Origin of the sequence: Methanosarcina acetivorans C2A, from assembly GCF_000007345.1 — an archaeon.
Taxonomy (GTDB): domain Archaea; phylum Halobacteriota; class Methanosarcinia; order Methanosarcinales; family Methanosarcinaceae; genus Methanosarcina; species Methanosarcina acetivorans.
The window spans coordinates 2,710,562-2,768,232 of sequence record NC_003552.1 but is presented as its reverse complement, the minus strand read 5'-3'; the positions used below and the strand labels follow the sequence as shown (position 1 = coordinate 2,768,232).

General features: G+C 39.7%; 53 protein-coding genes (1 of these 53 cut by a window edge). 28 read left to right on the top strand and 25 right to left on the bottom strand.

The window, feature by feature from the left end; genetic code table 11:
* Positions 1 to 139 precede the first annotated feature (139 nt).
* The gene (locus tag MA_RS11670; protein ID WP_011022231.1) at positions 140 to 1,207 is read left to right on the top strand and encodes a lysylphosphatidylglycerol synthase transmembrane domain-containing protein; all 1,068 of its coding nucleotides are present in this window, start codon (positions 140 to 142) and stop codon (positions 1,205 to 1,207) included.
* 78 nt (positions 1,208 to 1,285) lie between these two features.
* Here the strand turns inward: MA_RS11670 and MA_RS11665 are convergent, their stop codons facing one another.
* The 3 genes from MA_RS11665 to MA_RS25495 form a co-directional block, all read right to left on the bottom strand.
* On the bottom strand, positions 1,286 to 1,768 hold the full coding sequence (locus MA_RS11665) for a hypothetical protein (protein ID WP_011022230.1): 483 nt from the start codon (positions 1,766 to 1,768) through the stop codon (positions 1,286 to 1,288).
* A gap of 108 nt (positions 1,769 to 1,876) precedes the next feature.
* Positions 1,877 to 2,506, bottom strand: coding sequence for a methyltransferase family protein (locus MA_RS11660; RefSeq protein WP_011022229.1), 630 nt, complete (start codon positions 2,504 to 2,506; stop codon positions 1,877 to 1,879).
* A 297-nt stretch (positions 2,507 to 2,803) separates the two neighbouring features.
* A complete protein-coding gene (locus MA_RS25495) occupies positions 2,804 to 3,208 on the bottom strand; it encodes a DUF3795 domain-containing protein (protein WP_011022228.1) in 405 nt (134 codons plus the stop codon).
* Positions 3,209 to 3,476: 268 nt separating this feature from the next.
* On the opposite strand from MA_RS25495, the gene MA_RS11655 reads away from it, so the two are divergent.
* Positions 3,477 to 3,938 carry a hypothetical protein gene (locus MA_RS11655; protein ID WP_052279157.1) on the top strand — a complete coding sequence of 154 codons (462 nt, stop codon included), beginning with the start codon at positions 3,477 to 3,479 and terminating at the stop codon, positions 3,936 to 3,938.
* 208 nt (positions 3,939 to 4,146) lie between these two features.
* Here the strand turns inward: MA_RS11655 and MA_RS11650 are convergent, their stop codons facing one another.
* Together MA_RS11650 and MA_RS11645 are read right to left on the bottom strand one after the other, a co-directional pair.
* Complete coding sequence (locus MA_RS11650) at positions 4,147 to 5,427, bottom strand: serpin family protein (RefSeq protein WP_011022227.1); 1,281 nt, start codon at positions 5,425 to 5,427, stop codon at positions 4,147 to 4,149.
* A gap of 549 nt (positions 5,428 to 5,976) precedes the next feature.
* Positions 5,977 to 6,174 (bottom strand): 4Fe-4S binding protein, encoded by a 198-nt coding sequence (locus MA_RS11645; RefSeq protein ID WP_011022226.1) that lies wholly within the window; start codon positions 6,172 to 6,174, stop codon positions 5,977 to 5,979.
* 883 nt (positions 6,175 to 7,057) lie between these two features.
* Between MA_RS11645 and MA_RS11640 the strand changes: the two genes are divergently transcribed.
* The 3 genes from MA_RS11640 (at position 7,058) to MA_RS11630 (ending at position 11,304) form a co-directional block, all read left to right on the top strand.
* Positions 7,058 to 8,359 (top strand): phenylacetate--CoA ligase family protein, encoded by a 1,302-nt coding sequence (locus MA_RS11640; protein ID WP_011022225.1) that lies wholly within the window; start codon positions 7,058 to 7,060, stop codon positions 8,357 to 8,359.
* A 441-nt stretch (positions 8,360 to 8,800) separates the two neighbouring features.
* Positions 8,801 to 9,742 (top strand): tetratricopeptide repeat protein, encoded by a 942-nt coding sequence (locus MA_RS11635; RefSeq protein WP_011022224.1) that lies wholly within the window; start codon positions 8,801 to 8,803, stop codon positions 9,740 to 9,742.
* A 275-nt stretch (positions 9,743 to 10,017) separates the two neighbouring features.
* Positions 10,018 to 11,304, top strand: a complete 1,287-nt coding sequence (locus MA_RS11630; protein ID WP_011022223.1) for a transposase — start codon at positions 10,018 to 10,020, stop codon at positions 11,302 to 11,304.
* Positions 11,305 to 11,605: 301 nt separating this feature from the next.
* On the opposite strand, the gene MA_RS11625 is transcribed toward MA_RS11630, so the two are convergent.
* The gene (locus MA_RS11625) at positions 11,606 to 13,099 is read right to left on the bottom strand and encodes a hypothetical protein (protein WP_011022222.1); all 1,494 of its coding nucleotides are present in this window, start codon (positions 13,097 to 13,099) and stop codon (positions 11,606 to 11,608) included.
* A gap of 449 nt (positions 13,100 to 13,548) precedes the next feature.
* Here MA_RS11625 and MA_RS11615 point away from each other — a divergent pair, with 449 nt between their 5' ends.
* The 10 genes from MA_RS11615 to MA_RS26920 all read left to right on the top strand — a co-directional run bounded on the left by MA_RS11615 (position 13,549) and on the right by MA_RS26920 (position 21,837).
* Positions 13,549 to 14,010 (top strand): hypothetical protein, encoded by a 462-nt coding sequence (locus MA_RS11615; RefSeq protein ID WP_011022221.1) that lies wholly within the window; start codon positions 13,549 to 13,551, stop codon positions 14,008 to 14,010.
* Positions 14,011 to 14,339: 329 nt separating this feature from the next.
* Positions 14,340 to 16,367, top strand: coding sequence for a tetratricopeptide repeat protein (locus MA_RS11610; RefSeq protein WP_011022220.1), 2,028 nt, complete (start codon positions 14,340 to 14,342; stop codon positions 16,365 to 16,367).
* A 260-nt stretch (positions 16,368 to 16,627) separates the two neighbouring features.
* Entirely contained in the window at positions 16,628 to 17,476 is an 849-nt protein-coding gene (locus tag MA_RS11605) for a methanogenesis marker 8 protein (RefSeq protein WP_011022219.1), read from the top strand.
* Positions 17,477 to 17,741: 265 nt separating this feature from the next.
* Positions 17,742 to 18,041 (top strand): hypothetical protein, encoded by a 300-nt coding sequence (locus MA_RS11600; protein ID WP_048065343.1) that lies wholly within the window; start codon positions 17,742 to 17,744, stop codon positions 18,039 to 18,041.
* A 347-nt stretch (positions 18,042 to 18,388) separates the two neighbouring features.
* Positions 18,389 to 18,529, top strand: a complete 141-nt coding sequence (locus tag MA_RS26935; protein WP_157860193.1) for a hypothetical protein — start codon at positions 18,389 to 18,391, stop codon at positions 18,527 to 18,529.
* 53 nt (positions 18,530 to 18,582) lie between these two features.
* Positions 18,583 to 18,993 (top strand): hypothetical protein, encoded by a 411-nt coding sequence (locus MA_RS26930; RefSeq protein ID WP_011022217.1) that lies wholly within the window; start codon positions 18,583 to 18,585, stop codon positions 18,991 to 18,993.
* Entirely contained in the window at positions 18,993 to 19,154 is a 162-nt protein-coding gene (locus MA_RS26925; protein WP_157860192.1) for a hypothetical protein, read from the top strand. The genes MA_RS26930 and MA_RS26925 overlap by 1 nt, the downstream gene beginning before the upstream one ends.
* Positions 19,151 to 19,330, top strand: a complete 180-nt coding sequence (locus tag MA_RS11590; protein ID WP_048065341.1) for a hypothetical protein — start codon at positions 19,151 to 19,153, stop codon at positions 19,328 to 19,330. Before MA_RS26925 ends, MA_RS11590 begins: the two co-directional genes overlap by 4 nt.
* A 3-nt stretch (positions 19,331 to 19,333) precedes the next feature.
* Complete coding sequence (locus MA_RS11585) at positions 19,334 to 21,574, top strand: DUF927 domain-containing protein (protein WP_011022216.1); 2,241 nt, start codon at positions 19,334 to 19,336, stop codon at positions 21,572 to 21,574.
* A 104-nt stretch (positions 21,575 to 21,678) separates the two neighbouring features.
* Positions 21,679 to 21,837 carry a hypothetical protein gene (locus tag MA_RS26920; RefSeq protein ID WP_157860191.1) on the top strand — a complete coding sequence of 53 codons (159 nt, stop codon included), beginning with the start codon at positions 21,679 to 21,681 and terminating at the stop codon, positions 21,835 to 21,837.
* Positions 21,838 to 22,556: 719 nt separating this feature from the next.
* On the opposite strand, the gene MA_RS11580 is transcribed toward MA_RS26920, so the two are convergent.
* Positions 22,557 to 22,868: a hypothetical protein gene (locus MA_RS11580; RefSeq protein WP_157860190.1), complete on the bottom strand. Its 312-nt coding sequence runs from the start codon at positions 22,866 to 22,868 to the stop codon at positions 22,557 to 22,559.
* 1,012 nt (positions 22,869 to 23,880) lie between these two features.
* On the bottom strand, positions 23,881 to 24,744 hold the full coding sequence (locus MA_RS11575) for a hypothetical protein (RefSeq protein ID WP_011022214.1): 864 nt from the start codon (positions 24,742 to 24,744) through the stop codon (positions 23,881 to 23,883).
* 700 nt (positions 24,745 to 25,444) lie between these two features.
* Here MA_RS11575 and MA_RS11570 point away from each other — a divergent pair.
* The 4 genes from MA_RS11570 to MA_RS11550 all read left to right on the top strand — a co-directional run bounded on the left by MA_RS11570 (position 25,445) and on the right by MA_RS11550 (position 30,360).
* The gene (locus MA_RS11570) at positions 25,445 to 26,908 is read left to right on the top strand and encodes an ATP-dependent nuclease (RefSeq protein ID WP_011022213.1); all 1,464 of its coding nucleotides are present in this window, start codon (positions 25,445 to 25,447) and stop codon (positions 26,906 to 26,908) included.
* Between the two features lie 697 nt (positions 26,909 to 27,605).
* Positions 27,606 to 28,550 carry a tyrosine-type recombinase/integrase gene (locus tag MA_RS11565; RefSeq protein ID WP_011022212.1) on the top strand — a complete coding sequence of 315 codons (945 nt, stop codon included), beginning with the start codon at positions 27,606 to 27,608 and terminating at the stop codon, positions 28,548 to 28,550.
* Positions 28,551 to 28,626: 76 nt separating this feature from the next.
* Positions 28,627 to 28,812 carry a hypothetical protein gene (locus MA_RS26915; RefSeq protein ID WP_157860189.1) on the top strand — a complete coding sequence of 62 codons (186 nt, stop codon included), beginning with the start codon at positions 28,627 to 28,629 and terminating at the stop codon, positions 28,810 to 28,812.
* 519 nt (positions 28,813 to 29,331) lie between these two features.
* Positions 29,332 to 30,360, top strand: a complete 1,029-nt coding sequence (locus MA_RS11550; RefSeq protein WP_011022209.1) for a hypothetical protein — start codon at positions 29,332 to 29,334, stop codon at positions 30,358 to 30,360.
* A 578-nt stretch (positions 30,361 to 30,938) separates the two neighbouring features.
* On the opposite strand, the gene MA_RS26910 is transcribed toward MA_RS11550, so the two are convergent.
* The 3 genes from MA_RS26910 to MA_RS11535 all read right to left on the bottom strand — a co-directional run bounded on the left by MA_RS26910 (position 30,939) and on the right by MA_RS11535 (position 33,367).
* The gene (locus MA_RS26910; protein ID WP_157860188.1) at positions 30,939 to 31,373 is read right to left on the bottom strand and encodes a hypothetical protein; all 435 of its coding nucleotides are present in this window, start codon (positions 31,371 to 31,373) and stop codon (positions 30,939 to 30,941) included.
* A gap of 33 nt (positions 31,374 to 31,406) precedes the next feature.
* Positions 31,407 to 31,721, bottom strand: coding sequence for a hypothetical protein (locus MA_RS11540; protein WP_048065338.1), 315 nt, complete (start codon positions 31,719 to 31,721; stop codon positions 31,407 to 31,409).
* 482 nt (positions 31,722 to 32,203) lie between these two features.
* Positions 32,204 to 33,367, bottom strand: a complete 1,164-nt coding sequence (locus MA_RS11535; protein ID WP_011022205.1) for a tyrosine-type recombinase/integrase — start codon at positions 33,365 to 33,367, stop codon at positions 32,204 to 32,206.
* A gap of 72 nt (positions 33,368 to 33,439) precedes the next feature.
* Between MA_RS11535 and MA_RS11530 the strand changes: the two genes are divergently transcribed.
* From MA_RS11530 to MA_RS11520, 4 genes are all read left to right on the top strand, one after another.
* On the top strand, positions 33,440 to 34,330 hold the full coding sequence (locus tag MA_RS11530; RefSeq protein ID WP_011022204.1) for a hypothetical protein: 891 nt from the start codon (positions 33,440 to 33,442) through the stop codon (positions 34,328 to 34,330).
* A 1,221-nt stretch (positions 34,331 to 35,551) separates the two neighbouring features.
* Complete coding sequence (locus MA_RS26905; RefSeq protein WP_011022203.1) at positions 35,552 to 35,779, top strand: hypothetical protein; 228 nt, start codon at positions 35,552 to 35,554, stop codon at positions 35,777 to 35,779.
* 11 nt (positions 35,780 to 35,790) lie between these two features.
* Positions 35,791 to 36,030 (top strand): MTH865 family protein, encoded by a 240-nt coding sequence (locus MA_RS11525; RefSeq protein ID WP_011022202.1) that lies wholly within the window; start codon positions 35,791 to 35,793, stop codon positions 36,028 to 36,030.
* A gap of 277 nt (positions 36,031 to 36,307) precedes the next feature.
* Complete coding sequence (locus MA_RS11520; RefSeq protein WP_011022201.1) at positions 36,308 to 37,159, top strand: methanogenesis marker 8 protein; 852 nt, start codon at positions 36,308 to 36,310, stop codon at positions 37,157 to 37,159.
* Between the two features lie 460 nt (positions 37,160 to 37,619).
* On the opposite strand, the gene MA_RS11515 is transcribed toward MA_RS11520, so the two are convergent.
* The 5 genes from MA_RS11515 to MA_RS11490 form a co-directional block, all read right to left on the bottom strand.
* Positions 37,620 to 38,465, bottom strand: coding sequence for a hypothetical protein (locus tag MA_RS11515; RefSeq protein WP_157860187.1), 846 nt, complete (start codon positions 38,463 to 38,465; stop codon positions 37,620 to 37,622).
* Between the two features lie 197 nt (positions 38,466 to 38,662).
* Positions 38,663 to 39,025, bottom strand: coding sequence for a potassium channel family protein (locus tag MA_RS11510; protein WP_226990834.1), 363 nt, complete (start codon positions 39,023 to 39,025; stop codon positions 38,663 to 38,665).
* 355 nt (positions 39,026 to 39,380) lie between these two features.
* Complete coding sequence (locus tag MA_RS11505; RefSeq protein ID WP_226990833.1) at positions 39,381 to 40,826, bottom strand: hypothetical protein; 1,446 nt, start codon at positions 40,824 to 40,826, stop codon at positions 39,381 to 39,383.
* Positions 40,827 to 40,934: 108 nt separating this feature from the next.
* On the bottom strand, positions 40,935 to 41,699 hold the full coding sequence (locus MA_RS11500) for an ABC transporter ATP-binding protein (protein ID WP_011022197.1): 765 nt from the start codon (positions 41,697 to 41,699) through the stop codon (positions 40,935 to 40,937).
* 273 nt (positions 41,700 to 41,972) lie between these two features.
* Positions 41,973 to 43,034: an AI-2E family transporter gene (locus tag MA_RS11490; RefSeq protein ID WP_226990832.1), complete on the bottom strand. Its 1,062-nt coding sequence runs from the start codon at positions 43,032 to 43,034 to the stop codon at positions 41,973 to 41,975.
* A gap of 403 nt (positions 43,035 to 43,437) precedes the next feature.
* Here MA_RS11490 and MA_RS28595 point away from each other — a divergent pair, with 403 nt between their 5' ends.
* Complete coding sequence (locus MA_RS28595; RefSeq protein WP_226990831.1) at positions 43,438 to 43,581, top strand: hypothetical protein; 144 nt, start codon at positions 43,438 to 43,440, stop codon at positions 43,579 to 43,581.
* Positions 43,582 to 43,655: 74 nt separating this feature from the next.
* Here MA_RS28595 and MA_RS11480 read toward each other — a convergent pair whose 3' ends face one another.
* From MA_RS11480 to MA_RS11435, 9 genes are all read right to left on the bottom strand, one after another.
* Positions 43,656 to 43,883 carry a hypothetical protein gene (locus MA_RS11480; protein WP_011022195.1) on the bottom strand — a complete coding sequence of 76 codons (228 nt, stop codon included), beginning with the start codon at positions 43,881 to 43,883 and terminating at the stop codon, positions 43,656 to 43,658.
* On the bottom strand, positions 43,883 to 44,068 hold the full coding sequence (locus tag MA_RS11475) for a hypothetical protein (protein WP_048065334.1): 186 nt from the start codon (positions 44,066 to 44,068) through the stop codon (positions 43,883 to 43,885). Before MA_RS11475 ends, MA_RS11480 begins: the two co-directional genes overlap by 1 nt.
* A 1,426-nt stretch (positions 44,069 to 45,494) precedes the next feature.
* A complete protein-coding gene (locus MA_RS11465) occupies positions 45,495 to 45,854 on the bottom strand; it encodes a TrmB family transcriptional regulator (RefSeq protein ID WP_048066321.1) in 360 nt (119 codons plus the stop codon).
* Between the two features lie 135 nt (positions 45,855 to 45,989).
* On the bottom strand, positions 45,990 to 46,478 hold the full coding sequence (locus MA_RS11460) for a MarR family winged helix-turn-helix transcriptional regulator (protein WP_011022193.1): 489 nt from the start codon (positions 46,476 to 46,478) through the stop codon (positions 45,990 to 45,992).
* A gap of 683 nt (positions 46,479 to 47,161) precedes the next feature.
* Positions 47,162 to 47,812, bottom strand: a complete 651-nt coding sequence (locus MA_RS11455; protein ID WP_011022192.1) for a potassium channel family protein — start codon at positions 47,810 to 47,812, stop codon at positions 47,162 to 47,164.
* Positions 47,813 to 47,962: 150 nt separating this feature from the next.
* Entirely contained in the window at positions 47,963 to 49,441 is a 1,479-nt protein-coding gene (locus MA_RS11450) for a TrkH family potassium uptake protein (RefSeq protein ID WP_011022191.1), read from the bottom strand.
* A gap of 222 nt (positions 49,442 to 49,663) precedes the next feature.
* Complete coding sequence (locus MA_RS11445; RefSeq protein WP_157860186.1) at positions 49,664 to 52,012, bottom strand: hydrophobe/amphiphile efflux-3 (HAE3) family transporter; 2,349 nt, start codon at positions 52,010 to 52,012, stop codon at positions 49,664 to 49,666.
* Positions 52,013 to 52,331: 319 nt separating this feature from the next.
* Positions 52,332 to 52,691: a TrmB family transcriptional regulator gene (locus MA_RS11440; protein WP_011022189.1), complete on the bottom strand. Its 360-nt coding sequence runs from the start codon at positions 52,689 to 52,691 to the stop codon at positions 52,332 to 52,334.
* Between the two features lie 116 nt (positions 52,692 to 52,807).
* Entirely contained in the window at positions 52,808 to 53,293 is a 486-nt protein-coding gene (locus MA_RS11435) for a MarR family winged helix-turn-helix transcriptional regulator (protein WP_011022188.1), read from the bottom strand.
* A gap of 464 nt (positions 53,294 to 53,757) precedes the next feature.
* Here MA_RS11435 and MA_RS11430 point away from each other — a divergent pair, with 464 nt between their 5' ends.
* The 4 genes from MA_RS11430 to istA form a co-directional block, all read left to right on the top strand.
* Positions 53,758 to 54,459: a polyphosphate polymerase domain-containing protein gene (locus MA_RS11430; protein ID WP_052279155.1), complete on the top strand. Its 702-nt coding sequence runs from the start codon at positions 53,758 to 53,760 to the stop codon at positions 54,457 to 54,459.
* A 1-nt stretch (position 54,460) separates the two neighbouring features.
* Positions 54,461 to 55,159, top strand: coding sequence for a DUF4956 domain-containing protein (locus MA_RS11425; protein WP_048065331.1), 699 nt, complete (start codon positions 54,461 to 54,463; stop codon positions 55,157 to 55,159).
* A 109-nt stretch (positions 55,160 to 55,268) separates the two neighbouring features.
* Complete coding sequence (locus MA_RS11420) at positions 55,269 to 56,780, top strand: CotH kinase family protein (RefSeq protein WP_157860185.1); 1,512 nt, start codon at positions 55,269 to 55,271, stop codon at positions 56,778 to 56,780.
* Between the two features lie 266 nt (positions 56,781 to 57,046).
* Positions 57,047 to 57,671, top strand: the 5' portion of a protein-coding gene (gene istA / locus MA_RS11415; protein WP_011022184.1) for an IS21-like element ISMac9 family transposase. It continues 620 nt past the right edge of the window; 625 of the gene's 1,245 nt are visible here — the first part of the coding sequence; the start codon lies at positions 57,047 to 57,049; its stop codon lies beyond the right edge, outside the window.

Genomic DNA, 57,671 nt, shown 5'->3' with positions numbered 1-57,671 from the left:
ATCGCATGAAACACTTTCGTCCTTAATTCATTGCATTTATTTCAATATATCAAAGCTCTCATCTCATATTTATGTCAAAAGCTCTGTCAGAAAACGCAAAATAAGATGAAAACGGATATTCGGATTCAGAGGATTGTAAATGGAGATAAACGAACAGGAAGTTTTACAGGTGCCGGAAAATAAAAACAATAATCATAAAATCCTGGTTTCTCCTCAGCCCCCTGCCCTAAGGGTGGGCCATTACCTTCCAACCCTTATTTTCCTGGGGTTGGCTGTTCATCTGGTCCTTCCCCAACTTGCTTCGGTTGAATCGTCCCTTCAGGTTATCAGGACAATGGCTTTATGGGCTGTACTGCTCGCTGCCGTTGCCGAGACTACAAGTTACATAGGATACGGGTATCTCATAAATTCGATTCTGGCAATAGTTAACCAGCAACTCTCCATCTTAAAGGGAGCTGGCATAACTCTCGCTGCAGCCAGCATGGGGATGCTTGCAGGGGGTACTTTAGGAAATGCAGCAGCTACTTACAGCTGGGTACGAAAATCCGGAGTAAGCGCAGAGGGTTCGGGGCTTGCAGGCACGTTGCCCACCATATTCAATAATGCAATTTTAACGTTACTGGCAGCAGCCGGGATAGTCCACCTGCTCTTAGCTCACGAACTCTCCACCATACAGTTTTATGCCTTTCTCCTGATCCTTAGCATACTGAGCTTTGGAGTTGCAACAGTAAGCTGGGGAAGAAACCACAGGGCCCGTTTTAAAACCGTAGCTCTAGGAATAGCATCTTCATTCGCAAGACTTCTACGCAGACCTTTTACCCCAACTTCAACCGAGAACTCGGTAAACAGGCTCTTTACAGCCCTTGATATACTCCATGATGGAGGCTGGCAGTTCCCGGCGCTGCTGGCAGCCTTTTCAATAGGTTTTGACGCGCTGACTCTTTACTTATTTTTTATAGCCGCAGGGCATCCGGTAGGGCTCGAAGTCCTGCTTATAGGATACGGGCTTCCCCTGCTCTTCGGAAAAATGGCTTTTGTAGTCCCCGGAGGAGTCGGAGTTGTGGAGAGCACGATGATTGCCCTGTATACCGGACTTGGAGTACCCAGCTCGGTTGCTGTAGTCGTCGTACTCGGATACAGGGTGTTTTCTTTCTGGATTCCTACTCTGGTCGGTTTTCCTATCGCTTTTTATCTGCAGAGGAAATGAAGCTAAGATAAAAGGGAAGCTAAGATAAAAAAGAAGTAAAATCGAATGTGAAATTAGGGTTTCATACTCGTAGCATCGTTATACTTCCAGGCTGCGGAGAATTTTAGATGAAACTGCCATTCCCATGCAGGTGTCAAGTGTTACCGAGTACATTATCCCTATCACCTTTCCCCCCTGCACGATAGGAGAGCCGCTATCCTCCGGCTCCGGCATATCATGGCATTGGAAACCCAGGAAAAGCAGTGAAGCTCCTGAATTAACCACTCTGCAATAATGGATGGTACGGGTATCATTGATAAGCTCAGCCAGTTCCAGCTCTGCCGGGCTGCCAAACTCGGTGATTTCGGCCGCAGTGCCAGAAGGAAGCTCTATCAGGGCTAAATCATAATCTTTCAAAATTCCGGTAACAACAAGTTCCATTCCATTAACTGTCAGGCGGTCCCCCTCTCCCCGAAATATGTGAGAAACCGTAATCATGTAAAGCACTCCTTTAAGAACGATTACAGCGCCGATAGTACCGCGTTTTCCATTGTGAAAAAAAGAACTGCCTGCTTTTATCATAAGCTTTGACCAACCTCCCTGTTACTTTCGCATGGTTTATGGTATTTCCTGGTTTACGTTAAGCTTGGTCTTAATTATATTTCAATTATATCTCAATTATATTTACCTTTATATGTTAACAGAGGATTGATCAGATTCTTTAACGCTTCCTCTTAATCCCGGGATTATCCTGTGAACCCGCTTTTGATACTCCCTGTACTCGTCACCGAACTGCGCCACCAGCCTTCTCTCCCAGTGAAGAGATCCCAGATAAAAGTATATTGTAGTCAAAATGTATACGATAAGCAGATTGACAGTCATGACGGGAGTGAGCCATATCATGACCAGTCCCGAGAGCAGGAAAGGATCCCTTACCCACCTGTAAATACCCCGGATCTTCAGGGAATTTGCCTCAGAAGCCTGTGAGCCAGCGAGTTGCGAACTTACTTTGAACCGGTGCGGAGCATCCAGATAAGCCACAAGATCAAGCGTTCCGGCAACCAACTGCCCGCCGACCATGAGCCAGCGCCAGGGCGAAGATATTTTGTAAAGAACCCGCCCAGGATTTTTGTAGAGCTGATAGATAAGCGGCAATATCGTCAGCACCGCAGTAAGGCTGTATGCCGGCAGATAGAGCTTTTCTGCTTCGGGACCGGCAACTCTCATGACCAGGCGTTTGAAGGGCAGGCTCGCAGTCAGGCTGTGAATAACCGCGAATGCAACCAGAGAAAAAACAGCAGTAATTTTGGAAGAAACCAATTCCAGCAGCCCCCTTATTTTTATTTATACAGCTTATATCCCCACGCCAGTATGAAAAGTTTACTTATGATGCCTCAAAAATATTAGAGGTGCAGGAAATTGCAAGCAACTGATGATGTGAACGATAATTAACCGTAATTGATGTGAACGATAATTAACCGTAATTGGTGTGGACGATAATTAACCGTAATTAGTGTGGACGATAATTAACCGTAATTAGTGTGGACGACAATTGATATGGATGGTAATATTTGCTAAATTAGAGTTTGTCAAACCTCCAGAGATAAAATTTTCAATTCAAATTTTCCTCCCGCAGCTATAGCAACTGCCTTTATGAACACAGATTGTGCCTCCGCATTCGGTGCATGTCCATCTTATTTTTTCATTTTTTAGAAATTCCTCTATACCAGATTTTTTAATGTTTTCTAGGTTTTCGACCATACTCATGCCGTATCTGGTACGATACCTTCTATCCAGATGCTTTAAATTCTTGCAAGGAAAATTTTCACATTCAAAACAAAATGTTAATTTGTTTTCTGTTAAAGTTTCACATGTTTTTATTTTGCATATTACTCGAGTAACAGGTTTGTTAGCCTCAATTCTACAGCCCGGGCATTTGTTCCTCTTCCTCAAGTAAGCCGCACAAATGCGACAATTCATTCCGCAGGGAGCAATGAGTAGAGCTTCGTTCAATAATATCATACTCCTGGATCTTCTCCTTTCTGGATCTTATTCCTTTTATACTGTGTGTATCTTTAGATAGTAATGTCCATAAAGTTTAAACATACACTGACAGCAACATACGTCCCATTTTTACTAAACAAGCCAAAAGTAAAAAGTGTATAGTTTTACTGCAAAATGTAAAACATTAATTCTGTAGGTCTGGATGCTCATGTAGGTTTTTTTTGCATGAAATGACCCCAAGTAAGAACAGCTTGGCTTCTGACCTTCAGGAGCCTTTAGGTTCCTTGTGGATCTGGCAGTTATCAGCCTGATTGAAAGCGGAGCTATGGAAAGTAAAGACTTTATCAGGACTGAGAATTACAATCTCAGGCTAAAACCTGCAGGAGCCAGGAAGGTTGTTAATGAGTTTTCAAGTATGTTGAATGAAAAAGTAAATTACCAGGGTAAAGAAAGCACATGGAGTTATGTTATCTTTTTGAAGGTAAGAGAATTAGCCCATTATCTTACTACCAAAAAGGAAAAACTGGATTTCGTTAAGCCTGAATATGAAATAGAGAGAGTTGATTCTTATGAAATAAGACAAAAGATCCTCAATATTTCTTATGTTGATTGGAAGAAATTAGGGTTTTCCAAAGGTACTTTACATTACATGAAGCAGATTGCCAAGTCAGATAAACCGTTTACTCTTGAGGCCCATGTTCTGGAAAGGGTGAATAAGTGGGAAGCATTGGTCTCAAGTCAAAAGTAAAAATGTGTATACTTTTACTTTAAAATGTAAAAATGTAAATTTTACAGTAAAGTAGTAAAACGACATCAAGAGAAATTGTAAAATGGATATATAATGAAAATGAAGTTTTAACTTCCGTTATAAAATTCAGTAAAAATTACCTATACTTTCCATTCAAAAATATACATTGGAAAATAAGGAGATGAGAAAAATACTTGAGAAAATGCCATTATGACATTTTCTCATATTCAGGACTTTCAACTTTGCCTATGAAAAGTATGCAACCTGTTCTCTTATCCTCTATCATAAATAAAAATGGATGATCTGCTTTGAACTCCCATGTGTATTCTATTTCTTCTTCTAATATTATGGCCCCTGTTGCTGCAGCAGCTTCAGTTCCTTTTTCATGCACATCTACAAATGCCTGATGATAAATCTCTGATATTGCCAAGCTCTTGTCTGGTGTTATTCCTGAGAAATTGGCTGCGTTTGGATTAAAAGCATCAACGACTCCCATTTCTATTAATGGAGATTTTAGTTCAGCTTCTGTTTTAAATGTAAATTTCGGAATCCACACTTCCACATAATCCCCTGTGCTCATATTCTCTTTTAGTTTACTATAATATTTGAGGGTAAAATTATTTTCTAACTCTGTAATGTTGTTCTCTTTCGGGAGAACTATGTACATGCTCAGGTTGTCACCTTTGTATGGCAATTCTAATATCTTCGCTTTTTGATCTTCCCCATAGTTGAACTTCTCCACAATGCGCATTGTACTTACACTTTTTTCATCGCCATTTGAAAGAGTGAATGACCTTGTTCTTGTAATATCAGGATCAAATTCTTTTACCCATGTTCCATTGAAATAAATCGTATTTGTGATTACCAACCGTGTATCTGGGCCAATTTCACCTTCAGGAATAAGTTTTTTTATTTTCTCGTTTGTCTTTTCTTCGACCCACTTATTAATGGTATCTGTGGATGCTTCAGGCTCATTTACAAAATCAACTGGTGTTACCATACCATCATAGTAGTTTTTCGCATTGGAAACATATTGTTCATTCAAAGTATAGTTTTCAAGGACCCATAGAGCATTTGTAGTTTCTAGGTCGTATGCATCATTATTAGAATTAATTGTACCTATCATCTTCTTTGAACTCTCTTCAAGAACGAGTTTATTTAGAGGATAGTAAAACGCATTTGACATCTGCTCCTTTGTGGAACCTTCGGTTCCATCATAACAAACAGCCATTGCAGAAAATATACTATATGGAGAAAATAAGACATTTTCATCTTCGTTTTTAACCATTGAATACAGATCAAAGGTAAAAGCATTGTTTGCAGTTGCAATATCATACTCTTCCACTGAATCAGTATTAATTATGGTCTTTGTGTCTACAGTTGAATTAACCGTAGTCTTTGTGTTTATAGTTGAATTTTCAATACATCCTATACAAAGTAATGCAAGTATACTTAACGAAATTACCAAAATAATTTTACATTTAGTCATAATTTATAAAAAATATGCGTAAGTATATAATATTTGTTATCTCCTATTAAAAAACAATACTGTCGTTGCAACAAAGAATTTATCTTTAAAGCTTTAGTATGATGCATAACTAGCTTAAAATTTCTACTTTTAATTAAATATATGTTATAAAATGAAAACTAATTTGGGCTAAGAGAACTTTGCAAAAAATACAGTTGTATATATAAAGTATATGAATATGCAAGAAAATTCGATTTTCCCCAAGTAAACTTTGTGAAAAGAGAAATAGTATAATTTTAATGAGGGCAACTTTAAAAATTCAACTGTTGTGCATTACCTTCACACTTGCGTTGCGTTTTTTTGAGTTACCTATATCCCATAAATTTAGTGCGAGGGATTGGATTCGAACCCACGAAATCCTGCTATTCAGGCTATGAACCTGACGCCTTTTACCGAGCTTGACGATCCTTGTATCTTGACTTGCCTGCTATTAAATAGAAAGTTGGCAGGTTTAACTTATTAACCTTTGTGACAACCTGACTTGGCTTATTTTTTGAGTAGTATATGCATTCAAATAAGTTTTTTGGAATCATATGTAATGGTAATTGCTCCATGCGCACATTTATCTAAACATAAACAGCAATCATTGCATTTATCTTCAATCACGGATGAAACATCATCGTCGGTGATGAAAATTGCACATGCAGGGCATTCGCCGATACAGCTTCCGCAACCAACACAGGAGTCGGCATTAATTTTTGCTACCATGGTTTCCACTTCTTATTTCATCAGTAAGTCAATTTCATTCATTGAATTTTATACATGAATATAGTTGACTATTTTATGTAGTTTAAAAGCTAAGTTAATTTTTCAGTAAACACAGCTTGGGGGCATTAAGTATTTACTTGTTCGGAAGCCCATATCTTTTTTCTGACTTCGTGATATAAAAATATATGCAATTATATTAAACTTTCAATATTTTAATGTCAGCAGACGAAGAATTGTTAATTGGAATCGTCGCTTGAATGAGAGAAAACGAGGTTATGTAAAGTCTATAGAGATAATTTTAAAGGTTCAACGTAAGCTGGACAAAATCTAATTCTCCGCAGACCTTACAAAACCTTATACATTGTCAGGTTAAAAAGATTGAAGCAGATAACATGGATTAGAATTTTTAGAGAGTTGAGGGGAAAGAAGGAAGATTAAAGCTTATTTTTTAGTGGTCACAATATCTCATTCAAATAAAAGTGATATTACCCAAAAGTTCTAAATACCTACTGATAAATTGCAAGCCTTTAAATTGGCACCAACAGATGAAAACAGTCAGTATCAGGAAAATCTGAACTAAAAGGAAAATCTGAACTAAAAGGAAAATCTGAACTAAACTAAAATAAGAAATTATAACAATTAGTGCAATGGATTTAATCCGAACCCACTAAATTTACTCCCCTTCTAATTCGAACTCTACCCCAAAAACCTCACCTCAACAATATTTATATGTGGGAAGGGTTACAGTACAGAAGGATTTTTTCAAACATTTTATATTACTCATGAGATTATTCAAGATATCATGACATGCAGAGGCATGGCACTCATGCATTAAAATTTACAACTGGAGAACGGTTTTACAAATTAGAAGAAGGTCCTTTTAATGAAATACTGGCAGCCGAAATACGAAACAATGAATCCCGGAGAACTGAGAAGACTTCAGCTTAAACGCCTGCAAAACAGTGCAAAGCTGGTCTATGACAATGTTCCTTTCTACAGGCAGAAATTCAAGGAGGCAGGAGTCACTCCCGAGGACATCAAAACCCTTGAGGACGTCCGTAAACTGCCTTTCACGCGCAAAGCCTACCTTCGGGAAAACTATCCTTTCGGCCTCTTTGCCGCAAAGAAGGAGGACATCGTACGCATCCACGCCTCTTCCGGGACCAGCGGAAAGCCCACGGTTGTCGGCTATACTGCAAAGGACATCGAGACCTGGTCGGACTTAATTGCCCGGAGTCTTACAATGATAGGGCTTTCAAAAGGTGACGTCGTCCAGAACGCCATGAACTACGGCCTTTTTACAGGCGGGCTCGGCTTCCATTACGGCGTTGAAAGGATGGGAGCAATGATTGTGCCGGCAGCAACAGGAAACACTGCCAGGCAGCTTGAGATGATGATCGACTTCGGGGTAACCGCAGTCCACTGCACCCCCTCCTACGCTTTCTACCTTGCAGAAACCGCAGAAGAGCTCGGCCTCATAGACAAGCTCTCCTTAAAAGCAGCCATTTTCGGAGGCGAACCCTGGTCGGAAAACACAAGAAAGCAGCTTGAAAAAAGGCTCAACCTCAAAGCCTACGACTGCTACGGCTTATCCGAAATGTTCGGTCCGGGAGTCGGCTTCGAGTGCCAGGAACAAAACGGTCTTCACATCTGGAGCGACAATTTCCTGGTCGAAGTTCTTGACGAAAACGGAGAGCAGGTCGCAGAAGGCGAAAAAGGCGAACTCGTCCTGACTTCCCTCAACAAAGAAGGCTTCTGCAACATCAGATACCGCACAGGTGACATGACAAAACTTCTCGAATCCGAGTGCGACTGCGGCAGGACAACCACAAGGATCTCCCGCCTGCTCGGCAGGGCCGACGACATGATGATCGTCCGCGGAATCAACGTCTTCCCCTCCCAGATTCAGGACGTTATCTCAAGGATCCCCGAGGTTGGCGAACACTTCCAGCTAATCCTCGACCGCAACAAACACATGCTCGACGAACTCACAATCGAAGTCGAACTCGAAGAAAACGCCTTCACCGGCGATCTCAAAGACCTCAAAGCCGTTCAGGACCATGTCCAGCGTGAACTCAAATCTGTCCTCAACATCCGCACAAACGTCGAACTCCTTGAGAAAGGCAGCATCGAGAGGACCGCAGGAAAGGCAAAGAGAATTATTGACAGAAGACCGCAGCTCTGAGCCTTCGGGCAGCTTAGAATTGCTGTTCGGTAACTTAAACATTAAACAATCAGGGAATTTTTCTTCTCTGATTTAATTAACTTTTTTAGTTGATCTAAACTAAATTCAGGTTCTTTTCACATGTAGCAGGACTAAAAATATTTCTTCTTAGAATCTTGGAGCTATCTACTGCGGCTCTAAAGCTGTTTTTTTTGCAGAATTTTTTCGATTGTGAAAGGGAATGAGAATTAAGAGCCCATATTTGAATTTTATTGATCAGATCTTCATTTTCGAAATGAAAAAATTTATCTTGTTATAAGGCATTTTTAAAAAAAAGAGGACTGTAGTTGGGAGGATGCTTGAAAACAGTTATCAGGAAGAGCACAGAGAATAAGGAAAGAAAAGTGAGCGGCCTGATCAATACGCACAAAAAATATAATTCCTGTAAGGGGGGGAACAAGTATGCGAGAAGCAAAAAACAAATCCATAAAATTTGGATTGACACACAATAATATAAAAGAAAGCAAAAAAACAATAGAAATTTGTGAGCTGGATCTTCAAAATTCCAGAGCAGGTGGAAATAGAAGGGAAGAGGGAAATGATCTTGGAAAATTGGGTTTGGCTTACAGCCATTTGGGAGAAATAAGAAAGGCTATTAAGTATTTCCAGCAGGCAGCAAAGATTTTTAAAGAAGTAGGCGACAGAAAGGGAGAAGAACTAGCTCTCGAAAACATGGGATTAGCATATACCCGGCTGGGCGCGATTGAGAAAGCTATTGAATATTACGAACAGGCCCTGGAAATCTCCCGTGAAACAGGAGATGTAGAAAGCGAAGGAACTGTTATAGGAAATATAGGGATGACATACGATTATCTGGGAAAAACAGAAAAAGCAATCGAATTCTACAAGTGTGCACTTAAAATCGCCAGAGAAACCGGTAATTTGACGGGAGAAAGAAATAACCTGGGAAACCTGGGGAACTTATGTTATCAGTTGGGGGAGCTAGAGGCAGCGACTGGATACTACGGTCAGGCTCTTAAAATCTCCAAGGAAATAGGAGATAAGCAAGGGGAAGTAGATATTCTTCAGAACCTGATGATAGCACATAATCGCCAGGGAGAAATGAAAAAAGTAGTAGAATATAGCGAACAGGAACTTGAAATCTTGAGGGAGATGGGGGAAAAATTTAAAGAAGGGCAAACTCTTGAAAGGTTAGGTTTAGCATATAGTTTTCTTGGAGAAAAAGATAAAGCAATTGAATGTTATGGCCAGGCACTCGTGATTAACAGAGAATTCGGAGACAGGAGGCAGGAAAATGATATTATAGAAAAATTAAAGTGTCTGCAAGAAACAAAAAAACCAGATGCTATTCAAAACAGAAAGCAGGCACTTCAAAAAAGCTGAAAAAAATGGCTTTACGCTGTTTTGTGTGGGTCGAAAATAACTGTTAGTTAGAAAATTGTCCTGCCAAAAGGAGAAATATAGAGGTTGAATTTGATTCTCGAAAAAAGTATTTCGATCTATCCTCAGTTAAAGAATTTTTTTCCTAAAGGGCATCGATTCTGTACCAAATTCGGTCTCAAATTTAGAGACTTTTTATTATTTTCTGGTTTTTCGTTTTCCCTCTATATCGTGCAAAACAATAAAATTTTAATTATATTGATATATTTTTTCTATTTATGGGAAAAGGAAACATTGCAATAGATAAATCAATGATAAAAACGATAGTTGACGGCAAAATAATAATTCCTTTGCCAAAAGTTTTGGTTGGAAATCGATACTATCCCATGTTCTCTATATTCTCCCCTACTCAGTGTGATAGTTGTGGAAGTAAATTACATGTTAACTCTCATCACACTCGTTTTATTATATCACGTTACGGCACTATATCTCTCAATGTTACATACTGGCTTTGTCCCACTTGTAAGAAACATTATCATGATCAGGTTATTGGTGTTCAGGGTTCTGCAAATTACAGTTCTGAATATTATGATACACAAATAAATGTCAGATACGATGGACGATGCAGTCTGCACAATTCTCGGCGAATTGGGGAAACATATACAGAAGGAGTAATAAATGTCTGTGGAAGAGCTCCTTGTCCCACTTCATTGTGGTTATATGAACAGAAACTAGCAAAACTTTCAAAGCAAGAACTTTTGAACCAAGGAGTTAGCTTTGAAGAAACATTGTATGTTGATGGGAATTGGATCAAGAATGGATGGAAAAAAAAGCTTGAAGAATTTATTGGAACGAAACTCACAAAGAAAGAATGGAAAAAAATGCGATATAAATCTGTTTACGTTGTTGCTACCAAAGAGAAGGTCATTTTAGATTTTGAAGTAACTGAGAGGTTACCAACAATTGAGGCTCTGATGCCTCTTTTTATACGAATAAAGAACCGATTTCCTGAAGATAAAATCAAAAAGATTGTTTCTGATGAGGATAAAGCGATCATTGGAGCCGTAAAAATGGTCTTTCCTGAAGTGACTCATTCTTTTTGTGTGTTTCATCAATTAAAAAACGTTAGTAAGAGGTATTATGAGGAATTCAGTTCTGTTGAAGAGATTCCAGATAACGATAAGATTACCTACAATGAGATATCTCAATTGATACTTTCTGATACGGTTATCAGTGCTGTTGCGCATATTCAGAAGATACGAGAATTTAACTCTGATCTTGAACTTTCTGAAGCGTCTCATAAAGCGATTTCTTATGCCGAAGAGATTTTCAGCAAGAATGTGAGCTTCTTGAAAAAAGGTTTTACACCTGAGACAGATAATACAATGGAACAAATATTTTCTTTGATATGTGATATAGTAGACAAAGTAAGGTCATTCAAAACCGATAATGGACTAACTAATTTTTGTTACAATCTATTTACTTTTTTCAACAAACGGTGTTTCAGCACTGGAAAATGGAAAGGTTTCTCACCTTTAATGAGAGCAAGATTCCAATATGGATAATGCTAGAATTGGAGAATAATTAGTTCTTAAACTTGATGGCTTATAGCTGTAGCTGTCGGAAATTCCCACAAAAATAGTTCCACAATTTGGAAAATTTTGGTGAATGCTTGTGTGAATGAATCAACATTTTTAAATGAGTGAATTGATTTGCTCAAATTGGGATGAAATTTTGTGGTTGTCTTGAAATTGAAGAAAAACCAGAAAAAATTAAAAAGACTCGTTTTTAGCTAACACATATCAGCCAGAAACACATATCAGCCAGAGCTTGAATGTGCCTTGATATCCCCAGGTTCTTTTTACCTTAATTTTTTGGATCAAACTTTATAGCCCGATCGTACACTATCTCTGAATAGGCTGGTCCGGTTTTTGTAGTGTTTTCCATATAGAGTCTCCAGGCAATGAAAAGCGGTTGATCCAGTTCTATACCATAAGCTCCCACACCGTAGGGAACCTCATAGCAGTATTGATCGTCTTCGCTGCAGTTCCTGGCTAGCTTGTAGACATACAGATATTTAGCATTAGGATTATCAGGAAGATATTCCTCAGCAGATCCACTGAAATCTGCGTCTGTGATTGCTCTAACGCCGTTCCACCCATCAGCTCCGTATATGCAGAAGTTCGAGTACGTCGCCTTTCCTGTGGCTGCATGATTAACCCCATAGACAATTATGAATTCATTGGAGTCGTTGCCCAGTGTAATTTCTGGCTCTTGCAGGAATGGATAGTACTGCGAGGTGTCAAAGAAAGGAGGTGTAGGTGAAGAGGCTGTCTGGTTTGCTGACCATAGATAAACTGCATCGTTGGTAGGACCTACGCCATTGATCCCTCTCTGAATAGCATCACTCCCTATAGGAACTCCCTGACTGGTCGGAAGCTCTGTGGCATTCGATTCATTATACTTGTCAAGAATCGCAATCCTTAGCTCTTCGAGATCATCCATAAGGTCAAACTCTGTTTTTCCGGTTCCACGAACCCTTAACTCCGGATAATCATATGGGTCAAGTTCCACAGTTTCGTTGGGAGTAATCCTGAAAACAGTCGCAGGTGGATTATTTATGTAATCGTCGCCAGCCTGCGTGTCATTAAATAGAGCTGGGCGGAAAAATAAGGCAAATGTATCGGAATCATTCTCCAGGCCCATGTTCAGCATGACTGAGGGCATCACCTGGGTATTAATTATATTGTCCGAATATCCTGCAGACTGGGCAGCGGCCCGGATGCGTTGATCAATGCCTCTGTCAGCAGTAAGGATTATTATTGTGGTTTGATTGAAAGGATTCCCGGAAGACCCGTTTGGAGTTCCTTCGGTTTTGATAACAAGGTTATTAATCGTATCTGCTATGTTAGCGAAGAGCCATCTCCTCTCGTCCCCAATTGTCCTGTGCATAATGAAACTGTCGTAGCTGAAGTACCTGCATTCCGGCGCCGTTCTTCCCACGAAAACAACAGCTTCATCAGAACCAAGGTTCCAGAACGGAGTTGTATTCTCTTTTACTCCAAGCGTACTGGTTATTTGCTTGATTTGTTCATCTACTTCATAACCAGGTGCCGGTGGAACAAAATATATCAAATATTTTGTGGTGGGATTGTTTCCGTATGCAGAAGGCAGTACCCCTTCCTCAAATAGCTTGAGAAAATCAAAGTAACCCACTTCTCCTTCCTGTACGGTAAATCCATTCTGTTCTAAAGCCTGTTGAAAAGCCCCCGCGTCGTATGTTTCATTCGCGGCGAGGACAGTTCCAGTTAACAGTATAAACGAAATTCCAAGTATTATAGCCATTATATATTTTTTCATATATAACCCCCTGGTTAATTTTTCATTTAATATATTAGAAACCTTGTCAGGACATTAACTAAACTTGGATAGTTGATCTGTTGATTGTTCAAATGATTCCTTACTCCCAACCTGTTTTGATTATCCCTATTTTGTAAAAATAATACCACAGAAATACCAAAAACGTATAACAAAACTTTAAAGCTCGTTTTTCATGTTTACTCCCAACAGCCGGTTGTACTACCGCTTTCAAAGATCCCGGGTAGCTTCCCGCTCGATGCAGGAGAACGGCCTTTCCCACAAAGTCTGCAAAGAAGCTGAAAGGTGTGCGAAGAAGCTGAAAAATCTGAATTTTAGCAAATGGAACCTTGAAAAAAGCTGAAGCCTGAAAATATTTCATTCGAACAGTTCTAAATAACAAAATTTATTTTCCAGCACCTTCAATACCAAAAAGATATTGGAGGAGTTTTGTGGATCCAGCCGTTATAGCCCAGCAAGCAACTGATATTCTTGCTCCAGCTTTGCCTTTCATTTATGCAGGAGGCGGAGCCATAGCAGATAAAGGCAAAGATATGCTTATTGGGGGAAGCAAAAAAGTTGCTGAAAAAGTAGCTGACAATGCGCTGGGTAAAGTGAGTGATGGAGTTTTCGACAAAGCAGAAAAGATACTCTCAAAATTAAACCTCAAAAGGAACCCAAAACTGGAAGAAAGTGCAAAGCAAGCAGCCAGAAACCCCAAGGATCCGAAAGCCCTTGAGGACTTGCAGCAAATAATAAGGGAAATTCTTGATGGAAATCCCAAACTTGCAAGAGAAATCCAACTTACTATAAACTATGATATAGATTTTGAAATCCAAAACATCAGCCAGTTTGCAATGGGAAATTACAACAATTTTTACAATTTTGAAAGCCCTCTGGAGAAGAATACCTAAAAATAATTGAAGGTCTGGAGCAAAAAAGGAAGGAAGCATCAAATCAAGAAATTCTAAGCCGTTATAATCCTTCAATTCTCCCCTACTACCCTGAAAAACTGAAGAAATTTGTCACCAAAAACCGAGCTGAGGAGTTAAGAAAAGCCCTCATATACATTGAAAAACACCGAATTTTACTTCTCAGCGGAGTCGGTGGCGTTGGCAAGTCAACTCTTGCAAGAGCCCTTGTAGACCTCAGACCTGTAAACGTCCCCGAACCTTTCTGGTTCAGCTTTTATGATAATCAAGATGCAAAACTGGGTGATATTCTTGAAAAACTCGCCGCCTACATGAACGCACCAGAAATTGCAGCCTTTAAAGCCGAAAGAAGGGAACCCGACAAGACTGACGTTGACAAACTCACTGGTGAACTTGATATAAGAAGCGAAATCTGGCTCATTTTCGATGACCTTAGCACTATTCTAGAAGATCAACATTTTGCAGACAAAGGTGTCGAACTTCTCTTTTCTTCCCTGCGATATAACACCCATAACGCAAAAATAATAGTTACAAGCCGAATCGTGCCGATATTTGAAAATGGAGAGAGTCTTATTGATGTGGTGGAAGACGAGGAAAAACAAAATCTCAAAGGTTTGAGAAAAGACTATGCGGTTGACTACCTTGTCAGCAATGGACTTGACAAAGTGGAACACGAAAAGCTGGAAGAACTGGCGACAGGTGTGGATGGTCATCCCCTTGCCCTGAAGTTGCTTGTAGAGCTGGTAAAGGAATTTGGTGTTAAGGATACACTCGAAGACCTGAGCATGTATCAGGAAAGTAAAGATGATACCATCAAAAAGGCAAGGAGATTATTCGACAAACTGGCAGGTGAAGAAAAAGAACTTCTTGAGAGCATCTCGGTGTATCGTGAGCCTGTGGATATGAAAGGGCTCAGGGAGATGTTTACGTTAAATACTCCAAAAAATGCTGTAAAAAAGCTAACTGACAAATCCCTTCTCGAAAACGACCACAATGGAAGCTACTGGCTCCATCCACTGGTTCAGGAATTCTCCTATAAGGATCTGAAAAACAAAAAAGAAGCTCACATTCTTGCAGTAAAATATTGCCTTTCTCTTCCACTACCCGAAAATCCAACCAAAAAAGGAGATGTACAGCCTTTGATCGAGGCTCATTATCATACTTGTGCGGCAAAAGAATATGACGCTGCTGCAGAAATAATATTTCATTTTAAACTCTATGAAATGCTTGAAAGATGGGGTAATTACAATACTTTAATAGAGCTTTATGAAGGAGTGTTGCCAAAAAGTCATTTTGAAGATGAACCATTGTTAAAAAATAAAGAATTTCATATATCTATTTTAGGCAACCTTGGAAATGTATATACAGTTTTAAACGAAGGAAAAAAAGCAATTCAATATCATGAAAAAGTTGTTGAATTAAATAAAGGAGCTACAAACAAGTTCAATGAAATAATAAGCATCAGTAATATTGGTTTATTCTATTTTCAACAAGGAATGATGAAAAAAGCGATTGAATGTTTTGAACAAACTTTAAAAATTTCAAACCATGATAACCAAAAAGGTATAAGTGGAGCAAATCTCGGCAATATAGGTCTCGTTTATTTACAAATTGGAGAACCTAAAAAAGCAATTCAATATTTTGAAAAATCTTTACCTCTTTTAAAAGAAGCTAACGACAAAAGAAGAGAAGGAGCTAATTTAGGACACATGGGTATGGCCTATTTACAACTCAATGAAGCAAAAGAGGCAGTCCAGTGTATTCAACAGTCAATGTATATTGCAGAAGAAATTAATGATAAAAGAAGCATAGGAAATTGTTTTGGAAACATGGGTATTATCCATTCTTTTTTTGGAGAAATGAAAGAAGCACTTGAATCTTATGAACAAGCTTTAAGTATTGCAAAAGAAATTGACGACAGGTGCAATTTAGGGAACTGGCTTGGAAACAAAGGTCGTGTCTATTTTGATTCTGGAGAAATAGAAAAAGCAATTGAATTTTATAAACACGCTTTAAGAATTGCTAAAGAAATAAACGATGTGGTAAGAGAAGGACTTTGGATCGAGAATTTAGGTCAAGCATTCAGTTACCAAGGGGAATTTAAAAAAGCAATTGAATATTATGAGCAAGCGCTGAAAATTTCAAGGGAAATTGGGAATATAAGTGCCGAAGGAAATCTTTTGGAAAATATGGGGCTAGCATACTATAGTCTGGGCGAACCCAGAAAAGCAATTGAGTTTTTGAAGGAATCCCTAGCTATAAGAAAAGCGATAGAAGATCCGAAGATAATTGGTTTTTGTGAGCAGAAATTGAAGGAACTTAAAGGGTATGATGAATGACTATATCTTCTTTTATTCATGGGAAAAGCCGTTTGCTTCGCAAACGGGGTGGCTGCTGGGGGAAGATGCAAATTGGAAACAAAGCCATAATTTGAAAACTATAAGCTAAGAAATAAAAATTCCTGTAAAAACCCACAAGTAGAACCAAAAGCCCAAAAACAATAAACTATTAAGTAAGCAACCCCAACCCTTATCAACAGTTTTTTCCTAATTTAGGTTTCTTAACAATCGTATTTTTACTCAGCTTTAAAGGTGGAACTATGCCTCACATAATGGAATTGCTTGGAAAAACAAGAGTTGTTGTAAAGGATGGAAAGGTCATCGAAGTCGGAGAGCCTGAAGTTGATTGGTGCCCCCTCTTTGCCAAGATCCGGGGAATCAAGAAGATCACCCCTGAAGAAGTTAAAAAGAACATGGAGTTCAGGATCAGCGACTTCGGGATGTTTACGGAAAAGCGCAGGCTGGAACTTGAGGATTTTGTAGGGTTCGGAGCATCGGAAGTTATGATGACAGGCCTGAGCAGAGGCTTGCTTGACACAACCGTGACCGCCTGTGACGGAGCAGGGACGGTCATCTCCAACAACCCGACCCTTGTGCAGGGAATGGGTGGAAGGATGTCCGGGCTCGTTGAAACCGAACCGATCGATGGCATCATAAACAGAATTACAGAATGCGGCGGAATCGTGCTTGACCCCTCAACTGCAAAAATGGACCCTGTTGCAGGCGTGAAAAAGGCAGCCGAACTCGGGTACAAAAAGATCGCAGTAACTGCAGCTTTTGCTGAAACCGCAAAAGAGTTACGGAAGCTTGAAGCCGAACTCGGGCTTGACCTGATTGTAATTGGAGTCCATGTTACAGGTTTAAACAGGGAAGAAGCCCAAGTCCTCGTGGAAAATTCAGATATCGTAACCAGCTGCGCTTCAAAGCCCATCAGGGACCTTGTAAAGCCCATCGCTCAGGTAGGGACTGCAGTACCGCTTTTTGCCCTTACCCAGAAAGGAAAAGAACTTGTGATCGAAAGGGCAAAGGACATCAAAAGCCCGATTCTGATCAATACCATGGCTTTGCCTGTGCTGCCTGAACACAAACAGCCAAAGGACCTGATTTAAAGCGAAATAAAAATGGCATCAAAGCCGTTACTGTTTACGCTTTTCTTTTCCATTTTCATTTCCTTTTTCTTTTTCTTTTTTTCTCTTCTTCTCTCCTACTCCTTTCATTTTATTTTATCCTCAGATACTTCTTTTCCTCTCATGATGCTGTTTTTTCCGGCAAAAAATTCGTGTCCAGAATTTTCTACGATAAGATTATATTTTTTAGAACTTATGAATGTTATATTTCTGAAAAAGTATTGCCTAAAGTTTCAGGGAAGATGAGATGACTGCCATACTAAGTGACAGAGAAAATAAAAACAACATTCTTGAAGAAAGAATCATAACCGAAAAAAACAGGCTCTTACGTTTCATAAAAGAAAGAAACGATTACATCAGAAACTTGCCTGAAATCGAAAAGAAAGCGTTTATCGCATCAATACAGACGATAAAGGACCGTAAAGATAAAATTGAAAGGCTGCTGGTGAAGAAAGGAGCAAAAAGAGGCATTGACGACCTTTTTTTTTCCTTTGAGGATCTTCCCCTTTTCGGGAAAGTCATATGTAAAAGAGTACACTTTTTTTAACAGGTATTCACGAGTATATATAGGATATTTATGTACTATATAAATTATTATGAAAAAAATACGAAAAGTGAGAGTAGTTAACTGATTTAAAAAATTGGATATTGTCTTTAACACTGAGTACTTGGCTCTCTTTTTTATTGATTCTGATTTCCAACAGGTCACTAAACAGGTAATATATTTCAAAGACCTAAACGTAAAAGCGCAATTGTTATCGTTTTTAACTAAAGTTTTGTAATGTGTTATATGTGCTACATGTACTATATGTGCTATATATATTACACAAAAACTATTTATAATTTTAAAAGTATCAATAGATTAATTCGAATTAAATTCTATGAGGTAAGACAATGGCTTGTCGAGTCGCAAATAAATATGCTGTTAGCTTGTATTTAGATCCAGAGACTTTAGAAAAAGTAGATGAAGCCAGAGGCGAAGCTAAAAGAAGCACGTTTTTGGCAGATAAAATAAAGAAAATGTTTAATGCATGACGAAATTTTGAATATAATAAAAGAAGATTAATAAAAATATAGGAAGGTAAAAAATGAATATATCTAAAAAAATTGCATTAACAATTGCCTTGTTTTTGCTCGTACACTTTTTAACAGGTATAGACATTCCTATTCCAACTGCATTAATCTTGTTTATACTCTCGCTTTCCGCTTTTATTCTAACATGGGTGAGAAAAATAATACTTAATAACGCCAATACAAAAGAAGAAGCGAGAGAAGCTATAAAAGAGAAGTGCCATGCTATAAAACCTGCATATTCATCAGGTTTTAACATATATTTTGTGCTTTCTCGAATAATAATAACGTTTATCCCAAAATCAGCAAGAGAAGACGGGATATTAAAATACATTTTGCATTGTTATAGGGGCAAATATCGGAGAGTATTAGATCCAGATAGTTTGAGTTTATTTAAAGTCTCTTGTGTCTGCGGGGGCGGTAAGTAATGCAGGCAGTTTCTAATTTTAAACCTGAAACTATTGATGCTTTCAAAAAAATCTATTCTGAATATAAGGAAGCTATCAACTTTAAAGCCAAGTTTGGAAACCCCACAGAAAAGGCTTTTGCACTTACTGTTTTAACTGTCGCTGGGGTGGATACGCCTTGAATGAAAAAAGAGGCTCCCTAAAAGCTGGCAGGCATAGGGGAGCGGACAAAGAGAATCCTAAATCCAACTTTTCTATATGTAATCAAAGGATAAAAACGTTATCTTCTGCGTTCACGCTTTCTTTTTGGAAAAAAGGCTATGATATAGCTGAATATATGGATTGCTTCGAGGGGTGAAAAATGGCTTCATTACGCGAGCAGCTGTTAGAATGGTATAATAAAATTCCATACAATTCAGAGTTAGACTCCGTAAATCTCAATTTTGAAATCGTGGAGGTTATGATCCAGTCCGAAGAGTTAAGAACTTTGTTTTCGTATGCTCCTTCGTGGGGTCTTCAAGATCTTGAAAAGTTAGCTTTGATCTTAAAAAAATATAGATTTGTAGCATGGGAAGTTTTCAAAATCATCGAAACATATTCTCCTACCACATGGGATAATGAAAAAGAAGCTATAGAACAGAGAATAAACGAAATAATGAATACTCCAAACGAACAGGAAACAGATGTATTCAACATTGATTTTAACCTTTACCCATTCAGGGTGTCCAAAAACGGAATTGAGGTACTTAATAATAATAAAGATATAGAAGATTATGATGTGATATCAGAAACCCCTATTGTGATATCTGCAACAGGTGTAAATTTAGATGATGAAACTTTTCTCTATCAATGTACTTACAGAAACGTAATAGGCGACTATAATACTAAGTGGGTATTGCCTTCTGATATCCTATCCTCTGATATTAAAAAACTTGCGAATCTAGGATTACATATCAATAGCAATGATTCAAAATACTTATTAACATATTTTAAAAAGATGGTAAAGTATGTAAGATGGATGCCAAAGGAATATACAGCACTGCGGACCGGTTGGAAGAAAGACTGTGCAATATTTATTATTGGTAATAATTCGTACTCAGCAGATGGGAAGAGAGATATTATACCAATTGATGAAGTTATGGGGGAAATGTATACTCAGAAAGGAAATAGAGATGAGTGGATAAAAATAATAGCTCCAATGTTGGATTATGATATAACCCGCATAAAATGCTATTCAGTGGTTGCAGCTATGATTTTGAAAATCATTGACGCCCCATCATTCATACTACACCAATACTTCGAAAGCTCCGGATCAAAAACACTAACGACAAAAATAGCACTTTCATTAATAGGGAATCCGGAATTACTATGTAGAAGTGCAAACAGCACAGATATCGGGATCGAACAAACAGCAATACAGAACACAGATGTTGTTTTGGCGTTTGACGAGACTACCAGAAACCCCCAGTTCAGGCAAAATGTGTACAACCTGGTAAACGGAGTAAGTCGAAACCGAGGTACGATTAAGAATAATGAAGTGCGTGCAGCTAATGTAGTTACCTGGCGAAATGTGACTATTTCAACAGGGGAGTATCCGTTAACGCAGTCAGATAGTTCTGCTACGGGTGAAATGGTCCGTATTCTGGAAATATTCGATGGGGTACCCAAAATAGACGAAAATCGCATCCGCGAAATTGAAGAAACTGTTAGAAGTCATTATGGGTTTTTCTTGGATGATATAATAGAAGTGATAATTTCATACCAGAAAATTCTGAAAAACCGGTACAACGTGATAAGGGATAAATTTGAAGTCGCATCTACACCTTTCGCAGCTCGCAAAAAAAATTACTACGCGGCTCTAACACTCGGAGGTCAAATATTAGAGAATGTTTTAATGAAGTACCAAATACCTCATAAAAATGCTTTTGAGATCTGCAAAAAATATTATATTTCAACTGTCATTAATGACGAAACCATCCCATATTACATCCGAGCTCTGGACGCTGTTTATTCCTGGCATGTGAGGAATAGGCGGTCCTTTGAATACAGTAACAAACTAGATCCGTATAGCACGACGACAGCTAAAGGAATTGAGATAAAGGGATGGGTTACTGCTGCAGGAGTAATATATGATGAAGGAGCCCTACGGAAATATTTAGGAAGTATAAATCAGAATTTTGACCGTGCTATCAAAGAATGGGATAAAGAAGGCATATTAACAAAGCGTACTGATGGAAAAACCAAGAAATACTGTACGACTGTAAACGGGCAGACCGCGAGAGGATATTATATTAAATTTGAAAAAATATACGATGTATTGAAAATAAAAAAGAAAGATATAGAGATAGAAGAAGATCTTAATAAACAAGAATGTGAAGACATAGAAGAACTAAAGGGATCCAAAGAGAACTCAAGAGTAAATTTAAAAAGAATTTGTGAGGGTTTCATTGTAGAACGGCCCGATTTAAATAACGTGACGAGAACATCTGAAGAAGTTGCAAAAGAATTTATCAAAACTGATGATGGGAAAGACTGTTCATTTCATTACGGATTCCAGGATATCGTAAAAATGTTCTCAAAAATAAAGCAGAGATCTAAATAAGGATATTTTTTTTCTGAAATTATAGTTATTTCTGTTTTAAAATATATCAAATAAATATGTATTGATTATATAAATTTCTTTTAAAAAATAATCAGATATTAAAGATGTTTTTGAAATTATTTTTTTTTAAAAAAACAAGCAAAAAATTATCCGATAGCGTTTTTGGTGGAAATTGGTGGAAAATTACAGGAAATAGGTGGAAAATTGGTGGAAAAAAGTGGAAAATAGGTGGAAAATGGTGGATGAGAAAAATAGATAGATAAAATATTAATTTATATTTTTTATTTTTTTATATATTCTATATATTTTTTCTCATCCACTAAAACGCAGTTTTTTCCACCGATTTCCACCTATTTTCCACCTATTTTCCACTTCGAAAACACTATCAGTATACGCTTTTTCCTAGTTTTTCCTAGTTTTTTCCACTTTTTTGTATAGGGGGTGTCAATATTATGAGATTAAAAAAACAATCTTTTATAATCAATTTAAACAGTTAAAGTATTAAACTCTAATTTTTCAATATTAATCTTTTTCAAATGTGGGTGAATACTTCCGTTCTGTTTTCTGGATCCTGCAGGAGAGCTTCCAGGAGCGCAGCTGCAAAGGTCTTGATGGATCTTTATTAGAGATAGAACCCTCTGGAAATTATGTTTTTTTCCATTTTTTTTCTTTATTTGTTGCTATTTTCTACTGCTATTGTTTATGGTAAGGTTAAGGTAAGGTTAAGGTAAGGTTAAGGTAAGATTAAGGTAAGGTAATGGTAAGGTTAAGATACGTTGCATAAAAAATTCTCTCAAATCTTGCCTAACCTTACCTCTGCCTTACCTAGAAAACGGTATTAATAGCCGGTTTTTTGATAACCTTACCAATATGAAATGATACAAAATCTATTTTCAAAAAACCGTTTTTTAGAATGTTATATTTTTCTAACCTCACCTTAACCTTACCTTAACCTTACCGTAATCTTACCTATAAAACATTATCAATAGGCTGTTTTTTTGCTAACCTTACCAAAATGAAAAGATACAAAATCTATTTTCAAAAAACCGTTTTTTAGGAAGTTATACTTTGCTTGTGTGCAGGGCCTCAGGACCGATAGGTCTGCATCCGGAGGAAGGCCTTCCCTAGAAGCTTCACTTCCACATTCCTTTCCCACTTCCGAATCTATGCCTTCGAGTTCCGCAAGGGTGCCTACCACTTCCGACGAAGCTTCCATTTCCGACGGAGTATCCATTTCCGAAAGGACATTTCCCCTTCCTTTTTCCCCATTCCGAAAGGGCATTTCCCTTTCCACTTTCCTTTGCCTTCCAAGCATTCCTTTCCTAGATCTGGAGGAAGGCCTTCCTAGCCCGGGGAGAAATTCTTCCTTGCAGTTGCAGGCCAGGAATTTCCAACGGAGCTTCCATTTCAACGGCACTTAGACTGCCAGGCCCAGGACTTTCCCGGGCGCCAGTATCCTGCAGGCCAAGCCCAGGATATTTCCCGGAAAATAGTCTGCCAAAAAAACTTCCTGGCCCGGGGAGAAATTCTTCCTTGCAGCTGCAGTTTATTTTAAAACTTTTTCTTATGTGACTAGCATGCTACTTTTTTTACATATGCACATTAATCCCGATAGAATAAATTATCTTGAGTAGCAGAGTCAAGAAAGTCAAGAGAATTATTTTCAGGATTCGTGCTTCAGGAATCTTCCCAGATAAAGTAAATATTAACGAATAATTCATCTCTACTCCGAAGATTTTTAAAGCGTTCGCTACTTCGATACATGTAAAGAGACACCTCTAGAAAAGATGAACTATTGACGTGTTTGATAGCGTTAACTCCTCAAAATACAAAGACTAATATAGGGGAGAAACAAATACTCAGAATACTGTAATGTCAAGTCAATTATGTTCAATGTAACTAAAGGCTATTTCTTCAACTGTCAAGATCGGCAAATCTTGACAGTTGTCAATGAAATTCTGTATCTACTTTCTAGACCTTAGACCTCCTGATTGTTTTTTCTTTGTGATATAGACATTGGTTAGTTATCCTTGGATATATAAATTTCCTTACAAATTTGGAAGTTTTTCGATCTCTATAAGGAAACTGTTCTAATAAAGATAGCTCGTTATATTCAAAGTCACGGCAACTATATAAATCTTAGTCAGAATACTTTCATTCGGGAAGATCTTCCTTGCATCTGCAGGCCAGAACCATGACTTTCCTGGGCGCCAGGATCCTTCAGAACATTATTTCCCAGAAAATAGCCTTTCAAAAAGTCCCTCAAAAACACAATCAATAAGCATTTTAAATTTTGAATCTTATAGCTACTGTTCTGATCCTGACTGCTGCATTGGTGTCAGTTGCAAAAAGAATGCTATCTCTAAGGCTTTTGATATAGTTTTAGAGAAATTGAACGGGGCTTCACTACGGTACACTGTATCAAATATCTTTTCAAGTTTTGTCGCTCTTTCTAAGTCCATGTCTGTTAAAGTAATAGATTTCCTGTATGGTGCACTAGCTCTAATTCTTTTAAAATTTGTTGAAATCGCTATGTCCTCTATAGGCAGACTATACGCCATATCTGCCATTCTCTTCTGCGACTCTATTACTGGTGCCATTATTTCTGCTATTTTCTTCTGCGACTCAATTGCTGGTGCCATTATTTCTGCTATTTTCTTCTGCGACTCAATTGCTGGTTCCGTCATGTCAGCAACAATATCTGCCATTCTCTTCTGCGACTCTATTACTGGTGCCATTATTTCTGCTATTTTCTTCTGCGACTCAATTGCTGGTGCCATTATTTCTGCTATTTTCTGCATATCTTTTACTGGTGTCATCATTTCTGCCATTTTCTGCATATCTTTTACTGGTGCCATTATTTCTGCTATTTTCTTCTGCGACTCAATTGCTGGTTCCGTCATGTCAGCAACAATATCTGCCATTCTCTTCTGCGACTCTATTACTGGTGCCATTATTTCTGCTATTTTCTTCTGCGACTCAATTGCTGGTTCCGTCATGTCAGCAACAATATTTGCCATTCTCTTCTGCGACTCTATTACTGGTGCCATTATTTCTGCTATTTTCTTCTGCGACTCAATTGCTGGTGCCATTATTTCTGCCATTTTCTGCATATCTTTTACTGGTTTCATCATTTCTGCCATTTTCTGCATATCTTTTGCTGGTGTCATTATGTCTACCTTCCTTTGAAAGTTCGACTCAATTGAAGTTTTTTGCTTTTTAGAATGGTTAGCAACATAGTACTACTATAATATCCAGTATTACCCTTTACTATATAAATATTTCGTGAGTGACTAGTTAATAAAATGTGCTAGTATCATAATCTCATAAAAGCTTGAATGCAAAATCAACATCAAGAGACTTAATAAAAAACGGCCTATGTTTTTCTTTATGTTTTTTTACAATTACCCTGGGTTATCGGAGGAAACAAGCATATTCCTATATGATGAGGAATAATCGAGAAAACAAACACATAGGCAATTGTGGAAAAATCAGCCTGAAATTGGCAATTTTCATTATGAGCTTATCCCAAAACTCAAAATCGGCTCTCAGAATCTTGAATCTGAAATAGTCAATCGAGTTACAGATAATGAAAATAATTCTGAAATTTTGACCGATATAGGGATAAAATAGGTTTTGGGATGAGCTCTATATAATCAGACGATAGAACAAAACTAACATTTTTTGTATTACGGCTTTTAGAAAAATTATGTTAGTTCTGCATACTAAAGGTATTTTGCAATTTTTTTGTTCTCAGATACAATCCTTATCGTTGTATGGGGAAAATTCGACTAGTTTTTATAACAACTTCGTTTATTGAAACATAATATTTGCCATTATTCTTTGTTCAAATCTCATTGAGGTGAAAACATGATTTCAAGTATTAAAATTAAAGGGTTTCGCGGTTTTGCAGAAGAACAAGAGTTGAAGCTATCTATACCTGATGGAAAGAAAGGATCTGGACTTACAGTAATAGTTGGTCCTAATAACGGAGGGAAGTCAACGATTATTGAGGCTTTTAAAGCGGTTTCTTCAAGGAGTGATATCAGCTTTTCGGAAGGGCAAAGGAACAAAGTAGTCGGAAGTAGAGTTGAGATAACACTACAGACATGTGATAAAAAGAAAATAGACGGAAAATATTTTCATACATATATTTTAAAAACTCACTCTGCTGGTGGATCTGAAGCAGAAAGAACTTTTAGAATTGACGATTTACCAATTATCGTATTGCCGTCCAGGAGATTCTTTAACCCATATTCTAATAAAGCGTCATATGGTGGTGACAGGCTTCGGGCACTATCCAAATCAATTATGCTTAAACCTAGAGGGCAACCAATTGATGCTGAAGATAACGGATTGTTTGATTTGGTTAAAGACCCAGAACTGAAAGGAACGTTTGATGATCTTTTGGAGAAGGTCCTAGGATATAGATTAAGCTGGACAATTGACTTAAGCAATGCTGGAGATTATTATGTTAAAATTTGCCAACAAAACGTCGATCACGACTCAGATGGATTAGGTGAAGGGCTTGTCAGTCTTCTTTTTTTAGTAGAAGCTTTATTAAATTCCTTGCCGGGTAAACTTCTTGTCATCGATGAACCTGAATTGTCTTTACATCCAGAGCTACAGAGGAATCTCTTAGAAGTAATTCTTAAACACACTAAGGACAAACAAGTTTTGTACGCTACACATTCCCCTGAAATGGTTTCTATTGAATCTATTCTGAATGGAGGAACTCTTTGTAGAGTAGCAAAACAAGGGAACACTTCAAAAATACATAAATTGGACTTAGACGACGATACTAAAAAATTCTTGGAAAATTCAATTGAAAACATAAATTTTCCACACGTCTTTGGTTACGATGCTAGATCATGTTTTTTTCTAGGCGATGGAGTGTTAATTGTAGAAGGTCAGGAAGATGTGGTGCTTTTAAAGAAAGCCTTACGATTGTTGGATATTAAGGGTAAAATTAATTTTTTCGGTTTTGGTGCTGGTGGAGCTGGAAATATCAAATATATTTTGGCAATCTTAAGTTCATTGGGTTTTGAAAGAATTTGTTGTTTATATGATGGGAATAAAAAAGCCGAAAAAGATGATGTAGAGAAAAGATTCCAACAGTATTATTTTGAGTTGCTGAATGCAAATGATATCCGAGATAAAGAATGCGAACTTCGAAGTAAATGTAATTTTCTAAAAGATGAGAATTATTGCAAAGACTGTCAAAATCGTATAACAAAGGGAATTTTTGACATACACAGAAAGGAGATAGATAAGGATTACAGCGATGGGTTAAAAGAGATATTAGAGAGAATCCAAGTAAATCTCAGCTGTTGACCCAATATCAGCGAAGCTGTCACTAGGGGGCAAAGTAGAAAGCAGTCTTCTCGACTTTTTTGAAGCTTGAACCGGCTGGCTTCCTGGTGGTTGGCTCTCATCAATGGGAGTGATGGATGTATAATTGAAGAATCGCCTGAAATGCCTTCTAACAGCTTGCAACCGAAGGCATATAGCTCAAGCGACCCCAAATAATTATTATTGCACAAGTTAGAAACCATTAATACTTAATACACCGATATTCCATTATGCCTAAGCGTGTCACTAATAAAAGGCTTCCACAAACCGGAAGGGGCAAAAGTAAACTTAAAAAATGCCCTCAATGTGGAGAATGTTACCTCATTAACCTATGGAAGAAAACAACCGATCGAGAAACCAGAAAGACGAAACTATTTAAAAAAGCACTATACTGTGAATGCTGTAATTACATAGAATTTATCGAAGAATAACGTTTTTTATGAGGATTACTGGAATAACCCTCAAATACCAATTCCGTTTTTAACTGAGATTAAGAGTAAGCTCTCTTCTACCTTTTTCAAGGCCCACGTCCAACTTACTCTTCTAATCGACGTCATTCTACTTTGGCGCTTTTTTGCTGTTACCAGCATATATTAAAAGAAAGTAAATGTACTTATACTTTGTGTTTGAAGTACCATCATACACAAAGTATTTATTTACAAACGTCTTTTATTGATTCATGGGTGAAATAACAGCTATTAAGCTAACTAGTATCTATGAGCCACCGGATGATGAAAGACTTATAAGTTTATTCACTTCCGATTGTATCGGGAGAGGCTACTCTAAAAGAACAATAGAAGGATACGTAAGTCATGCTAAGTTTTTCCTTCAAATGTGTGGAGTGAATGCAGGATTTACAGAGCTTGAAGGGTTCCTTGTTCACATAAGAGATGAAAGACAATACACACTAGCAACCTGTAACAATTACTTTGCTTCACTAAGTACCTTTTTTGACTTCCTTGAATTCAAGCACATAATCGAGAGAAATAACATTCCCACGTTCAGAAAACGCTATCTAAGAAGCTACAAAAAATATCATACACCGGAAACAAGGCAATTGATTACCATTGAAGACATGGCAAAGCTTGTCAAAGTACCAGGTTACCCCATGTATCAAGCATTGATAATCTTTTTAGCGAAAACTGGTATCAGAAGAAATGAATTAATTACCCTTGATCGAGCTGACATAGACTTAGAAAAGTGTACGGTAAGACTCAAGAAGACAGCTAAAAGGTCAAATCGTATAGTATTCTTTGACTCTGAAACTAAAGTCTTCATGGAAGAGTACCTTAACAAGAGGCATGACAAAGAAAAAGCATTATTCATAGGCAAGCAAAACGGTCACCGTATACAAAGAAATTTAGTATACAATGTAGTCACGTCTGCCGCTTCCTCTATAGGACTTCATAACCCTGATGGGAGACTTGAAGAACATTTTACCCCTCATTGCTGCCGGCACTGGTTCACTACGTGGCTTAGACGTTCAGGTATGGAAAGGACATTCATTCAAGAATTAAGGGGAGATTCGAGAGGCGAAGCAATAGACGTGTACGACCACATAGAAAAGGATGAACTAAGAGAAGCTTATTTAAAATGTATTCCTCAGTTGGGCATTAAGCCCTGAACTATTTCCCGGGAAATAATGTTCCAGAATCTGCAAGGTCCTGGCGCCCGGGAAAGTCCGAGTCCTGGCCTGCAGGATGATTGCTGCAGCTGGGTGGAAGGCCTTCCTCCGGATCCAGACCTTGAGGTTCTGGACTGCAGCTGCAAGGAAGAATTTCTCCCCGGGCCAGGAAGTTTTTTTGGCAGACTATTTTCCGGGAAATATCCTGGGCCTGGCCTGCAGGATACTGGAGCCCGGGAAAGTCCTAGTCCTGGCAGTCTAAGTGCCGTTGGAATGGAAGCTCTGTTGGAAATTCCTGGCCTGCAGCTGCAAGGAAGAATTTCTCCCCGGGCTAGGAAGGCCTTCCTCCAGATCTAGGAAAGGAATGCTTGGAAAGCAAAGGAATGCTTGGAAGGCAAAGGAAAGTGGAAAGGGAAAAGAGGAAGGGGAAATGCCCTTTCGGAAAGGGGAATGAGGAAGGGGAAATGCCCTTTCGGAAATGGATGCTTCGTCGGAAATGGAAGCTTCGTCGGAAATGGAAGTTCCTTTTGGATTGAAATTTTTGTGAAAAGGAAAATGTTCGGAAAATGTTCGGAAATTTTTCTTTCCCTCTGGGCTATTACCGATACTGTTTTTATGTGCAGCTGTTCAGGTCCTGAAGCACATCTGTGCCGAGGATCTAGAACAAGGCCTTCTTTTGGTAATAAAGGATGAATAGATCGTGAATAAATATGAAAAATATTTAATGATATATAGATTATAATAATGACCTTCATATATCTTAAGTACATTTTGTAGTAAGATGGAGAATGATTTAACTAAATATTCTGATATAATTGGACTTATTCCAATTGTAGTTGTTCTCATAAGTGCTATAATTTATTTCTTTGGAGTGCGTTGGGGAGAAACACAAGTTAGAGAATATAATGCAGCTTCGCATTACTTTGCAGGCATATTATTTATTATAAATTGTATGTTAGAACCTTATTTGATATTTGCTTTTTTTAAATATATTGTTTTAATTCTTACTTCACACTCTTTTTTTGAAATATATATATCATGGTATATAATATATCTGTCTCATTATTTTGCAGGCATATTATCTGTTATAAATTGTATGTTAGAACCTTATTTGATATTTGCTTTTTTTAAATATGTTGTTTTAATTCTTACTTCACACTCTTTTTTTGAAATATATATACCATGGTATATAATACATCTGTCTCATTATTTTGCAGGCATATTATCTGTTATAAATTGTATGTTAGAACCTTATTTGATATTGTTTGAAATTTATATGCAATGGTTTATAATATCTCTGTTGTTACTTGTTGAACTTTGTTTGTTAGTTCTTCTTCAATATGGTGCGGATTGTCTCAAAGATAGACGCAAGTCATACACTAATTTTGATAAATATGGAACAGTAAATCTACGCGAACGATTCAAATGGTTTATAGACCTATTTAGGAGTTTCGTTCGATTGCGTTTCATTCCTTTTGTGATGATCTTTATCATGTACTATTTATGTAAACTTAGTAACTCCTTTGAAGTAATTTTAGTCTCTTTTGTACTTGCTTTCTTAATCTTTACAAATTTCGCTTATTGTGCCGGATACTATGGTGCTCGTTATCAGATATCTGTTTTATATTTAAAAGATGGAATGAGTGTTTGTGGGATAATTTTGAAGCATGGGTCCATGATAGAGGTGCTGACAGAAAATGGAGCATGTTCAATTAATAGGGATGATATAAGTATCATTAAAGTGGAAAATATTTCTGAAATAATGTTCTGTAAATATCCCAGAATTCTAAAAGCTATTTTTCCTGTATAATAAATTCATTCTCAATATGTTCAAAGATGGATTATCCGAAGAAAATTTTCCTGAAAAATTTTACAGCTCTCTTTTGTTTCACTCTGAGGAAGGGGCTTCCCGGAAAGGGGGGTCCCAACCTGCGGAAAGCCGAACCCGGACGCTCTGGCATGCCGCGCAGTTCGCGGCTATCTGCCTGCCACGCGTACAGGTTTTACGCGTATAAAGGTTGGGGGGCGGAGCCCGGAGAAGATAAAAGAAAATTACGAATTATTTCAAGTTTTTTTTTAATTATAGAGCTTATCCCAAAACCAATTTTATTTCCCAATTCGTAAGAGTTTCAGAACTATTTCCAAATTGGTATCCCGGCTAATTATTTCAAAACTAGGATCTAAAGAGGTAATTTTTGAGTTTTGGGACTAGCTCTTGAGTCAAAAGTCCAATGGAAACAATGTCATTTTTTATATTTGGTATAGTAGAAAATAAAGATCATTACCATTAAGAGAATCACTATTATAATAATTAATATTATAATAGTGAATTCTCCAAGGAGTATTCTGGTAGCATGAGATGAACTAGAACCAGAACTTGAAACAAAATTAATCATGCTCTTTAATACATTGATATATTTTAAGTATTGCAGGGTGAATGTAAAAAAATTGTGAGAAAAACATAGGCATGTTTTGAGAGTGCTTATTGATAGTGTTTTTTAAGGGAATTTTTGAAAGGCTATTTTCCGGGAAATAATGCTCCAGAACCTGCAGGACCATGGGGCTCGGGAAAGTCCGGGTCTTGGCCTGCAGGGAAATTGCTGCAGCTCCCTGATGGAAGGCCTTCCTCTGGATCCAGACCTGCAGGATCATGGCGCCAGGAAAGTCCGGGCCTTGGCCTGCAGCTGCAAGGAAGAATTTCTCCCTGGGAAAGGTTGCCTTGGAAGGAAGTCCTGGTCCTGGAAGAAAGTCTTGGTCCTGGCCTGCAGCTGCAAGGAAGAATTTCTCCCTGGGAAAGGATGCCCTGGATAATAAAAAATACAAAAAATGAGAGGTGAGTATGAGGTCTACCGTTGCTTAATTCTTATTTATTTGTAACTTTTTTAGTTTCTGACGGGTTTCTGAAAGTCGGAGATCTAAGTATGTTAGTTCCACTAAAAGTGGTGCGGCTTCTTCTACACTGGTGAATTTCCTTTCCATTTTTTCGTATATATCTATAGGAATATCTAAATCTATAGGAATGTTTCCTGTAATCGTTTTTTTACCATAAACAATGTTAAGAGCGTCATTTACTGCTGTATTAATGCTCTTTCCGGTGCCTTTGATGATATCGTACATCTCAGGAGATGTTCTTACATCTAATCTTTTTTCTTCTTCAATATCAGTTGACATTTCCGGTAACTCCCGTATTTTTCCGGATTCTTTCCGGAAGGTTAACAGCTATTGGTTTTTAGTCTATGAAATGTTATAGAAATGTTATAGTTTTGTTTTTTTGATTTGTTACTGATTTATTCCGTTTTCATTTTCGATATCTGATAACATTTCTATAACATGCTATTTTTGATGTAGTTTCTTACTATAATGTCATTTGATAGTGATTTTTTTGTTAGAAAAAAATAAAGTTTGTTTTTGATATACTGTCTCACCCGATATTGATTTTATAAATAGCAAAATACAAATCCTCTTGATGTTGATTTCTTCATATATCATATGAATATTGCCAAAATTAAAGACGATTTGTTATTATCAAATCGTTGTCGGCTTCCTTTTCGTCTTACTTTGATTATAAGTACCAGGGTTTGCCGTCGCGAGCCGTTTTTCTTTTTTTATTTTTGCTATTTGCTTTCTTCCTTAAGCTTTCTATATTTCTAAAACTATTTATTTTTAGTTAAAAACTCTAATAATTGTGCCTTAACATCAGGATCATTAAAATCTATAATATTTTTTGTGACTTGTTGGAAATCAGAATCAATATTCTCGGAAAACTCTTTATTAAGTGGAAGCCCACATTTAAAACAAAAAGAGGCTTTTGAGTCTTGTATTTCCCGGCATCTCGGACATTTTGTTACCTTCAATTTATTGTTGGTGTCTTCCTCTTCCGTGTCGATTCCATTCATCTTAAGAATTGCATTATCAATATCCTTACCTGACAAATGTACGTACACGCTCGCCATACCACTATTAGGCTGCCAACCAAGTGCTATTTTCATCTGTTGCTCTGTGAGGTGTTTTGCCATTTTTGTGGCTGCTGAGTGCCTAAACAGGTGCATTGTAAGATGTTTTTTAATCCCGGATCGTTTCTCAAGATCCTTTAGTTGGTCGACTATTCCCATGTGAGATATAACATTAAATGGTGACCTCAGAGAGCAGAAAACTGGTGCATCCTGATCGTTTTTTCTTGGGTGCACGTCCAGCCATGCCCTGAGGTATGAACTTGAGAATACCAGGCGTACCCTACGTTCAAAGGTCTTACTGTCAGGGATAAAAAGGACAGCTCCATTTTGATCAAAGGTCACATGCCGGATTTTCACGCTTAATAGTTCTTTTCGTCTTGCCCCACTCTCATAAGCCGTAGAAATAAGGGCACGATCACGGGCATTGAGGCAAGCGTCAAGAAGCTTTTCGATCTCTTCCTCTGTCAACATATCAGAAGGAGCTTTAATCTTGCTTACGGTCTTTATTTCAAGACTTTTGCATAGTTCTGGCTTGATGTCTTTAAGCAGTCTTTTAAGTCCTGATTTGTAATAATAAAGGGTTGATGCATTGTATTTTACCTGTTTCCCTTTTACTATTCTTTTGGAATTTGCAAGATACTCGCAATAGTCTAGAATATCATCCTCTGTGAGCTCTCCGAATGGCTTCTTGCACCACTTACCAAACCGTGTAAGCGTGATATAGTGGTTTTCTCGCGTCCGGTCACTTAACTTTGCATTGTTGGCAATTTTGCGGAAATGTCTTTGCAGCAATCGGTAATTATCCGGGTGGTATTCATCACGCTCATTTTCAAATTTTTCTCTGAATCTGTCTAAATCATTCATAAAAAGTAGTAGGCATGAAACTATAAAAGAGTACTGTTCTGATTATTTCTTTTCGGGAAAGAATACTGGTTCATGAAATTCACAGCCGATGACGGATCCCGGCGCCAGTTTTTTCTCATGTTCGGCAGGAGCGCGGGTGATATCGAGGTCAACGGTAAGTATGTAGGGAACAGCAAAATAATTGATGACAAAACTGAGGGGTACTGCATATCCTGGGCATATGATGAAATAAAGAGAAAACTCACGGATGAGCCGGGACTCATCGAAGTTAAAGATGATAGGGTGACCTGCTCCAGCAAAGACCTGACAGCAAATTTCCACGGGGTGTTTCCGAAATATATGCTTGACATATCAAACAGCGGCGAGAAGGTCTGCTGCCTGGAGATCAGAGAACCGGCTGATGTTAATTACAATTCGGAATTGTCCGAATTTTTCAGAGGCTTATTCGGGTACAGGTTTGCGAACCTCTATTTCGATTTCAAAGGTGAGCTGTTCGGAAAGGACTTCTCCGGTAAGTGCTATGCCCAGAAAGTAATTGTTATCGGCCCGTTCATCCCCTGGAAATGGTCGAGAATCATCTTCAAAAACGGATCAGTCCTGACTTACTACATCCCGAATATCGAGATTATCGGAGTAGAATACAATATACACAACTCCATGGAATTTTACGATGCGGAAACCCGAAAGCTTCACCGCTTCAGGAAGGCAAAAGTGTACGAGTACCCTTCGGAAAAAGGGAACAAACGATGGATAGTCACAGCTGAAGAAAGCAGAGTATTCATGGTCACAAAAAGCTACTGCAAGGAGGCTCTCAGCTTCACAAAGAATTTCAATTTCAGGTATATAGAAAACCTTGTCGATGTAGTCGATTTCCAGGTCGAGCTGGAGGACAGGATCATAACCCTGGAAGAAACCGGTAGCGGATTGGGCATGGTTGAAGATACCTCAGGATTCGTAATATGAATTCTACAACTAAGGTAAGATTATAAAAGGAAAAATATTTCTTTGAATACAAGAGTATTTTCAGTTTTTTCTTAATTGGGGAAAATATATACATGTTAGAATCAAATACAGCATTGTGTGGTGATGAGGGCACAGGCACATTTATGAAAATGCATATAAAATGTAGCAATTGTTATGGTGTTATCAAAAAAATATAACAGGAAATAATACAAAAATAAGCTATAACGCAACAACTAAATAGAATGAGAACGAATAATTCTTCGGTCTGAAATACTTCTGTATATTCTGGGCTCTCTAACCCAGATTCTACAGTGCCTCAGTTTCGGGGTGGGCGGTGTTCCTTCCATCTCGAACTACAAGTCGCAATGAAAGTCGCAGGTTTTGTACCACATTTCCTGCAACCCAACGATTCTTCAGGGATTTGGCTCGGCTTTCTCAAATCCCTGAAGCCACATCCAAGCTTTTTTTATCCAATTTCTGCAAAGTATTTGAAGAATTTAAGTCATTCTACAGGACCAGCTTCAACGCAGACAAAAGCCCGGTACCATGGCCGGTAGGCTTAGTTTTGAAGCTGGAACTAATTATATACTCTACTCATTAAAACCCTAATTTGACAGATTCTGCTAATTAATATAGTATTTTCTTACACAAAGCACATTGCATCGACACATTACATTTTGGTAATATGAATAACGTCAAAAAATCGTAAGATACAAGACAAACTTTGAATTGTATAAAGAAAACATAAGCATGAAGTCCATTTATACATTATAAACTGTATGCTTCTGTCAAATTTGGGTTAAAAAATAGACGCACTAATAGGTACTCACGTATGTACTCACGTGGATAATCTTCCTCAAAAAGCGTTCTTTTCTTTGCTTCGGAATTTTTTGTTCCGGGGTCAGGTTTGCCGGTTCTTTTACTTTTGCAAAGCATTCCTCTGCTTTATCGAAATTAAACAGATTATTTTGGCTTTGACTCTTGAAGGAACCCGGAAAAAAATTAATTCTTAAAACATGAACATATTTAATGCCTAATTACTAATTATGAATTCTGAATTTACCGAAAAAAAAATCAGATTAAGCACTTTATTCTTTTTCCTGGCTGTTTTATCCTTTCTTCTTAATATCTTTCTTTCATCCCTTAATTTTGTTATCACTTTTTTATTTCAGCAATGAACTATTTTAGGCTTCAAGCATTTTAGGCTTCTAAAAGTTTATTATGGAAGCTCTTGAGAGGTATAGAGATAACTTTAATCGTTGTTGTAGTGTACTTAAATGCCTTAACTACATTCCAGTGCCGATTAAGTATATATCAATAACCCGCCAATATGTTATTGCAGGAAGAATTCTCCGGAGGAAATCAAACTGCAAAGAAGTAAAAAGTCCAGATGAAGAAAACCTGAAACCTGGAAAGAAGAAAAAAATTTTAGAAAAAAATACCAGATAGAGGGATAAGAAATGACTGTAAGAGATGATATTCACGGACAGATTGTTGCAGGCCTTAAAGGCGCAAAGTTTCCTATAAACACACCCGAAGAATTACTCGCTGCATTCCCTGCCGGCGCAGACACCACATGCAGATCAGGCGACCTTGCCGTTACTGCAGGGGAAGCTGGCAAATTGTTAACAGCAGCCGATTTCCCTTTTAAAGATGCAAAACAGGTGGCAGACACAATTGTTGACAGAGCAGGGCTTTAAGTCCTGCCTTCCTTCTTTATTCATTATTACTCATTATTCGCTCATAGTTGTTTATCGTTCGATCATAGTTGTTTATTGTTCTTTCATGTGTTCGCTGCTAACTCTTAATTTTCACTAAAATTTCTTATCCTGTGCAGTTGATGCTTTTTTCCAAACATTGCTTATTAAGGCAAGAATAGCCAGAAAAAGAATCATTAAGTTGAGGAGCATTAAGTTAAGAAAAACTTATTTTGAACGGATTTAATTACTTTATCCAGCATTTAAAGGGTGTGCCTATATGCCTCATATAATGGAAATGATGGGGAAAGCCAGAGTAGTCGTAAAAGACGGGAAGGTCATGGAAGTCGGGGCTCCTGAAGTGGAATGGTGCCCTCTCTTTGTCAAGCTGCGAGGGGTTCAGAAGATGACCCCGGAAGAAATCCGGAAAAACATGGAGGTCCGCATCAGCGAGTTGGGAATGTTTACGGAAAGACGCAAGCTCGAATTTGAAACAACCGTTGTTGCCTTCGGGGCCTCCGAAGTTATGATGAGCGGCCTCAAGAACGGTTTCCTTGATACAACCGTAACCGCCTGTGACGGCGCAGGAACCGTGATCTCCAGCAACCCGGCGCTGGTCCAGGGAATAGGAGCCAGGATGTCCGGCCTTATTGAAACCGAGCCGATAGATGCGGTTATCAAAGGAATAGAAGAACGGGGCGGAACCGTACTTTCCCCCTCGACTGCAGCCATCGACCCTGCAGGCGGGGTAAGAAAAGCTGCAGAACTTGGCCATAAAAAAATTGCCGTTACGGTTGCAGATGCGGAAACCTCCAGACAAGTCCGGAAAATAGAAGCAGGACTGGGACTTAACCTGCTGGTTATTGCAGTACATGTAACGGGTGTCAGTCAAGAAGAAGCTCAGGGGCTGCTGGATAACTCGGATATTGTTATCAGTTGCGCTTCCAAACATATCAGGGAGCTTGCAAGACCTCTTGTGCAGGTGGCAGCAGCGATTCCTCTTTTTGCGCTCACGCAGAAAGGAAAGGAACTGGTGATTGAGAGGGCCAAGAATATTGAAAGCCCCATTCTGATCAATACGATGGAACTGCCGGTTTTGCCGGAGCATAAACAGCCGAAAGAACTAATTTAAGAGCAATATTCTGAAATTCTCCCCCTGGAGGGAGTAAAAGAGTCATTTAAAGAGCAAAACAGAAAAAATCCATTTAGACTTTAGTTCTCGGGTTTTCCGGAATGCTTATTCTTGCAGCCCGGGTCCCGAAGATTTGATTTAAAAGCATCAACCTATCAATTTTTAATTCCTAATCCGTTTTTTAGTTAATCCGTTTTTTCGTCTGGAGCTTTCAACTTTACTAAATTTACTGTATTTTTCAGCCGCATGAAGTCCTGTACATTGACAAGCTGCTGCTTGGAGGGTTGGCTTTCAGATAGGATTGATTAATTATTACTTCTTTGCGCCTTTGGACGATTTACTGTCAGCTTTTGCGTCCTTTTTTGCAGCCTTTTCCGGGGCTGAAGCTTTTGCTTTACCACATCTGGCTCCTGTTTTGGGAGCTTTTTCAGTTGCACATTTTTGCCATAAATGCTCCTGTTCATTCAGTGATAATTTCTACAAGTTCCAGCTCCTCGGCTTCTCCTCTCACGGTAATCTCCATAAGTAGCCCGGTTCCGGCAGCATAATATTTGTTTTCCTCGGTCCCTGGTTCAAGCGGAGTCCATTCTCTTGTTTTCAGGCAGTTTTCAAAAGGACCGTAGGGAACGGAAACCGATTCGTTCAAAGATATAACTTCAGCCATATCTTCTGCTTCGCCAGCCAGGTACTCCTGCCGATAGGTATCGCCGACCTGAGGGTTACCTTTCATTATAATTCCGGGCTGAGCTCCGTTAACCCCGGCTTCCCAGGAGCCTTCTGTACTCACAACTTCACCTTCATCATATTCTCTGGAATCTTCCCCAAAGTACCAGACGTTGCCGTCTTTGTCCTGAGCATACCAATCAAAAGTCTCTTCTGCCAGCTCCCCGTCTTCAAATTCCCGGTCCCGGACAACGATCGTCTTCACTCCCATTACCGTTCTCATTTCATTGGTGACGTAAACCTCATCTCTTATCGGTTCACTTTCGGACTCCCCTTCATAGACAAAAGTTGTGCCTGGAGTCAGGGGGAAATAAGGATTGTCCACAACCTCAACAAAATCATCAGGATTTATAACAGAGCTATATCCTCCTTCCCCTTCTGTTTCCATTACCCCTTCGGTTGTTTCTTCCGTTGCTTCTTCTGTTGCTTCTTCAGTTACTCCTTCAGTTGTTTCTTCCGTTGTTCCTTCCATTGCTCCTTCGGTTACCTCTTCGGTCACTTCGCCACCTGTTTCTTCGGTTGTATCTTCTTCAGGTGTATTCTGAGAACAACCGGAAACAAATAACATTGCTGTAATAAGCACTACCATTACAAAAAAACTGAATCTGTTAATGCTCCTCACCCCATTTGTTTAATTTTAAAAAATTATTGCACATATGCCCGATACACGGTTATGAAATGATGCAATATCAAATGATACAACATCGAATGATGCACTATATGAATTATAAAAAACATAATAGATTAATCTGATGTAAGAAGTCTGGAAAAGAAAAAACCTTATTTTTTTCCCCTCAACTTTCCGATTACGCCGGAGAAATCAAACTCATTTTCAGGTATTTCTTTCTTCTGCTCCCTCTCCTGTATCCTGTCAAGTCTTCTATCTACTATATATTCTCCGATAGGAGTAACAAAAGCGACAAGGATCCCCAACCCTATAAAAATATAAATTATTGTAAAAAATTTCCCGATGTTTGTTTTAGGGGTAAAATCTCCATACCCCACAGTTGTCAGGGTGATAACCGAGAAATAGAGAGAATCAAGCCAGTCCCAACCCTCAACAGAATGATAGAAAAAAGTCCCAATAGCAAGAGTGAACGCCGTGATATACAGGAGGGCACGGAACTTCTCGTCCTTAAGCAACCTTCTTAGTACTCTTAAAAATGCAAGTAAAGTTAAGAGAAATGGAATCGTAGTCTCTTCCTCCGATAAATCACGTTATCCGATTTCCGATCCGCCTGAGAGGGAACTCTTCGGAATTAACCCAGGGGATGAGAAATTGGCTTCTAACCTCTCCCCAATTATATATTTTCAATCAATGATTAAAAAGACATCTATCCACTAAAGGACATCTATTCAGCTAAAAGGCATACATCTGCTAAAAGACATCTATCTGCTAAAAAACAGCTATCCACCTAAACTCCTGATATTAGTTTTTGGTCAATTGATTTCATATTCAAAACCACCGGTCAAACCCCGTCATGGAAAACACTCTCCCTTAAAAATACCGGCTTTCGTTGCAATCCCATTTTCTGAACCCTTTCAGGAGAAGGTACAGGGCAACAGGCACAAGCAAAAGGTCCACAAGTGCATAGTACGGCCCGAACATGGACAGGATTATGTTGAGCAGCAGGAGGGGCATTACTGAAAGAGTATAAAGGGCAAAGGTCTTTCCGTTGTAGAGGTTAATGGAAGGGGAGAGCCCGGTCAGGTAAACGAGTACCGAAACCATGTAAAGGGAGATCGTCAGGAAGAGCAGAAGGGACGGGATAAGGGATGAGGGATCATTTTTAAGGGCGAGAGTGGTCAGAATTACCAGGGGGATCAGGTTAAGAAGAAGATAGCTGTTTAGCTTGCTCTTTATCATATCCGAAACCCTCAGGGGAAGAAAGGAATAGGATGAAAAAATATCGTATTCGGTAAGCCAGTTATACATCGAAGATGAAAGCACGCCGAGCACGAGGGCAAAAAGTGTAAGCGTGCTTAAAGCCGGCATAACCTTCCCGAGCGCAGAGAGCAGGGTCCAGACGAGCAGGAAAGGGAGCACGAAAGAGAAAATGATTTTCCCGAGCCCCCCTTCGCTTCTCTTAAGATCAAGGGAGTCTTTTGCAACAAAAGCTGCATATCTGTACGAACCGAGATACCCGCAGAGCTTTGAAAAAGAGTTGGAAAAACTCTTCTGTGCCTGAGGGAATTCGAGTTTCAGGAAAATAAGCGAGAGTGCGGAAGGGACAAGGATCAGAACCCCGGAAAGCAGGAGCTGCTTTTCGGAGGGAGCAAGGAAAAAGGAAAGGCTTGGAAGGCTGTACAGGGTCTCATGATTCATATTTCCTGATATACGGAGCAGGAACAGTGAAGCGGTGAACAGGCAGAAAAGCGAGATCTTTCCTGAGTGAGCGTAAACGGTTGACAGGAAAAATACTGCAGAAATCCCGATCATAAAGGAAAGAGAAAGGGTCAGGAGAAGGGTCAGGAGGATTGAAGGAGCTCCGAAATTGCCCGCAGGGACAAATTTTGCTGCAAAGGCAAAGCCTGCAACAAAGGGCAGGATGTAGAGGCCAAAATAATATACGATATCTTTTCCCAGGAAGTTGGCAAAGATAAACCTTTCAGATACAGGAAGCACTCTAGAAGAATATGCAATCAGGCTTGCCTGCCCGAAACGACGGTTCATAAATTCGCGGCCCATAAGCCCGAAAGCCCCGACCATGCCTCCCGCAAGCAGGAAAAGATAATGCATCCCGAGAGCGATCTGGGCATCGCTAACAATCTCCCTGAACAAGGGCAGGACCAGGCTTGCAAAAAACGTGAATAAAAAAATAAAGACCGGAAAGAGGACAAAACCCCTGTGCCCGAAAAGACTGGAGTGCATCCGCCACTCCTCTTTAATCATGCTTTTGAAAATGTCAAACATAAAATCCCTGCCGTTTTTTTTGGTACTCACATTCTTGTGCTTTCCGTCTTTAACACTTATATTTTATACTTACTTTTTCAACCTTTACAGAAGTGAAAAGTTAGAAAGAGTGTAAACCCAAATAACTTACAGGGGTCCTTAAGCAAGTGCCGGTACCTTTTTCAAAGGATCTTTCGGAATATCCTTTGGAATTTCTTTCCACCTGCCAACCAGTTCCAGGAAAAACTCTTCAAAGTTCCTGCCCTGAAGAAACGGGTCATCAAGGCGACCGGTGTGTATCAGTTTTCCTCGGTAAATAATTCCGATACTTGTGCAGATTTCTTTTGCGATTTCGAGGATGTGCGTGGAAATAAAAATAGTTCCCCCATCCTTCACGTAGCCCCGTAAGAAGTCTTTGACTTTCTTCTGCATCACAGGATCGAGATTAATAAGAGGCTCATCGATAATAGCAAGTTCCGGCTCATGTAGAAAAGCCTGGGCAAACATCAGTTTCTGTCTCGTGCCTCTTGAGAGGTCTTTGCAGAGGGAATTTCTCTGGTCCCCAAAATCGAAGAACTCAAACCATTTCTCGCAGACCTCTTCACAGTGTTCCATTTTTCGTACCTTTGCAACGAAATGCAGGTACTCTTCCGCAGTCAGAAAACTCGGGGGAGTCTCCTGTTCCGGGATTACGCCTACAAGTTCCCTGACCTTCAGGGGGTCTTCCAGCACATTTATCCCGTGTACCTTAAGAGTGCCTGAACCTGGCTTTATCTGCCCTGTAAGCATTTTGATCATGGTTGTTTTTCCGGAGCCGTTGGGGCCCAGGAGACCGAAAAGTTCACCTTTGCCTATAGAAAGGTCCACACAATCTACTGCTTTTGTTTGTCCGTAGAATTTGGAAAGACCCTTTACCTCAATCATATTTCAGGCTCCTTCAGAGTAATATCGCTCAAACAGTTAAATATATATTCATAAATACTCTCAATATATTTTTAAACCTTTCTGTTTTACAGAACAAATAAGAAGTATTCCGAAATTTCTGAGAAGACAGGGCCGGAAATTTCTGAGAAAAAGTCAAAAAAGTTCCAAAACTGCTGAAAAAAATGGCTTTTGGAGTTCTTATCCGGCATCAAAAACTTTTGGTTTTGAGGACATTTTTGGAGGAGGGCCGGACTCCTTAGGTATAAAAAGACATTAATCATTTTTATATATATTAACCAGTTCTCGGTATGACTCTTTAATAATTATTTTGTAGATGATGTATATAGGAATCGCAAGTACCATGCCGAGAGGACCAAGGAGTTTGGAGGCGGCAAGCGTCAGGACAACGCTAAGGAGCGGGTTGATATCCACTTTTTCCGAGATCATGAACGGAATGAGGTAAAGGTTATCGATAGTCTGGGCAACTATGACCGTTATCACTGCAAAGAGTGCTGTCATGGGACTGTCGATGTACCCCACAATAACCGGAGGAATCGCACCCAGAAGAGGCCCGAGATAAGGGATGATATTTAAAAAGCCTGCCAGAATACCCAGGTAAAACCACCCTTCAAGCCCTCCGAGATAAAACCCTATACAGCAAATCAGACCCACAACAGCTGACTCAAGCATTTTAGCACTGAAGAAGTCTTCAAGCTCACGACCCATACGTTTCAAGGCTCTGGTGATCCCTTCTGCATGTTCAGGAGGAGCGTAAGTCTGAATGTAGCTTCCTATTTTATTGTGGTGCTTGAAATACACACCGAACATAAGAGGAATTATCAACAAACCGGTAAAAAGATAATAAGAGACTTTCGAAACCAGGTCGGTTACCCCGGAGAAGATGGTGTTTCCTATCTTTTGCAGGTCCTGGGGCTTAATGATACCGGAATCCGCAAGCTTTGAAAGTTCGGACTCGTGTTCGGAAAAAAGGGCAGAAGCTCCGCTTGCATAGTCCTGCTGGATGTTACTGAAATCCCCTATAAGAACCCCAAGAGCCTGTACCTGACTGCCCACAAAAAGCAGAAAAATAAGCCCTGCACCGGTGAGTAGTACCAGACCCACTGCTTTTCGATTGAATTTGGGAAAACTGTCCATAAACCTGTTGAAGAACTGTATCATTTTTTCCGCAATCAAAATCAGGACTGCGCCTAGAATGAGGACTATGAAAATGTCCTGAAAATAGAAGAGTATCGCAAAAAACAATACGAAAAGTATGGTTGTCAATGCCAGAAACTTCATAATATTATAGTAGTTATTCATTGATATATTTTCCATAATACACCACATAAAAGAGGATTTTTAAAATGTGGTGATATGTGATATTTAAAGGTTTCTATAAAAAAGACATTAGAAGTTGCTGAATAAGCTTAGTGTGATACGTGTTATACAAAATACGTAGTAAAGTTAGAACTGTTATTTTTGGAAGTATTGCGAAATGACCTCTTCGAGTGTACTACTCCGTCAATGAGTAGGTAATTAAGATGAATTATTTGTTATATTTTTATAAATCTTAAATTTTAAATTGATTTGAGCCCGTTTAAAGTGAAACCTGTTAGATGTGCTTTTAGATATGCTTGTTAGATATGCTTTATACTATGCCATTTGTTGTCCATTCTGATGCCCTTAAGCTCTTTATGTAGTCGATAAACATTGGAGCATCATGCCTGTCAAGCATTAGATGTACATCAGGACACCCCGTGTCTATGTGCGTCCTTCCACCCCATTTCTGACGATAAGTATCGTGGATAAAAAGCCCTCCATGATTCCGGTTTGGATCGGAGTTATAGGACACAACACCATACCAAAGGTTGTTTTTCTCTAAATATTGTACAAAGTTTCCACTTCTTCGTCGGTTTGTCCAAATCCAGAATTTTAGCGAGCCAAATCTCCAATCGCTCACGGATTTTCACGCTTTCCCCTCCCTCGTTTTCTGATTTCGTACATTTCCCAGTTGATCTTGTAAGCGTCGGGATAGTCATCGTCAAGGCTTTCCACAATTATCTCTTTGTCCACAAGCCGATTGAGCCGTTTTTTAGCATCATCTCGATCATAAGAAAGTTCCGTTGCCACGTCATCGACAGTAATTATTGATTCCTTTATAATACTTTCAAAAATGATTTCCATCAGTTCATCATATTGGGATCTTCAATTATGTCTTCCTCTTCGACTAATCTCATTACAATTACATCGTTTTCAAAGTCGATATCCACAACATCACCATTTTTAAGATTTAACTTATCACGTAGTGATGAGAGAATGTAAACTGACGTCCTGTCTTGCTTATCTTGGTTAATTCTACGCTTTACCATGCAGGTACAGTGTGTACATATAAATGTATATATTATCTATTTTCCATAAGATTCTCCATTCCTGAAGCTTTGCTTTGATATCCATAACTGTTATAAAAGGTGAAAGATTGGTAGTATTTTACAGTTTTAAATTACTAGATATGTGTATGGTTTATGGTTATCTTTTAAAATTGAATCAATTCTAAGCCCCCCCGGGAGATCTGAACTTTCGGAGATGTCCAGTTGGGGTTTAGTTCTGATCACAAAGCCTGCTTGAAGCCTGTAAGTTCAGCTTTAATTTCGTTAGTTCACTTGTTGTCATTGCTCTCATAGGTTCTGCGGGTTCGAATCTGATGCCTCACATTAAACTCTTGGGGTATAGGTATCCGAAAAAAACGTTTCCTAATTTTGTTCATGTTTCCCCACTGCTAATGAATCATAAATGCACATGACGCCACCGTATAACCACGCAGCTATCACAAGTAACCAAACCCATCCAACCGCAGTAAAAAAACCAGGGTTCATGTACTGCAACAGAGTTCCAATAAAAAACCAAAACATTACCGCTCCGGCCCATCGTGTAACCTGATCCAGCCTATCAAATATGCTCCGATTCTGTTTCATTGCTGTTCATCCACTGCCTTATTCTTTTCCGTTTTTATGATTATCTTCTCATCGTCGTCCGTTATCTCGGCAATGTCCCGTTTTGATGTCGAGCTTGTCTCATAGATATGCCGGTAACGTCAGCCTGACACGGTTTTCCGCGTCCGCGGTAAAGACTCGTCTTACCATGTTATCACATATGTGCTAACACTATATAAAGATTTTACAGAAAAAAAGATATTATATCACATAATATGTATTACTATATAGATTTATCATGAGTTTTACTGGTGTATATTTATACTAACAAAAAAGATATCCGATTCAAACATATCCTAATTGTGAAATTTAATGAAGAATATTATCCTTTTGTGAAATTCACGTGTTTAATATCTGACAGTGGAAATAAAGGGATAAATTTTCAATAAAATGCCATTATTGGAATTAACCTCATATTTTCTCAGGATTCTAACATGATTTTTCGATGGCTGATAGAATAGCGTATGACTTAGGTGTCGGTATTGGTAAAGAGTAAAACTCAATAGACAAATTTGCTAATGGTAAGTTACAGTAGGTCACAACACTTTTCGGATAGGCGCTAAGTACCCGTTTGTCCTTCTACTCCATTTCCAGTACCCGGTTGAACTTATCAACGTCTATTAGTTCCTCGATGGAATCTTCTATCAATTTATTCAAAACATCCGGCCTAAGCGCGTCTACTCATAAAATATTGAGACACATAAAAAACCGAAACCTATGAAACCGGAAAAAAGCATTGGAAACACAACAAACCGGAAAAAATTTACATGGGTTGAAAAACAAAACGTTTTCTCTTTCTCTTTTTTCAGACCCTTATCTGTTCTCCATAGAAACTTTCTGAAGCAAAGTTGCTGCTCCCTGGGGATAGTGAATTCAGCTCACTGGCGGTTTCACTTAAAGAAAGCATGAAATCTGCCCTTATCCTTAAAATGAGCACTTCGGGCTGCACGCAGCAAAAAAGGGTTGGTTCGCCTTCAATTATCCTGACGTAACCTTTTTTCTCCATCCCTCTTAGAGTTCCATAGATCTTGGGTCTCGGAACTCCCGCACTTTCGGCAATATCACTTGCTTTTGCCTGCTTCAGGCAGACAAGAGACGCGTAAACTTTGGCTTCGTTGCCGGTAAACCCCAGTTTCTGGAGGTTCTCAATAAGTCTAAGAGTCATTCCGGTTTCCTCCATCTTTCACGTGCTAAGATCTGATCTATACAATATTCTTTATCATCTGAATATTCTTCATCATCTGAAAGCTCCAGTACTCAATAATTTCACACAGCTAAGAGTTCCCCTGAGCCAATCGCATTACCTTGGTCTTGCAGACCGTCTGGCATCTACTTTCCTCAGGATTCTTACCATCGTCTCAAGGCTCCGGTGAAAATCCTCAACGTCCTTGTCATCAACAAACTCTAGGATTTCATCAGCCATTTCGGTAGTAATCTGGCTCAGGCAATTGTAATATTCAAGCCCCTTTTCAGTGAGAGAAACAAGCACTTTTCTCCTGTCTCCAGGGTCGGTTTTCCGGAACACAATCCCTTTCTTCTCCAGATCATCGACCATCCTCGTCAGGCTGCTCTTTTCCAGGCCGGTATATTTTCCAAGCGTGGAAGGCATAATTTCTCCTTCGATCCCTATGATCTTAATTACCAACGGCTGATTCTTGCTCAGTTCCCTAAATTTGCCTGCAATTTTTTTCTGAAAGGTCTGCTCAAAAATCAGGTTATCGAGAGCATCCCTTTCCATTGACAGGAGAATGATCTTACTAAGTGTTGCCTCATCCATTTTCTTTATCATCCCTTTTTACCGGATTCCACCGAAACCTTTTCCGAAAAACTGGCCTTTTATTACCAGAATATGATGATTCCCATGCAACAAGTTGAATTTTCAATTATACTAAAAACAATAATTGATATATCAATCGTTGATAAATCAACTACAATTTGATTGTATTTATACGTTCCGATACTTCCACAAATAAAACATTAAATGAAAACAAATGCTTGGAGAATTCACACGTTATAAAATATCTCTAAAATATCTCTCTATCAGCCTGTCAGGCAGCTCTTCGCGAAAAGTGGAAAGAAATAGAAGGAAGAAAGAAAAAACTTTAAAACACAGTAAAAGCAGACTTCAGAATGAGAAGACCTCTCTCCTGCGTCTCTTTACTTTACCACTGTTTTAGTTAGCCCTCTTGAGCGTAGCTCATTTCTTCCCATAAATAGTCTGTTTGAGCGGAGCGAAACGGACCGCGTACTGCAGAGCCGCAACTCTGCCGGACAAAAACAGTTCAGTACAGCAAATAATGTTGTACGGGTTAGAGAAATCGTAATGGATCCACTTGAGTGAAGCTTGCTATCCAATCCTTAAATTTGGCCTCTTGAACGAGCGCAGCGAGTGAAAAAGGACTGAAGGTGGGGACTGAAGGTGGAGATTGCAGATAGAAACTGCAGATAGAGACAGCAGGCGGATTTACAGACTTAAGTTTCTCGAAGTTTCTCGTAAATCCTGTCGATATGTCCGGAACGTGTGATTATGAGAAGCTCGTCTCCTTCTTCAAGCTTCGGATTTTCCCGAGCAAGGATAAAGTCATTGTTTCTGTAAAACCCGATACATTCGGTATTTTCCGGGAACTGAACCTCAGAGATCCTTTTGCCGGCATGCTGCTCCCCTGTTGTGAAGCTGATTACGCGTACATCAGCCCTGATGAGGTTACTCAGCTCGATTGTGTCAATTCCGCGCAGGGCATCGGAAATAATAGTTGAAGAGATATGAGGCGGGTTAATCGGAGAGCTGATCCCCAGCTTCTTTGCAATTTCCATAAACTTCGTATCATCGGTTTTGACAATAACCCTTTCCACTCCTGCCTCCTGTGCGATCAGCCCGATCAGGATATTGTCCTGGTCATGGTTAGTGCAGGCTACAACCGCATCCGTGCAGTCCATTCCTGCTTTTTCAAGGATGTCCGGGTGAGTGCCTTCGGCATTTATTACGGTGCAGTCAAGCTCTTCAGCAAGCTCTCTCGCAACTTCCTCGTCCTTTTCTATAAGGACAACCTCATTTCCCTGCCGGATCATCGTGTGAGTCAGGTGCATCCCCAGGGAACTCGCTCCAATAATAATTAATCTCATTTTTTCTTTCCTTTTCTGTGACTTATTTCTTTATCTAACGGGCTCTATTTTCATAACCTTTTTTTGGTCTCTTTACTCTTATTTCTCTCTTTTACCGGCTTCCTCTAAATTTACCATATATCTTTTACTCTTTTTCTCTCTGAATCTCATTCATGCTGTGTCTTTCGAACTTCTTTTTTCTCCGGTATTCCTGTTTATCTCAAACCAGGTCCTAGGCAGGAGCAAAATAAAGAGCGGAACTATCTCCACTCTCCCGAGCAGCATATCCGCACAGAGCACAAGCTTGAGCAGGGACGGCATTCCGGGAGTTGTTACGCCTGTTGAGAGCCCTGCTGTCGCCAGAGCGCTCGAAGTCTCAAAAATAGCATCGGCCGAGTTTATCCCGTAAAACATGAAAATGAAAGCTGAGAACACGAGTACAGCCAAATAAAGCAGGACGTAGGTCATGATTCGATAGAAATCGTCAGGATCAACTACCTGGGACTTTACCTTGAGAGGGGTAATCGCCTCCCTGGGGAGGAAAAAGCGATAGAAGACCAGCTTTATGAGCTGCACGATTACGATCAGCCGGAAGAGCTTGATCCCTCCTGTAGTCGAACCTATGCTGCCCCCTATACACATGATTGCACTGAGAAAGCCTTTTGAAGCGTCGGAAAGAGGAGCCAGGTCTATAGTGGAAAAACCGGTTCCGGTAAGGGCTGATACTACCTGAAAAACAGCATCCGGCATCATATGAAACAGTTCAGGTCCACCCTCCCCTCCTGAGAGAGTTAAAACAAAAAGGGCTGTCCCGAGTAGGGAAAGCCCGAACAGGTATCTTACCTGAGGGTCTCTGATAAGCGTGCCGGGTTCCTTCAGGACCTCCGGGTAGAGCGAGAAGCTGATCGCACCCATTATGCAGGAAACGGTGATCAGGAACGGGATCAGGAAGCCACCATAGGCTCCGATGCTTCCAGCCTGCGTTGAAAATCCGCCCGTAGAAATCGAACTCAGGGTATGGCAAACAGCATCATAAAAAGGCATGCCGCTGAAAAGCAGAAGCAGCAGTGAAAGCAAGGTCAGGACGAGGTAAACCGTCCCCAGGGTCCTTGCAGTTGTAATTACACTCGGGCGGATCCGGCTTTCCCCGAAGTTCACCCTGTAGAGCCTGAAAGCCGTAGTCCCCGGGCGGATAAGGATTCCAAGCACTAGCACGATTATGCCTATTCCCCCAATCCACTGCAGCCAGGAGCGGGTGAAGAAAAAAAGCCGGGTGGGAGAAGGCGGGGCAAGGCTCAGGCCGGTTGTTGTCAGGCCCGAGACACACTCGAAATAAGCGTCCAGAAAGGGCATACCGGTTGAAAATGCCATTGGAACCGCGCTGACCAAAGAGCAAAGGGGGAAGGTAAGAGCTGCAAGAATCAAGGCTTCTTTAATTTCAAGTTCGAAGTCAGGAAGTACCTTCTGGAGTAAAAAACCCGTCCCTGCAGTTACAAGGGCACTGCTTCCGTAGATCACGGCTGCATCTGTTTCCCCAAGAACAAAAGCAGCAAGTACAGGGACGAGCAGGACTGCTGAAAAGACAAGCAAAAGATGCCCGATGTACCTGAGGACAGCAAGGGGGTTTACTGGAGAGACAAGCTCATACATAAAAGTCAGTAATATTTTTTTATTTATTTAAGTCTGTTTAACTCTGGAAGAGAGGTGAGAGGTGGGAGAGAGATGGGAGAGAGGCTGAGAAGAGAGGCTGAGAAGAGAGACTGAGAAGAGAGAATTTCTCTCTTCATGCATTAAGTTCGCTCTCCATGTATTAGTTCTCTCCAAGTCTTGGTTCCCTCTCCATGCCGCATTTTTTACAGGACTCCTCCCTGTTCAGGTATTGGTAAGTCCTGCCTGACGTTTTTTCCTGAGTCCCTGTAATTTCTCGAAAATGTCCAGCTTCTTTCCCCTGTGGCTGTCCATCAGGACTATCAGGGGCGGGAAGATTACGAAAGTGACGATCATTGCCAGGAGGACATCTATGACCGTTACCAGCCCGAAGCTGCTAATCATCGGGAACGGCGAGGCTATCAGGGCGGAGAAACCAAATACTGTTGTGGCCCCCGAAGCAATAAGGGCTGTACCTGTAGTAGACGAGGCCTGATAGATAGCATCCACAGGACTCAGTCCCGCATCCCTTTCCTCAAAATAGCGCTCCATCATCAAAATCGAATACTCAGACCCGACTCCGAGGATCAGGGCACCCATAACTGCAGTCATAGGGTTATATGCGATATCCATGGCAGTCATCACCAGGCCTGACCAGCCGATAACGACCAGCATCGGGATAATTGGAGAAAGAGCCTTCACAATGTCCCGGTAAACTACCAGGAGTCCGATAAGAACCAGGAAGACCCCAAGCAGAGTCATCATACTTCGGCCTGTTGTAAGCCCGGCAACCATGTCAATGATAACTACCGAGTTGCCAGTTATTGTAACCGTGACACCAGGGGGCGGCTGCATCCACTGGATATCTGCAAGGACAATATCTCGAAGCTCTTCTATGCCTGTAATTTCAAGGTCTGCCATAGCGGTTCCTATATCCAGATCGATATGAAGCAGCTGACCTCCTTCGATATATTCCCCTTTCTCGCTGGCGGGGATTTCATCGTATATCGCCTGTATTTCCTCGGAAGTCTCGGGAATCGTCCCGCCATTCCGTTCTTTTACAAGGTCCACTATGCTTGTGGCACTGTAAACATGCCCTCTGTTTGCAACTTCGTGCTGGGAGAACTCATCCATCCACTCCAGCAGTTCCGGGTCACTTGCGTCATCTACTTTCAGAATGACATTAAGGTGGTCTCCCGAACCCGACATGATACTCTGCATGTTTTTGTAGTTGATCAGGGAGGGCATGTCTTGAGGAATGAAGGAATTGGTATCAGTCTGGATGGGGATTGACTGGTCGGCATAAAGCCCTGCACAACAGGTCAAAAAGGCAACTACAAGAATAACGGTAGAGTGTCTGATGGTAAAACCGGTAACTTTTTTCAAGGCTTTTTCAATTGCTCCGGGTTCATGTGTCGGAATATTTCCTGCACATAGTGAATTTTCCAGGTCTCTTTTCGGCCCATTGTTTCCATTTTCACCTACTTTACCCTCTTCATCCCCCTTTTTCCTGAACAGCCCACACGGGTTTTTCCGGGCAATCCAGTCAAAACTATAGAGAGTTACCAGCCCGAAAAAGAGCGAGGAAAGATAGCACATGATTACCCCGATGAGCAGGAGTTTGCCAAAGTCCTGGATCATTGGGACAACGGAAGTAAAAAGCGAGACAAAACCGAGAGCCGTCATTGCAAGCGCGATCAGTACGGCAGGTGCGGTATTCTTGACCGTAGAGACAAGAGCCTGCGAAGAAGTTTTGCCACAGTGGATTTCCTCTTCCATACGGTTGTGGAACTGAATGGAATAATCAATCCCTATCCCGATAAGTACCGGAAAAGCCGCCATGGAAACCATTGTCATGGGCACTCCAAGATATCCCATTGCTCCGAAAGTAAAAAGGACTCCAAACAGCACAACAGGAAGTGGGAGCAGCCCCCACCTGACGTGCTTAAACACCAGGAGAAGAACGACTACCATCAGGATTCCTGCAATTCCGAGTAGCACGCCCATACTGGCTCCCATTTCACTTTCAATGTCGAGCCTGAGAGAAGGGCTGCCTGTAACAGTAAGTTTGTAGCCGGGAGGAAAATCAGCTTCTTCTAACGCTATTTCAATATTATTGATAATGTCTTCCTTCTGCTGGCTAGTACTGCTCCCTTCGATCTGGATAACTATGAGCGTGTGGGTTTCATCAAGTACAAGATTCTCAAAATATTCCGGGTAGCTCTCAATCGATTCCCGTACTTCCCGATCCGAATTAGGGATTTTTGACCTGCCAGACTCAGCATAGTTAATTTGCTTCATTATGGATGCAGCACTTGAAACCTTGGTAACTCCCGGAACCAGCAGAGCCTGCTGCCCCAGCCTGTCGGCAGCTTTCACGACGTCCTCGGTTTTCACATCGTTTCCTTCAACCATCACAATGACGCTCTCTGTGCTGAAAGTGTTCAGAAAGAGGTGGTCATAGTCCTTGTACAGCTGCGAATCTTTTGATACCTGGGTCTCGGTTCCGGATGCCATTTCGATATATTGGGCACCTTGCAAAGATAGCAGAACCAGCAAAAGTACGACAGCCATTATGACGGGACGGTTGTTCAGAATAAAAATTCCCAGTTTTTCAAAGACGTTTTTTATAAGGAATCCCCCTTAGGAGACTTGTTTTTCAGTCAATTTTTTTCAGCCAGTTTTTTTCAGCCAGTTTGTTTTTCAGCCAGTTTGTTTTTCAGCCAGTTCATTTGCCAACCACTTTATTTTCCAACAATTCAGTTTTCAGTCTATTTTTTCATTCCATTTTTGAACAAAATCACTGGACAAATAGCAATACAGCAAAAGTTACGGGACTGATTTCGGTACAAAAATAGCCCGAATAACACCGGAAAACTGCCCTGGAACCTTTTTAACACCTCATCCCGAGTTCTACAGATTTTTCGGAGCTGAGGGGTTTCCTTTCAGGGTTCAAAGCATGGAGCCAGCAGAAGGTTTCGTTCAGAGAGAGTAAAAAGTCATTCCTGATCCTTGTGATCAGTTCCTCCGGACTTATACAGCTGAAACGGATCGGTTCCCCCTCAATTATCTGTACGTATCCTTTCTCTTCCATCCCCCTCAGGACTTTGTACACCTTGGGCCTGGGAACTCCGCTAGTTTCATAGATTTCCCTTGCAGTTGCCGTTTTCATACAGACAAGGGCAGCATAAATCTTGGCCTCGTTTTCGGTAAAGCCAAGTTTCTGCAGGTTATTAATAAGTTTCAGAGTCATGCTTTCTCCTCATGAAAAGAAGCTAAAAACGAAAGTTTTGCATTGGTTCGATATAATCTCATGTTAATATTGATGCCCCATTTGGGGACCCTATTTCGAAGCTTCCGGTCCCGAGCTCATTTTTTGCTTTCCATTGCAGAATCGATTTTTCTCAGGACTCTCAACATTGTTTCAAGGCTCTTTTCAAAATCCCTGAAATCCTGCTCTTCACCCAGCCCAAGGATCTCGGCAGCCATCTCCTCAGAGATTTTATTCAGGAATTCGTAGCACCTCTCACCTTTTTCAGTTAGGGAAACGAGGACTTTTCTCCGGTCTTCAGGATCGCTTTTTCTCCGGACAAATCCTTTCTCTTCCAGGGAATCCACCATTCTCGAAAGACTGCTCCGGTCCATACCCATATAAGTCCCGATTGTAGAGGGCATGATTTCCTTTACCATTCCTATCAACATAATAACTAGAGGCTGGTTTTTGTTAAGTTCCTTGAGTTCGGCGTTTTGAGAGGCGGCTATTTTGTGGAAAAACCGATCTTCAAATATTTTAGTATAAAGTGCCTGGAATTCAAGGTTCATCAACCTTACTTTTCTACTGCATTCAGGGTCCATGTTTCCTCCGGGGAGTTACAAGACAGTAATAGTTGACATTTCAATTGATGAAATCTCAATGGTCAATATGTGGATAGTTTGAATATGGATTGATGTAAAATCAACAAAGTTGTGATAATCGAAAGGATACAATCCTATTTAAAAATATCCATCAACAAAATTTGCTTTCATTTTCAGGAATTTTCTCTGAGATTGAAATTAGACTCTAAAGTCATTCGGATAGTTATGAGTCCCGAATAAATGCATTAATTCTGAGAATATACATTAATTTTTACTGTCAAATATAGTGACAATTACATTTGGATAAAATTGAGTATATAGATGAAAATATTTACGATGTACATCGCTCATTTCAATTATTACAATTGGAAAATATATTTAACCCCAACCTATATAGTCCTATAAACCTTCTTAAGAAAAGAATGGAATTAATTCGAAAGTTCAATCGATTCGAGTTAAAATATTTGCTTACTATAAAACAGGCAAATGAATTAAAGGAACAAGTAAAGCATTACCTTATTCCGGACCCTTACAGCTGGGCATCGGGTGATTATGTAATCACAAGTCTCTATTATGATAGCCCGGACCTCCAATGTTACTGGGAAAAAGTCAACGGGATTAAGTTCCGAAAAAAATTACGAATTCGTTTTTATGAAACAAAAGAAAAGCTGACAGAGGATTCACTCATTTTTGTAGAAGTCAAGCAGCGCTATGACAAAACTATTCAAAAAAGAAGAGTTGAAATGAAATATAAGGATTCGTTGACCCTATGCAACGAGAGAATAATTCCAGAACATAACGAAGAGGATACGCCTGTCATAGAAGAAATTCTTGCAATGGTTGAGGAAAGAAACCTGCAGCCAACCCTGATCACAAGTTATTTCAGGCATGCTTTTGTCGGAACTGATTACGATATTGGACTGAGGATAACCTTTGATTCAAACATAAGATACAGGATAAACGACCTTGATCTGAACTCTAAAAAACCTGGACGCTTTATTGTATCACCTGACAGGGTTATTCTCGAAATTAAAGCCAATGAAAGAGTACCTTTCTGGCTTACAGAACTAATTGCTCAGAACAACTACAGGCTTGTAAGAATCAGCAAGTACTGTACCGGGCTTGAAGTTGAAAAAGAGTTCCCTAGAAGAATTGAGGCGTACTAAAATGGCATTGGAAACCCTTGAAGACATTTTTGCTTTTGAAGATTTAAGCGGGACATTCACAATCACGGATGTTGTGGTGGGTCTGCTCCTGTCTTTTATCTTACTATCAGCAATTGGATGGCTCTATAAAAGAACACATAGAGGAACATCTTACACTCAAAGTTATGTTCATACTCTTATAATGATGGGCCTGGTCGTTGACATAATTATGTTGATTGTCGGCTCAAATATTGCACGAGCATTTTCCCTGGTAGGTGCACTCTCAATAATTCGTTTCAGGAATGCGGTTAAAGAAACACGTGACGTAGGTTTTATTTTCTTTGCAATGGCTATCGGAATGGCAACAGGGACAAGATTCTACCTGCTTGCAATAATTGCAACAGCAATAATCGGCACCCTGATTTTCATCATGTATGAATTTGACTGGTATTCAAGACCTGCAATAAGTCAGATCTTAAAAATTCAACTTGACAAAGAAGTAGACTTCGAGAAATTATTTGGCAAAGTATTTGTCAAATACACCTCATCAGCAGACCTTATAGGAATAGATTCTGTCCGTTCAGATACCGGCACGGAGCTTGTGTACAGTGTAATTTTAAAGAAAAAAGCAAACAAACATGAATTTATCGAAGCCATCAAAAAACTGAACGGAAATCAAAAAGTGTTCTTAATCACAGGATACAACACAACGGACCTCTGAAATTAGTTGGAGTTGAGAAAAAATGGATATGCGGCTTCGGAGATATTATTGGGTAATCTTGCTCTTCATTTTATCCGTTTTTTCTCTGCTCTGCTTTTTTGGAGATTCTATGATAATTCCTTACAGCACGGATGCAAATTATCAGGAAAAACTCAACACGATTACAATTGAAAACAATGTGGATATTTTTGACGACAGCATGATTCACAAGGTCCAGATTGATATGGATCGGAAAGATTACGAATCCCTTATAGCAACTTACGAAGAGACAGGTCTGAAAGAATATTTTAAAACTGATGTCGTTATTGATGGCGTAACTATTGACGACGTAGGGGTTCGTCTGAAAGGTCAGATGACTTTACAGCATGCCTTCAAAGGCAGCTCATACATCGACAGTATGCAGCTTCCTTTTTTGATAAAATTCGACAAATATGTAGACGGACAGAATTATCGGGGAATTACCGAACTTGCAGTCCGTATAGGGAGCAGCGATTCCCTGCTTGAAGAGCCTCTTGCACTTTATGCCCACAGCATATGCGGAGCGGTCGTCCCGGAGTGCTCCTATGCAAGTGTGACGGTTTCAGATCTGGATCCCGCTTATTATGTAATCTGTGAACAGATTGATGAAAGTTATCTGGTGAAATACTTTAATGACTACGACGGAGTATTATACAAAGCCGGAAACTTCGTCGACCTGACTTACAAAGGCGATGACCAGACAGAATACATGAGCGATTTTGAGCAGAAAACACAGGTTAACGAAGAGGACCTTGCACCCCTGATCTCGTTTTTAAAATTTGTCAGCGAATCGAGCGATGAAGAGTTTGAAGAAGAGCTACCATACTGGCTTGACGTTGATGCCCTGATCACAATGATGGCAGTAAATGACCTGGTTGAGAATTCGGACTCATTTTCGGGAATGAACAGCAACTATTATTTCTACTACAACCCTGAAACCGAGAAATTCATAATTCTGGCGTGGGACATGAATCTTGCATTCGGTGCAATGATGGGACAGGGAAATATGCAAAGGGGAGGCGCATTTGAGAATATTGAAGGAGGGGAAAACAGGACAATGAGAAGCGGCCCCGAAGGAATGCAGCAAGCTCCTGATTTTGAAAACATGGGCAATTTCACACCCCCGGCAGCTCCAGGAAACATGGAAAACTTTACAGGACCTGAAAATATGGGCAATTTCGGGAAGCCTCAGGATAATATGGACAACTTCGGCAATATTACCGACGGTTTTGAAGGCCCTGGAATGCCCCAAAATAATATGAGTAACTTTGGGAATGTTCCCGGGATGGGAGAGCTAAATGGAAACTTTGAGCAGGGAGGGGTTAACAGAGGAGAAAGAGGAAATTCACAGAATGGGGAAAACACCTTAAAAACCCGCTTCTTCGCAAATGAGAATTTCAGTGCAATGTATGAAGAGAGATATCTGGAGATTGCAGATACTATCTATGGTAATGACCTGCTCCTGGAAAAGTTGGATTTGATCTCCAGTACTTTTACGGAATACAACTCAGTGCATAACCTGTTAAATCAGGACGATTATGACAAAGAAGTCGAGGATATGAGAAACTATATTGAAGAAGAAAAAGAAGAAGTAGCTAAATAACAAAAATCTTTTACCTTCCTTCATCTCCTTCATGCTTCAATCTTTCACGCTTCAATCTTTCAATGCTTCAATCTTTCAATAAAACCCTTTTTACCTCTTCAAGTTCCCTGGTAAACTCATTGTATACAGTACAAATATTTTAGTCTGGATTTTCTTTCACACATCTTTTAACTTATTGTGTCAACGGCGGTTAAGAATTCCCCATTTTCGGCGGATTAAAATTCCCCAATTCTCAATCCTTGAGAAAAGTTCGAGGATTGTGAATCATGCTGAAAAAGGAGGATTTATTCTTGATTCGAGATTTAAGTTCACAAAACTTGAGCATTAGTGAAATCGCCAGACAAACCGGTTTTGACAGGAAAACTGTGAGGAAATATCTCCAGCTGAAAACCTTACCTGAACCCCAGAAACGTCCCGGAAGAAAGAGCAAGCTTGATCCATATAAACCTTATATACTCAAAAAGCTTGAAGAAGGCTCCTACACTACTGCTCGGCTCTATCGGGAAATCAAAGAAATGGGTTTTGATGGAGGAATGACCATCGTCAAGGACTTTGTAAGAGAAGTCCGACCTCAGCAGGGAGTCCCTGCTGTATTCCGCTATGAAACAAAACCAGGTGTACAGGCTCAGGTTGACTGGGCAGAGATGGGAACAGTTGAGGTTGATGGAAAGATAAAGAAACTCTTTTGCTTCAACATGATTCTTGGATATTCCAGGATGAAATATGTTGAATTTACACTGGGCATAGACACTTCCACTCTTATCCAGTGTCATCTGAACGCCTTTGAGTACTTTGGAGGATTTACACAGGAGATTCTCTATGATAACATGAAACAGGTTGTTATCAAAAGAGCCTTAAAATCATCAGATTCTGAATGGAACTCACAGTTTG

Bases quoted from the DNA above. Each gene is read 5' to 3' on its own strand.
- MA_RS11670 (WP_011022231.1), top strand. From the start codon at position 140: ATGGAGATAAACGAACAGGAAGTTTTACAGGTGCCGGAAAATAAAAAC.
- MA_RS11665 (WP_011022230.1), bottom strand. From the start codon at position 1,768: ATGATAAAAGCAGGCAGTTCTTTTTTTCACAATGGAAAACGCGGTACT.
- MA_RS25495 (WP_011022228.1), bottom strand. From the start codon at position 3,208: ATGATATTATTGAACGAAGCTCTACTCATTGCTCCCTGCGGAATGAAT.
- MA_RS11650 (WP_011022227.1), bottom strand. From the start codon at position 5,427: ATGACTAAATGTAAAATTATTTTGGTAATTTCGTTAAGTATACTTGCA.
- MA_RS11645 (WP_011022226.1), bottom strand. From the start codon at position 6,174: ATGGTAGCAAAAATTAATGCCGACTCCTGTGTTGGTTGCGGAAGCTGT.
- MA_RS11640 (WP_011022225.1), top strand. From the start codon at position 7,058: ATGAAATACTGGCAGCCGAAATACGAAACAATGAATCCCGGAGAACTG.
- MA_RS11635 (WP_011022224.1), top strand. From the start codon at position 8,801: ATGCGAGAAGCAAAAAACAAATCCATAAAATTTGGATTGACACACAAT.
- MA_RS11630 (WP_011022223.1), top strand. From the start codon at position 10,018: ATGGGAAAAGGAAACATTGCAATAGATAAATCAATGATAAAAACGATA.
- MA_RS11625 (WP_011022222.1), bottom strand. From the start codon at position 13,099: ATGAAAAAATATATAATGGCTATAATACTTGGAATTTCGTTTATACTG.
- MA_RS11610 (WP_011022220.1), top strand. From the start codon at position 14,340: ATGAACGCACCAGAAATTGCAGCCTTTAAAGCCGAAAGAAGGGAACCC.
- MA_RS11605 (WP_011022219.1), top strand. From the start codon at position 16,628: ATGCCTCACATAATGGAATTGCTTGGAAAAACAAGAGTTGTTGTAAAG.
- MA_RS11600 (WP_048065343.1), top strand. From the start codon at position 17,742: ATGACTGCCATACTAAGTGACAGAGAAAATAAAAACAACATTCTTGAA.
- MA_RS26935 (WP_157860193.1), top strand. From the start codon at position 18,389: ATGGCTTGTCGAGTCGCAAATAAATATGCTGTTAGCTTGTATTTAGAT.
- MA_RS26930 (WP_011022217.1), top strand. From the start codon at position 18,583: ATGAATATATCTAAAAAAATTGCATTAACAATTGCCTTGTTTTTGCTC.
- MA_RS26925 (WP_157860192.1), top strand. From the start codon at position 18,993: ATGCAGGCAGTTTCTAATTTTAAACCTGAAACTATTGATGCTTTCAAA.
- MA_RS11585 (WP_011022216.1), top strand. From the start codon at position 19,334: ATGGCTTCATTACGCGAGCAGCTGTTAGAATGGTATAATAAAATTCCA.
- MA_RS26920 (WP_157860191.1), top strand. From the start codon at position 21,679: ATGTTTTTGAAATTATTTTTTTTTAAAAAAACAAGCAAAAAATTATCC.
- MA_RS11575 (WP_011022214.1), bottom strand. From the start codon at position 24,744: ATGACACCAGCAAAAGATATGCAGAAAATGGCAGAAATGATGAAACCA.
- MA_RS11570 (WP_011022213.1), top strand. From the start codon at position 25,445: ATGATTTCAAGTATTAAAATTAAAGGGTTTCGCGGTTTTGCAGAAGAA.
- MA_RS11565 (WP_011022212.1), top strand. From the start codon at position 27,606: ATGGGTGAAATAACAGCTATTAAGCTAACTAGTATCTATGAGCCACCG.
- MA_RS26915 (WP_157860189.1), top strand. From the start codon at position 28,627: ATGATTGCTGCAGCTGGGTGGAAGGCCTTCCTCCGGATCCAGACCTTG.
- MA_RS11550 (WP_011022209.1), top strand. From the start codon at position 29,332: ATGGAGAATGATTTAACTAAATATTCTGATATAATTGGACTTATTCCA.
- MA_RS11540 (WP_048065338.1), bottom strand. From the start codon at position 31,721: ATGTCAACTGATATTGAAGAAGAAAAAAGATTAGATGTAAGAACATCT.
- MA_RS11535 (WP_011022205.1), bottom strand. From the start codon at position 33,367: ATGAATGATTTAGACAGATTCAGAGAAAAATTTGAAAATGAGCGTGAT.
- MA_RS11530 (WP_011022204.1), top strand. From the start codon at position 33,440: ATGAAATTCACAGCCGATGACGGATCCCGGCGCCAGTTTTTTCTCATG.
- MA_RS26905 (WP_011022203.1), top strand. From the start codon at position 35,552: ATGGAAGCTCTTGAGAGGTATAGAGATAACTTTAATCGTTGTTGTAGT.
- MA_RS11525 (WP_011022202.1), top strand. From the start codon at position 35,791: ATGACTGTAAGAGATGATATTCACGGACAGATTGTTGCAGGCCTTAAA.
- MA_RS11520 (WP_011022201.1), top strand. From the start codon at position 36,308: ATGCCTCATATAATGGAAATGATGGGGAAAGCCAGAGTAGTCGTAAAA.
- MA_RS11500 (WP_011022197.1), bottom strand. From the start codon at position 41,699: ATGATTGAGGTAAAGGGTCTTTCCAAATTCTACGGACAAACAAAAGCA.
- MA_RS11490 (WP_226990832.1), bottom strand. From the start codon at position 43,034: ATGGAAAATATATCAATGAATAACTACTATAATATTATGAAGTTTCTG.
- MA_RS28595 (WP_226990831.1), top strand. From the start codon at position 43,438: ATGTACATCAGGACACCCCGTGTCTATGTGCGTCCTTCCACCCCATTT.
- MA_RS11480 (WP_011022195.1), bottom strand. From the start codon at position 43,883: ATGGAAATCATTTTTGAAAGTATTATAAAGGAATCAATAATTACTGTC.
- MA_RS11475 (WP_048065334.1), bottom strand. From the start codon at position 44,068: ATGGTAAAGCGTAGAATTAACCAAGATAAGCAAGACAGGACGTCAGTT.
- MA_RS11465 (WP_048066321.1), bottom strand. From the start codon at position 45,854: ATGACTCTTAGACTTATTGAGAACCTCCAGAAACTGGGGTTTACCGGC.
- MA_RS11460 (WP_011022193.1), bottom strand. From the start codon at position 46,478: ATGATAAAGAAAATGGATGAGGCAACACTTAGTAAGATCATTCTCCTG.
- MA_RS11455 (WP_011022192.1), bottom strand. From the start codon at position 47,812: ATGAGATTAATTATTATTGGAGCGAGTTCCCTGGGGATGCACCTGACT.
- MA_RS11450 (WP_011022191.1), bottom strand. From the start codon at position 49,441: ATGTATGAGCTTGTCTCTCCAGTAAACCCCCTTGCTGTCCTCAGGTAC.
- MA_RS11445 (WP_157860186.1), bottom strand. From the start codon at position 52,012: ATGGCTGTCGTACTTTTGCTGGTTCTGCTATCTTTGCAAGGTGCCCAA.
- MA_RS11440 (WP_011022189.1), bottom strand. From the start codon at position 52,691: ATGACTCTGAAACTTATTAATAACCTGCAGAAACTTGGCTTTACCGAA.
- MA_RS11435 (WP_011022188.1), bottom strand. From the start codon at position 53,293: ATGGACCCTGAATGCAGTAGAAAAGTAAGGTTGATGAACCTTGAATTC.
- MA_RS11425 (WP_048065331.1), top strand. From the start codon at position 54,461: ATGGCATTGGAAACCCTTGAAGACATTTTTGCTTTTGAAGATTTAAGC.
- MA_RS11420 (WP_157860185.1), top strand. From the start codon at position 55,269: ATGATAATTCCTTACAGCACGGATGCAAATTATCAGGAAAAACTCAAC.